The following is a 57,671-nucleotide window of genomic DNA, read 5'->3' as shown; positions in this document are numbered from 1 at the left end:
CAGGCTCGCCATTTTCGGGCACTGGCATGCAATTTGCTCTCTTGTGAGGCAGGTAAGCTTGGCCGACTATCCGCGCCCAGCAACACCCTTTTTCCAGGGCAGCGGCCCACCGCGCTCTAGACCCTCCGGAGGACAACATGTCGAAGTCGGTTCAACTCATCAAAGATCATGACGTCAAGTGGATTGATCTGCGTTTCACGGACACCAAAGGCACTCAGCATCACGTGACCATGCCGGCGCGTGATGGTCTGGACGAAGACTTCTTTGAAGTCGGCAAAATGTTCGACGGTTCGTCGATTGCCGGCTGGAAAGGCATCGAAGCCTCCGACATGATCCTGATGCCGGTTGACGATACCGCTGTGCTCGACCCGTTCACCGAAGAGCCAACCCTGATCATCACCTGCGACATCGTCGACCCGTCGAGCATGCTCGGCTACGATCGCGACCCACGTGCGATCGCCAAGCGCGCTGAAGAGTACCTCAAGAGCACTGGCTTGGGTGACACCGTGTTCGCCGGTCCAGAGCCTGAGTTCTTCATCTTCGACGAAGTGAAGTTCCAGTCCGACATCTCCGGTTCGATGTTCAAGATCTTCTCCGAGCAAGGCTCGTGGATGACCGGTGCTGACATCGAAGGCGGCAACAAAGGCCACCGTCCAGGCGTCAAAGGCGGCTACTTCCCGGTACCTCCGTTCGACCACGACCACGAAATCCGTACTGCCATGTGCAATGCACTGGAAGAAATGGGTCAGATCGTTGAAGTTCACCACCACGAAGTGGCGACTGCCGGTCAGAACGAAATCGGCGTCAAGTTCAACACCCTGGTGAAGAAAGCTGACGAAGTCCAGGCCCTGAAATACGTCGTGCACAACGTTGCCGACGCTTACGGCCGCACCGCTACCTTCATGCCGAAGCCACTGTACGGTGACAACGGTTCGGGCATGCACGTGCACATGTCGATCTGGAAAGACGGCAAGAACACCTTCGCTGGCGAAGGCTATGCCGGCCTGTCCGATACCGCCCTGTACTTCATCGGCGGCATCATCAAGCACGGTAAGGCACTGAACGGCTTCACCAACCCGTCGACCAACTCCTACAAGCGTCTGGTCCCAGGTTTCGAAGCACCGGTAATGCTCGCCTACTCGGCCCGTAACCGTTCCGCCTCGATCCGTATTCCTTACGTCAGCAGCCCGAAAGCTCGCCGTATCGAAGCGCGCTTCCCGGACCCATCGGCCAACCCATACCTGGCCTTCGCAGCCCTACTGATGGCTGGCCTGGACGGCATCCAGAACAAGATTCACCCAGGCGATGCCGCCGACAAGAACCTCTACGACCTGCCACCAGAAGAAGCCAAGGACATTCCGCAAGTCTGCGGCAGCCTGAAAGAAGCTCTGGAAGAGCTGGATAAAGGCCGTGCGTTCCTGACCAAGGGCGGCGTGTTCTCCGACGACTTCATCGATGCCTTCATCGAGCTGAAGAGCGAAGAAGAAATCAAGGTTCGCACCTTCGTACACCCGCTGGAATACGAGCTGTACTACAGCTGCTGATGTAAGCGACGCCTGTCGTCGCTAGGCATCAACTGAATACGGCCTCCCTCGGGAGGCCGTTTTCATTTCCGCCAGGCATGATTTTCAGAAGCGTCCGACTTGTGCACCTTCGGCATCACCGCACACTTGCAGCCTCCACTGGAAAAGGACCCTGAGCAGGCAGCAGCATTTTTCACCGATCAGATAGAAGGCAACAAGCTGGTGCAGTACGCGCGACTGTCGCAATGGCAGCTCGCCGGAGCGGCACCCGCACTGCCCCGTCACGACTTGCAGCGCATCATCCGCCCGCGACTGGATGGTCTGCAGGCAGATCTGCTACGCCAGTTGGCGTCCTTAAATCAAACCCGCAGCCGCCAGTGCGCGCGCGAGCTGGCACTGAGTCTGGCGCAACGTCAGGGCGATCCACTGCACCGCGTTGGCATGATCCGCGCCACCGGGCAACTGTGCGACTAGCTACGGGTCAAGATGCTCTATATTGGTGCATAGGTAGGCCGAACGCTCCGCCATGCACCCCAATATGGTTCAAGTGAAACGTTTCATCGGCATTTTTTGGCCTGCAATAGCGCATGAACAGGGCTTTTTCCGGCAATTGCGCTTCTTTTCGGAGCCTTGGTTTGTTTCTTGCATTTTCAAACCATCACGCGGATCACCAGCGCGCCCGCCCTTGGCTCAGCCAACGGCGACCCATGTGCCAAAAGAGGTCGACGACGCCCCATGACCATCAGCGATGCGCAGCACCGTCTACTCCTGGACAACCTGACCACAGCGACCCTGCTGCTCAATGCCGAACTGCGCCTGGAGTACATGAATCCGGCCGCGGAGATGCTGCTGGCGGTCAGCGGTCAGCGCAGTCATGGGCAGTTCATCAGCGAGCTGTTCACCGAGTCGACCGAGGCGCTCAACTCGCTGCGCCAGGCCGTTGAACAGGCTCACCCGTTCACCAAGCGCGAGGCGCAACTGACCTCGCTGACCGGGCAAAGCATCACCGTCGATTACGCGGTTACGCCGATCCTGCATCAAGGCCAGACCTTGCTGCTACTCGAGGTGCACCCGCGTGACCGGCTATTGCGTATCACCAAGGAAGAGGCCCAGCTGTCCAAGCAGGAAACCACCAAGATGCTGGTGCGTGGCCTCGCCCATGAAATAAAGAATCCGCTGGGCGGCATTCGTGGCGCGGCGCAGTTGCTGGCCCGTGAACTACCCAATGATGGCCTGCGTGATTACACCAACGTAATCATCGAAGAAGCCGACCGCCTGCGTAACCTGGTCGACCGCATGCTCGGCTCAAACAAGCTGCCGTCGCTGGCGATGACCAACATTCACGAAGTGCTGGAGCGCGTCTGCAGCCTGGTCGAGGCCGAAAGCCAAGGCTGCATCACTTTGGTGCGTGATTACGACCCGAGCCTACCGGACGTGTTGATCGACCGCGAGCAGATGATCCAGGCCGTACTTAACATCGTGCGCAACGCAATGCAGGCGATCAGCAGCCAGAACGAATTGCGCCTGGGCCGCATCAGCCTGCGCAGCCGCGCCGTGCGCCAGTTCACCATTGGCCACATCCGTCATCGCCTGGTAGCCCGCGTCGAAATCACCGACAACGGCCCCGGCATCCCGGCGGAACTGCAGGACACCCTTTTCTATCCCATGGTCAGCGGGCGCCCGGACGGTACCGGCCTCGGCCTGGCCATCACCCAGAACATCATCAGCCAGCACCAGGGCCTGATCGAGTGTGAGAGCCATGCCGGCCACACCACCTTCTCGATCTTCCTGCCTCTGGAACAAGGAGCCACTGCCCCATGAGCCGAAGTGAAACCGTGTGGATCGTCGACGATGATCGCTCCATCCGCTGGGTCCTGGAAAAAGCCCTGCAACAGGAGGGCATGACCACCCAGAGCTTTGACAGCGCTGACGGAGTCATGGGTCGCCTGGCCCGGCAGCAGCCAGACGTGATCATTTCCGACATTCGCATGCCGGGCGCCAGCGGCCTGGACCTGCTGGCGCAGATTCGTGAACAACATCCGCGCTTGCCGGTGATCATCATGACCGCGCATTCGGACCTGGACAGTGCGGTAGCCTCCTATCAAGGCGGCGCTTTCGAGTACCTGCCCAAGCCGTTCGACGTTGACGAGGCGGTCTCGCTGGTCAAGCGGGCCAACCAACATGCTCAGGAGCAGCAAGGCCTGCATGTCGCGCCGATGCTGACGCGCACGCCGGAGATCATTGGCGAAGCGCCGGCGATGCAGGAAGTATTCCGCGCCATCGGCCGCCTCAGCCACTCCAACATCACCGTGTTGATCAACGGTGAGTCGGGTACCGGTAAAGAGTTGGTTGCCCACGCCCTGCACCGTCACAGCCCAAGGGCTGCTTCGCCGTTCATTGCGTTGAACATGGCGGCGATCCCCAAGGATCTGATGGAGTCAGAGCTGTTCGGCCATGAGAAAGGCGCCTTTACCGGCGCTGCCAACCTGCGCCGTGGCCGCTTCGAGCAGGCCGACGGCGGCACGTTGTTCCTCGACGAAATCGGCGACATGCCAGCCGACACCCAGACCCGCCTGCTGCGGGTACTGGCTGACGGTGAGTTCTACCGCGTGGGCGGGCATATCCCGGTCAAGGTCGATGTACGCATCATTGCCGCAACGCACCAGAACCTGGAAACCCTGGTCCAAGCGGGCAAATTCCGTGAGGACTTGTTCCACCGCCTGAACGTGATCCGCATCCATATTCCGCGACTGTCCGACCGCCGTGAGGATATCCCCACGCTCGCCAGGCACTTCCTCGGCCGAGCGGCGCAAGAGCTGTCGGTCGAGCCAAAGCTGCTCAAGCCGGAAACCGAAGAGTTCATGCGCAACCTGCCGTGGCCGGGCAACGTGCGACAGCTGGAGAACACCTGCCGCTGGATCACGGTAATGGCCTCTAGCCGCGAAGTGCTGGTGGGTGACCTGCCGCCGGAGCTGCTCAACCTGCCGCAGGATGCTGCGCCGGTAACCAACTGGGAGCAGGCACTGCGCCAGTGGGCGGATCAGGCGTTGGCGCGGGGGCAGTCCAACCTGCTCGACAGCGCGGTGCCGAGTTTCGAGCGGATCATGATCGAGACCGCACTCAAGCATACCGCCGGGCGTCGGCGTGATGCTGCGGTGTTGCTGGGTTGGGGGCGTAACACCCTGACCCGCAAGATCAAAGAACTGGGGATGAAGATCGACGGCGGCGATGAGGATGACGGCGACGATCATTGATCTACGCTTGACGCCATACACGCCGGGCCGCATAGCGGCCTTTTTCGACCGGCCCATCGCGCCCCCTGTAGGAGCGGCCTTGTGTCGCGAAAGTGCTGCGTAGCGGCCCCAGGATCTGCGCAACGCCACAGAATCGCCGGGCCAGCTTCGCTGGCCTTTCGCGACGCAAGGCCGCTCCTACAGGGACCGCGCTCGGTTGCGGATCGGCGCAGTCTGTACCATGCACCGAGATCGTGCTCAACGCACCGCCGCAAGGCAAAAACAACCTCAAAACCCGGCCGAATCACCCGCAAAACCCAACAAACACTGCTTTTACAAACCTGGCACGCCCCCTGCAATAGCTATTGCACAACCAGTTTCGGGGGCCCTGGTACAGGCAGGCCGGGTGACCCCTATTTTATTCGCAAGTCGAGCAAGTTCTGGGGACCTCGGTACAGGCAGGCCGGGAATCCCCTCTTTTATTAGTGCAGCCTCACCTGCACACGCCAACGTCCCGCGTCCTCTGCAGCGCTCCATTCGCCCTGCAGGGGGCGCGCGGCCACCACCGTCAGCAGCAAGCCCTTGTCGCTGTTCTGCAAACGCCAGCCTACCGGCTTCTCCTCCAGCATCAGTTGCCCGCGCTGCGCCTTGCCCTTCGCTTCGAACACAATCGCCACCGTACCTTCGACGTTCTCGCCATGCAGCTTTGGCTCTTCGTTGAACCACAGGTCAAGCCCGCCCTGCACTACCCCGATCTGTTCCAGCACACGCTCTTCCGGCGTGGTCAGGCGGCCGATCATCAAGCCGACCATCACCCCGACGATGGCCAGCGACAGCATTACCCGCGGGAACGCTTTCGAACGCTGATCCGGTTCAGGGGTAGAATGCTCGTCATCTTCACGCTTGGAGCCGTGCATGTTTCACGTCATCCTTTTTCAACCAGAAATTCCGCCGAATACCGGCAATATCATCCGCCTGTGTGCCAACAGCGGCTGCGCCTTGCACCTGATCGAGCCGATCAGCTTCGAGCTGGACGACAAGCGCCTGCGCCGGGCCGGGCTGGACTACCACGAGTATGCCACGCTCAAGCGCCACGAGAGCCTGGCGGCGTGCCTGGAAAGCCTCGGCCTGCCGCGTCTGTTCGCCTTCACCACCAAGGGCTCGCACCCGTTTCACGAGGTTGCCTACCAACCAGGCGATGCCTTCCTGTTCGGCCCGGAAAGCCGCGGCCTGCCGGCCGAGGTACTCGACGCCCTGCCCGCCGAGCAAAAGCTGCGCCTGCCAATGCGCCCGGGTTGCCGCAGCCTGAACCTGTCCAACACCGTGGCAGTGACGGTGTATGAAGCCTGGCGCCAGCAGGGCTTTGTCTGAGCCACAAAAAAAGCGCCCAACAGGGCGCTTTTCTCGGTCTGGCAGCCGTGCTTATTGCAGCGACGGTGCTTCGCCAGCGGCCTGCATGCGCTCCATTTCCTGCGCGTACAGGGCGTCGAAGTTCACTGGCGACAGCATCAGCGCCGGGAACGAGCCGCGGGTTACCAGGCTGTCCAGGGTTTCGCGAGCGTACGGGAACAGGATGTTCGGGCAGAACGCGCCGAGGGTGTGGCTCATGGAAGCCGGGTCGAGGTTCTTGATCAGGAAGATACCAGCCTGCTGCACTTCCGCGATGAAAGCCACTTCGTCACCGTTCTTGACGGTCACCGACAGGGTCAGCACGACTTCATGGAAGTCGCCTTCGAGGGCTTTCTGACGGGTGTTGAGGTCCAGCGAAACAGCCGGCTCCCACTGCTGACGGAAGATCTGCGGGCTCTTCGGTGCTTCGAAAGACAGATCGCGCACGTAGATACGCTGCATGGAGAATTGTGCTGCGTTGTCGTCAGTGGCAGCGCCGTTGTTCTGTTGCTCAGTCATGGCTGATCCTAATCCTAATGGGTTGAATGCGGTGTGATTCAGGCCGCGAGGAGGCTGTCGAGCTTGCCCGCGCGCTCGAGGGCGTACAAGTCATCGCAACCACCGACGTGGGTGCTGCCGATCCAGATCTGCGGTACCGAGGTACGGCCGGCCTTCTGGCTCATTTCGGCGCGAACCTGGGGCTTGCCGTCGACCTTGATTTCCTCGAACGGCACGCCTTTGCTTTGCAGCAGTTGCTTGGCGCGGATGCAGAACGGGCAGTAGTCGCTGGAATAGACGATGACGGGCTTCATATCACTTCACCAGGGGCAGGTTATCGGCTTTCCAGCTGGAAATGCCACCGCTGAGCTTGGCCGCGGTGTAACCAGCTTTGAGCAGTTCACGGCAATGGGTACCGGATTGCTGACCCATGCTGTCGACCACGATCAGGGTCTTGTCTTTATGCTTTTCCAGCTCGGCCATACGGCTGGCGAGCTTGTCTTGCGGGATGTTCAGGGCGCCAACGATGTGGCCGGCCGCGAATTCCTTGCTGGTGCGGATGTCGAGCACCACGCCTTTGTCGGCGTTGACCAGCGCAGTCAGCTGGCCGTTGCTCAGGCTCTGGCCGCCACGACGGATTTCGTTGAGCAACAGCAGGATCAGCAGAACAAAGAAAATCGCCACCAGAATCAAGTGGTTTGTGGCAAATGTAATCAGGTTAGCAACCATCAGGTGTGTTCCACGCGATTGAAAATGTCGGCCAGTATACACAGCAGCCAAGGCCCACCAAAGCCCGCCCGCCGGGCAGGCGTGCAGCATTCATCTGCAAACGTTGCAGCGCCAGTCGGCAAACACGATGAATTTTCGCCTGGGGTGGCGCATTTGCCCTAAAATCTGGTCTCTATCATCTTCTGGCAACCGTGAGTGCGATTGATGACGAACACGCCCAAACCTCTGGTCCTGATCATCCTTGATGGTTTCGGCCATAGCGAACACCCTGAACACAACGCCATCTTTGCCGCGAATACGCCGGTCTACGATCGCCTTCGCGCTACCCAGCCGAACGGCTTGATCTCGGGGTCGGGCATGGACGTCGGCCTGCCTGACGGGCAGATGGGCAACTCCGAAGTCGGCCACATGAACCTCGGCGCTGGCCGCGTGGTGTACCAGGACTTCACCCGGGTGACCAAGGCCATCCGCGATGGCGAGTTCTTCACCAATCCGGTGCTCTGCGATGCAGTCGACAAGGCTGTCGGTGCCGGTAAGGCCGTGCACATCCTCGGCCTGCTCTCCGACGGTGGGGTACACAGTCACCAGGATCACCTGATCGCCATGGCCGAACTGGCCGCGCAGCGCGGCGCCGAAAAGATCTACCTGCACGCGTTTCTCGATGGCCGCGACACGCCGCCACGCAGCGCACAGTCGTCGCTGGAGCTGGTCGATGCTGCCTTTGCCAAGCTGGGTAAAGGCCGTATCGCCAGCCTCATCGGCCGCTACTTCGCAATGGACCGCGATAACCGCTGGGACCGCGTCGCTGCGGCCTACAACCTGATCGTCGATTCCAGTGCCGACCACACTGCGGCTAGCGCCGTGGAAGGGCTTGAAGCGGCCTACGCGCGCGGCGAGAGCGATGAATTCGTCAAGGCCACGCGGATTGGCGAAGCGGTCACTGTCGAAGATGGCGATGCGGTGATCTTCATGAACTTCCGCGCCGACCGCGCCCGCGAACTGTCGCGGGTGTTCGTCGAGCCTGACTTCAACGAGTTTGCCCGCACCCGCCAGCCAAAAGTGGCAGCCTTCATCGGCCTGACCCAGTACTCGGCGAAGATCCCCGCGCCGGCAGCCTTCGCCCCGGCCAGCCTGGACAACGTGCTTGGCGAATACCTGGCAAAAAACGGCAAGACCCAACTGCGGATTGCCGAAACCGAGAAGTACGCCCACGTCACCTTCTTCTTCTCCGGTGGCCGCGAAGAGCCGTTCGAAGGCGAAGAACGTATCCTCATCCCGTCGCCCAAGGTTGCTACCTATGACCTGCAGCCCGAGATGAACGCACCCGAGGTCACCGACCGCATCGTCGAAGCGATCGAGCAGCAGCGCTACGACGTGATCGTGGTCAACTACGCCAATGGCGACATGGTCGGCCATACGGGTGTGTTTGCCGCTGCGGTCAAAGCCGTCGAGGCACTCGACACCTGCGTCGGGCGCATTGTCGATGCCCTGGACAAAGTCGGTGGCGAAGCACTGATCACCGCCGACCACGGTAACGTCGAGCAGATGGAAGACGAGAGCACCGGCCAGGCGCATACCGCTCACACCACCGAGCCCGTGCCATTCATCTACGTCGGCAAGCGCCAGCTCAAGGTGCGCAAAGGCGGCGTGCTGGCCGATGTAGCACCGACCATGCTGACCTTGCTCGGCCTGGAAATCCCGGCAGAAATGACCGGGACTTCGATTCTGGTCGAATAAACCGCCCGCTACACCGCTGTTTCCAGACAAACGCCCCGCTGCAGATGCCGCGGGGCGTTTTGTTTGCAGGCCCAGGCGGGCATACTAGGCCAGTCTCCATCCCTGGTACGCCCACTCCATGTTCCGCGCCCTGATCCTTCTCGCCCTGTCATGCCTGCTCAGCCCGGCCTTTGCCGATGAGCGCGCACAGACCCAGCAACAACTGGATGCCACCCGCCAGGACATCGCCGAGCTCAAGAAGATGCTGGGCAAGCTCCAGGAAGAAAAATCCGGTGTGCAAAAAGACCTGAAGAGCACCGAAACCGACATCGGTAACCTGGAAAAGCAGGTGGAGGCCCTGCAGCAAGAACTAAAAAAGACCGAGGGCGAACTGGAGCGCCTTGATACCGAGAAAAAAAAACTCCAGTCCGCCCGCACTGAACAACAAGGCCTGATTGCCAGTCAGGCCCGCTCGGCCTATCAGAACAACGGCCGTGAGGAATACCTGAAACTGCTGCTCAACCAGCAGAACCCAGAGAAATTCGCCCGCACCCTCACCTATTACGATTACCTGAGCAAGGCGCGTATGGAGCAGTTGCGCGTGTTCAACGAGACCCTGCGTCAATTGGCCAATGTCGAGAAGGACATTGCCAGCCAGCAGGCACAGTTGCTCGCCCAGAGCGGCAACCTCGACAGCCGCCGGCAGGAGCTCGAAGCCGAGCGCGACAAGCGCAAGGCGGTATTGGCCAAGCTCAACAGCGACTTGAAGCAGCGCGACCAGAAGCTGCAAGCCCGCGAGCAGGACCAGGCCGAGCTGGGCAAGGTGCTCAAGACCATCGAAGAAACCCTCGCGCGTCAGGCCCGCGAAGCTGAAGAGGCGCGGCAAAAAGCCCTGATCGCTCAGCGCGAAGCCGAACAACGCCGCCAGCAGGAGGCCTTGGCCGCACGCCAGGCCCCAGCCGAGGCGCCGGCCGAGCCACCGAAAAAGGCCCTGACCACCCTCGGTCCGATGGTTTCCGGCGATGGCGCCAGCTATGGCGGTGCATTTTCTGCAGCGCGGGGCAAACTTCCATGGCCAGTCAATGGTCGATTGCTCGCACGCTTCGGTGATGCCCGTGGTGGTGATGCCCGCGCCAAATGGGATGGCGTGATGATCAGCGCCAGCAGTGGCACCCAGGTTCGCGCAGTGCACGGCGGCCGAGTGGTATTTGCCGATTGGTTGCGTGGGGCTGGACTTCTGGTCATTCTCGACCATGGTAATGGCTATCTGAGCTTGTATGGCCACAATCAACGCCTGCTCAAGAGCGCCGGTGATGTGGTCAAGGCTGGGGAAGCCATTTCCACCGTGGGTGACAGCGGTGGCCAGGAAAGCGCAGGTCTGTACTTTGCCATTCGTCAGCAGGGCCGCCCGAGCGACCCGGCGCAATGGTGTCGTGGCTAGGCATTTCAACTCATTTACGGTGGCTGCACCGAGGCTCCTGCGGGAGCGCCAACAGGATCAGGAGTTCGTTCGACATGCTGCACTCGCCTCGCCTCACCCAACTGGCCCTGACCGTCGCCCTGGCGATCGGCGCGCCGCTGGCCCATGCCGCCGAGCCGGCCAAGCCAGCCGCAACGCCAGCTCCCGAGGCCACGGCGAAGTCGCCGCTGCCGCTGGAAGAGCTGCGCACCTTTGCCGAAGTCATGGACCGCATCAAAGCGGCATATGTCGAACCGGTGGACGACAAGACCCTGCTGGAGAACGCCATCAAGGGCATGCTCAGCAACCTTGACCCGCACTCGGCCTACCTCGGCCCGGAAGACTTCCAGGAACTGCAGGAAAGCACCAGCGGCGAATTCGGCGGCCTGGGCATCGAAGTGGGCATGGAAGACGGTTTCGTCAAAGTTGTCTCGCCAATCGACGACACCCCGGCGTCGCGTGCCGGTATCGAAGCCGGCGACCTGATCGTCAAGATCAACGGCGCGCCGACCCGTGGCCAGAGCATGACCGAAGCGGTCGACAAGATGCGCGGCAAGATCGGCGACAAGATCACCCTGACCCTGGTCCGCGATGGCGGCACGCCGTTTGACGTGACCCTCGCCCGTGCGGTCATTCAGGTCAAGAGCGTCAAGAGCCAGCTGCTGGAAAGCGGCTACGGTTATATCCGCATCACCCAGTTCCAGGTCAAGACCGGCGAAGAAGTCGGCAAGGCCCTGGCCAAGCTGCGCAAGGACAACGGCAAGAAGCTGCGCGGGGTCGTGCTCGACCTGCGCAACAACCCCGGCGGCGTGTTGCAGTCGGCGGTCGAAGTGGCCGACCACTTCCTGACCAAAGGTTTGATCGTCTACACCAAAGGCCGCATCGCCAACTCCGAGCTGCGCTTCTCGGCCGACCCGGCCGACGCCAGTGAAGGTGTACCGCTGGTGGTGCTGATCAACGGCGGCAGTGCCTCGGCTTCGGAGATCGTCGCCGGCGCCCTGCAAGACCAGAAGCGCGGCGTGCTGATGGGCACCGACAGCTTCGGTAAAGGATCGGTGCAGACTGTGCTGCCGCTGGCCAACGACCGCGCCCTGAAGCTCACCACCGCGCTGTACTTCACCCCCAACGGCCGCTCGATCCAGGCCCAGGGCATCGTCCCCGATATCGAAGTGCGCCAGGCCAAGCTCACTGCCGAGGCCGACACCGAGAACTTCAAGGAAGCCGACCTGCAAGGTCACCTCGGCAACGGCAACGGCGGCGCCGACCGCCCGACCGGCAGCAGCAAGCGCAAAGAGCGCCCGCAGGATGATGACTTCCAGCTGAGCCAGGCACTGAGCCTGCTCAAAGGCCTGAACATCACCAAGGGCGAATGATCCGCTGATGCGTTATCTGCTGTTGACCTTGTTCTGCCTGCTGACCGGCGCCGCCCATGCGGCGCCGGCCAAGGCTTACATAAGCATCATCATCGACGACCTTGGCCAGAGCATCGAGCGCGACCAGCGCACCCTTGCCCTGCCCGGCCCGGTGACCATGGCAGTGATGCCTGATACCCCGCACGCCAGCGACTTCGCCCGCCAGGCCCATAAAGCCGGCAAGACGGTGATCCTGCACATGCCGATGGACCCGGCCACCGGCCCATATGCCTGGCACCCCGGGCTACCGACCGAAGAGCTCGCCCGGCGCCTCGACGCAGCGTTGCTCAAGGTGCCGTTTGCCGCAGGCGTGAACAATCATATGGGCAGCCGCATGACCGCTGAGCCAACTGCCATGGCCTGGTTGATGGCTGAGTTGCAGCGCCGTGACCTGTTCTTCGTCGACAGCCGCACCAGTGCCGCTACCGTGGCTGCCGCCAAGGCGCAGGAAGACTGCCTGGCACACGTGTCACGGGATGTATTTCTGGACGACGTGCGCACCAGCGAAGCCATCACCGCTCAGTTGCGTGAAGGCGTCGAGCTGGCCCGCAGGCAGGGCTCTGCTGTGCTGATTGGCCACCCCTACGCACAAACGCTGGAGGTTCTGGAAAGAGAAATGCCCCGGCTCAAGAGCCAGGGCATCGAACTGATAGAGCTGCGCCAGATGATCGCCGTGCGCAGCAATCTGGCCATGCCTGCACATGGCAAGCAAGGCCGCTACAGCAATCGCTGAAGCCTACTCGAACGGGATGATGCCGAGCACATCGGCCTTGGTCAGCTTGCCGCGGTAGATATCCAATACCTCACTGTTCTGCGCTGCACGTAATTGAGCGTCGCGGCCCAACGCGCGCTGCGCCCAGGTTTTGAGGTGCCCGGCGACAAAATCAAGGTCAGCTGCGCCCTCGCTGGCGTAGTGGAAATGCGCCTCCCACAAGCCAATGCCTCGACCATGTCCGGACACGGCCAGCCGCTTGATTTCATAGATATCCAGGTAGTCGTTGCGCGGCAGCGGTCTGCGTTTGACGGTGCGTACAATAGTCAGTTGTTTCTGCTCGTGCAGGTACTTGAGCGCTCGTGCCGTTGGGTGAGTGGTGTTGAAGTAGATCGATCTGAGCAAGTCATCCTGGGTCGCCTGCAATGACTCGATGCCCGTTTCAAGGTCTTCATACAACGCTGCATCGCCTTCGCTGCGAGGCAGTGCTGCGAGCACCTCGCTGAGTTTTTCGCGGTGCAGCTCCAATACCGTGCTCAAGCCCAACGGCTCGTCAGATGAAACATAGCGCCGAGCGATCTTGACCACCGAATCCATCTCGTCCAACAGCGTGCGTCCGCGTCGGCGGACACTGGCAAGCCCTTGCGTCGATGGGGAAGCTACGTCGAGCGGGTTGGACTCGGCGTCTTCGACCCATGTACTGTTCTGGCGTCTGAAAGTTTTCAAAACCTTGGAGTAGGAATCTCTTTGCTGGATAACCGACTCGCCATCGACCTGTACCTCCTCTCCAACCACGCTTCGGCCACGGTGCGTGCGGACCACTCGACGTATGCCGCCACGCTTTGCATAGAGAGGCGTACGCACCCTCGGTACATCCGCCAGCTCAAGTTCACGCAGGTCGCTGGCAATCTCGATCCTGACCGAGTCCTTGAGCTTGCCCAGCGTCTGCTGGTATAGCCGCAGCTTGTCCGCTCGGATGACTCTCTTGCCCACGCTCAGCAAGTAATCGGCCATACCTGCTGCTTCCTCGTAGGCATCCATTACACCGTTCAGGACTTCCAGCCGCTCGCTCAGCGCGAGGTCCCCACCCGCCAGCTCGGCGTGCGCAGCGCCAGCACTGGCCAACGCCGGGCCGTTGAGATAGTTCTGGTACTCGTTCAAGGTCGCTTCGTCGGCCCCACCAAGGCGATCCAGACTAAGCTCGGCAAGGTCCTGCAGCATACGGAATTCAAGGTCTACCGCGTTCGCTCGCCTTGCCTCGATGATCCGATTGAGCATCTGAGCCTTGGTGTCTCTGCCGCCTTCCTCGGATTTGAAATGAATCGTGCTGTCCTTTAGCGTTTCCTCGAGCAGGGCGTCGAACGGCCCGGACAGTTCGATCAACTCCTGCTCCCACACCTGCACGCCCTCAAGCGCCTTGGTGAAGTCCCGATAATGCTGGATTTCGGCCTCGGTTTCCGGGAGGACCAACATCTGCTCCCTTTGCTCCTCAATGTCTTCGTCGTTGATCATGTCTGCCAGACGGTTGTAGTAATGCCCGCAGTTCTCGACCAGGCTGCGCCGAATATCGCTGCGCTGTCCGTCCAGCACCTGATCCAGCAATGGGTCAACGGACCTGACGGCAGTAATCTCGGTCAGAATGCGATCATGCTTGCGGTCTACCTCGATCAGTCGTTTATAGCCACCGGCAACACGCTCGCTGTAGCGCTTCTGAAGGCTCCTGAGCAGCGCCAACTTGCTTACTTGAACGCTGTCCAGTGATGCCTCCTGTTCCAGATCAAGGATCAGCGCCTTGTTCTCGAACTCTTGCCTGATATATTTTTCAAGGTCTCGCCGCCGTGGTTCGCTGTCCACGATCAGCGCACTTTCCTGATTCTTGAGCAGAGTAAGCTGCTGCTTCTTGGTTTCCTGCAGCCGCTGAACGCGATTACGCGGCATACCGCCATCCAAGCGCAGCCGAGCATCGATACGCCACGCTCCGAACTCGCGCAGCAGCCACGGCCCGACGGCGCCGTCCCGGCCTTCAATGCGTGCGCCTTCGGCGCTGAGCGCCACCGCGTAGATGTCCCCGCGCAGCGACACATAATGCTGCCCGCCCTTGATGTACAAGCCTTGTTCAGGGCCAGCACTCAGCGGCTGGATGCCGTTGAGCGATACAGCACTGCGCATCGCCAGCAAGGCCTGCCGCCGTTGAGCAGGCAGGACATTGAAGCCCTGCCCTCCACTGAAGGAAAAGTCCAGGTTCAGGCTGGCCTGGTTGAGCACCTCGCCAGGCAGGTAAACCTTGCCTTGGACTGGGCGAGTCATCGCCGTGAATGTACTGTTGCCTGCGATTGTCGGCCCGCGCAACAGATCCAGCGGCGGTTGCTCTACGGGGACGGGCTCCTGCAACTGCGGCAACCGCGCATGCAGCAGCGCCATGCCGGCATTGAGGATCAGGTCGACAACCGCCGCTGAGCGCCCGAAGGCACTAGCTTGAGCCAACGCGGTGAGGTCATTGTCGACGCTCTTGGCCAGTTGCACCATCCAGGCCACCACTGCTACCGGCCCGCGCAGTTGCAAGGTAATCAGGTCGAACAGCAACCAGGCACCTTCACACAGAATGGCCCAACGGCTCTCGGCATTCGACACAGTCTGCCGGTCAGCCAGCTCCACCAGCAGGTCGCGGTTTGCTACATACATTTTTGCGTCGACATCAACGCGCCAAAACTGCGGCCAGAACGCAGGCGGTTGCACGCGCTCGGGCAGGAGCGAGGAATCGAAGATAGGCGCACCCAAATGCGGCTCGGTAAATCCGCCGTGCGCATACACGCTTCGAGCCTGTGGCAGGATCCACTCAAGGATGTCCTGCTGCAAGGCCATATCGGAACGAATCGCCTGCATCATCGCATCCAGACTGGCAAACTCGCATACCGAGCGCGATGCATACAACGGCCGATATAGCACAACCACCGCAGGCTCGACGCAAAACAGCACATACATTCCACGCACCAGGTCGTAATGCTCACTGCTGGGCTCGCGCCGAAATGCGAGTGGCATCAACATGCTGCCTGGCAACTGCTTGTCATCCAGCCCCCGGCAGTAATTGACCACGGCTTGCAGCGCGGCCTCACTCAGGCTACCTGCCAGCTTTGCCTGCAAGGCACTGAACAGGAAGGAACAACGCCATTCACGAGCGAAACGACTGACGCGCAGCTCACGCTGGGCCGGCTCATCCAGGCGGTTAGCGACATACACCGGATAATGAGCACCGATGTCGACACGCTGGATAAGTGCCTTGACGTACTCGACGTTCATCCAGTCCATGATCAGTTGATCGTCCCGATGCTCGATCGCCGTCACCGTAGCTCCGGCCAGTGAGCTCAAATTGCCTACGGCAAGCTGGGTAAGCGAAACCTTGCGCGTTTCCACCACCCCACCGCCAACACCCGCGCCCGCACCGCCGGGCACTCCCCTGGCCACGCTCAGGGTCAGCAACAGGTCATCCGCAAAGTAATTGGCGTCGATCGGATGATCACTCAACATCTGCTCACGCAAACGCTGGCTGGCGTAGCCATGCAGGTCAAGAATGCCATCAAGTGCAGCGATACCGTCGGAGTCAGCCTGCGCCAAGGCCAGCTCGAACAGGCCACACTGGTAGGCAAAGCTGTCCTCGGGAGACGCTCTATTCAGTCCTGGAGGCAGGCTCAGTTTGGTATTGCCAACGTTGGAATAGGCCGGGATGAAGAAGCTGGCAGGGTCGCTCAGCGAGGCATATGCCTGCTCAAGCGCGCCGACATCTGCCAGCAAGGCGGGGCGCAGCCGCGACAGCGTCGCCAGGAGAATATCCAGCAACATTGCCGCCTGCTGCACAAAGCAGTCGCCCTCCAACGCAAAGCGGTGCCAGGTCATGGCCTCGAAGCGGTAACGCACGCCGAGCTCGTCGGCAAGCGCAGCAGCAAACTCGTCGAACGAGTCGAATGCACGGATGATCCCCGAGGGTGCGCACCACAGAAGGGACTCGCGCTCGTCCCATTGCGCCTGAATCAGCAGGTTTGGCAATGTCTCGCTGAAGGTAGCCCCGCCAATGTCCAGTTCGACCTGCACCAGATACACACCGGACGGCACATTGCCGCGTGCCAGCAGCTCGCGCACGCACTGCGCCTGCTGTTCGTCCAGCGCCTGCCAGGGCAAGTTGCAGAGTAGCGCCGATTTGAGCAGTTGCTGCAGCCAGCTCAGGTGGTCGACGCCTATGCTGCCAGTCGCCCGCCAATAGTCGACCTGGGCCTGACAGAAGTCATCTGGCAACTGCCTAACCAGTTCGTCGAAGGCTGTCTGCAGCCGCTCAGGCTTTATGACATCGCCCTCGCCGGTGGTCATGGAGTCTTCGATCGCATAAAAGCGCCTACCCGGTTCCAGGCAGAAGTACTGGGCAACGTTGTCTACCGGCGACAGGTCCAGCAACTTGCCGTCAATCATCGCTTGCAGCACCAGGTCGACCAGCGGCCGGAGAGGAAGCCCAGGTGTCATCAGCATCAGCCCTTCAGCTGAATGCATGTCAGGTCTGGCAGTCTTGAGAATGGGATGGTGTTCGATCAAGAGTTGCATGATCCGCTCAGCCGCGATCTGGCGCAGGCCAGGGCGGTTGGCGAATTGAGCAGCTACGCTGGCGTGGAAATCAAAAGCTGTTGCGGATGGGTTGCTGGGCATGGCGGCACTTTCCTGATGAGAAAGGGCTCAACCTAACGCGTAGCGGAGGGTTCTCCGGTGTTAGTTATTGCTGGGGTCGACACTGCGCCATCAGGCAATTGGCGCAATAACGAAACAGACCCTGTCCAATGGACAAGGCCTGTTTCAAGCAAAGCTGCGCACGTGCCCTAGCTGTACACGCGGCCCAGCACCTGGCGATGGCTCTCGAACTGATCAAGCACGTCGCGAACGATCTGCTCCGGCAAGAAGCCCATCAGGTCGTACTCCTGACTACCATCGTGCAGATAGACCTCGGCGCGATAATAGCGTTGGCGCACATCGGCCTCGCCCTGCACCTGTGCCTCGTTGGGCGCCGCCAGGTAGCCGTCCAGGCTGACCTCGTAGACGAACGGGTTGCCCTCTTCCATCATCACCCGCAGGCCCATCATATTGCGCGACTGGCCTAAGCGGGTCTCGACCTCGAAACCCTGCGCCTGCAGCTGCGCTGCGGCGTCCTTGAGGGCCGGACTGACGTGTTTGTCCATGAAGCGCTGAACCACCGCCTGGGTCGGCTGCAACTCCATCGCACTGAGCCGCTCGCTGAAACCGCGACGGCCGCGCGCGGCCAGCTCGGCCCGCTCCTGCTCCAGTTGCGCGTCCTGCTTCATGGCCTTGTACAAGCCGAACATGAACAGCACCAGCACCACCGAGAACGGCAGCCCTGCGAGCACGACCATGGTCTGCATGGCGGCGAAGTTGCCGGCCAGCAGCAGGCCAATGGTTACCAGGGTGATCACCACCGACCAGAACACCACCATCCAGTGCGGCGCGTCCTCGTCGACCTGGCCGCCCTTGCACGACAGGTTGGCCATCATCACCGCGCCGGAGTCGGCCGGGGTCAGGAACAGCACGAAGCCGACGAACACCGCCACCCCAATGACGATCTTGGCTGCCGGGAAGTATTCCAGCAGTTGGTAGATCGACATCGATGGCTGCTCAAGCGCCGTCTTGCCCAGCTCCACCGCACCATGGTTAATCACCAGGTCCAGTGCGGTGTTGCCGAAGATCGACAGCCAGGCCAGGGTAAAGCCCAGCGGGATCAGCAGCACGCCGGCAACCAGCTCGCGCACGGTGCGGCCCTTGGAGATACGGGCGATGAACATGCCCACGAACGGCCCCCAGGAAATCCACCAGGCCCAGTAGAACACGGTCCACAGTCCCAACCAGCGCTCGGACTTGCCCGCTTCGTTCTCGTATACATACAAGTCGAAGGTCTTCAGCACGATGCCGTTGAGGTAGTCGCCGGTGTTCTGCACAAAGCCGTTGAGCAGGTGCAGGGTATCGCCGGCCAGCAAAACGAAGATCAGCAGACCGCTGAACAGCACGATATTCAAGTTGGACAGGCGGCGGATGCCGTTTTCCACACCCGATACCGCAGCCACCGTCGCCACCGTCGCCATGACCAGAATGACGATCAGCAGGTTAGTGTTGCTGTGCGCCATGCCGAACAGGTACTCGAGCCCCGAGGCAACCTGCATCGAGCCGATACCGAGGTTGGTCACCAGCCCCAGCAGGGTCACGAACATGCCGAAGATGTCCACCGCATGGCCGGCGCTGCCCTTGACCCAGCGCTCGCCCATCAACGGGTACAGCGCCGAACGCAAGGCCAGCGGCTGGTTGTGCCGATAGGCGAAGTAGCCGACCGCCAGGCCGACCAAGGCATAGATCGCCCAGCCATGCAGGCCCCAGTGCAGGAAGGTCAGCTGCAGGCCCTGGCGCGCCGCTTCAGCGCTGGCCGCGGTGCCTTCGGGCGGGTTGAAGTAATGATCCAGCGGCTCGGACGCACCGAAGTACAGCAGCGAGATACCGATACCCGACGAGAACAGCATGCCGGCCCAGGCACCGTAGCTGAAGTCCGGTTGGTCATCCTTGCCGCCCAGCTTGAGCTTGCCGAAGCTGGAGAAGGCCAGAACGATGACGAACACCAGGTAGCCGCCAATCACCAGCATGTAATACCAGCCGAAGCTGCGCGTCAGCCAGGTCTGGGCGACGTTGAGCACTTCACCGGCGGTGTCGGGTACAGCGATAAGCAAGGCAGTCAGAACAAGGATCAGCAGCGCAGAGGTGATGAACACCACGTTGTTGACCCGGACCCTCTCGGCGGGGGGTTTGGTTAGGGAGGCAGAACTCATTGCACGAATGCTCCGGGCAGTGCTGGGGTGGAGGCTAATCAGTCAATCCCGTGCAATTGGTCAATTAATGCCACTGCGACAGGTGTTATAAAAGCACTCAGGAAAACCGTGATCCCGTAGCGAAACGATGCACAACTACAGAGCCAAGCCCCGCTCCGAGGGCCCTGCGCGCAGTCTCGCGACCGCTCGGCAGATTCTGTATCGCGCAGCGCCCATGCCCGTCAACGCCTTGTATTCCGGGGGTTGCACGTTTTTCTGGGGTGCCAATCGATGCCTTCTCGACAGCCTTAAACAACTGTCAATGGCACAAATTGTCGCAGAGCTTATTCTTTATTGATTGAACGTTCAATCAAAACAAAATAGACTGGCCTTCGCCGAGGCAGCCGCTTGTCGTCTGCCCGCAGGCCTGAGGAGATTTGCCAGATGCCCAAGGTCGGTATGCAACCCATTCGCCGTCAGCAGTTGATCGAAGCCACCCTGCAGGCGGTCGATCAGGTCGGTCTGGGAGATGCCAGCATTGCGCTGATCGCCCGTTTGGCTGGAGTGTCGAACGGCATCATCAGTCACTACTTTCAGGACAAGAACGGCCTGATCGCAGCGACCATGCGCCACCTCATGAACGCGTTGAGCGAAGGCACCGTCGCACGTCGACTAGCCCTCACCGACGACAGCCCGCGGGCGCACCTCAGAGTCATCGTCGAGGGCAACTTCGACGCCAGCCAGGTCAGCGGCCCGGCAATGAAAACCTGGTTGGCCTTCTGGGCCGCCAGCATGCACCAGCCGTCCTTGCACAGGTTGCAGCGGATCAACGATCACCGCCTTTATTCCAACCTGTGCTGTCAGTTTCGCCGCGTCCTGCCGCTCTACCATGCGCGCAAGGCCGCCCGCGGCCTGGCAGCCTTGATCGACGGTCTGTGGTTGCGTGGCGCGCTCTCGGGCGACGCATTCGATACCGAGCAGGCAATCCGGATTGCCTACGAATACATGGATTTACAACTGGCAAAGCAGCACGCCCTGGATACAACGCCCCAGGCTGCTGAACAATCGCACGCAGCGACTGCCTCACTAGCAGGAGCGCAACGCGGCTAGCCAATCACACACTGCACTTGCGAGGATTCTATGGCCCGTTTCGGAACGCAAAAACTCTACATCGATGGTGGTTATGTCGACGCTGGCAGCAATGCCACCTTCGAAGCCATCAACCCGGCGACCGGCGAAGTCCTCGCCCACGTCCAGCGCGCCACTGCCGCTGACGTCGAACGTGCCGTCGAGAGCGCCGAACGTGGCCAAAAGGTCTGGGCCGCGATGACTGCCATGCAGCGTTCGCGCATCCTGCGTCGTGCCGTCGACATTCTGCGCGAGCGCAACGATGAACTGGCCATGCTGGAAACCCTCGACACCGGCAAGTCGTACTCGGAAACCCGTTACGTCGACATCGTCACCGGCGCCGACGTGCTCGAGTACTACGCAGGCCTGGTCCCGGCCATCGAAGGCGAGCAGATCCCCCTGCGCGAAAGCTCGTTCGTCTACACCCGTCGCGAACCGCTGGGCGTGACCGCCGGTATCGGTGCGTGGAACTACCCGATCCAGATCGCCCTGTGGAAATCGGCGCCAGCCCTGGCGGCCGGCAACGCGATGATCTTCAAGCCGTCGGAAGTCACCTCGCTGACCACCCTGAAACTGGCCGAGATCTACACCGAAGCCGGCCTGCCGAATGGCGTGTTCAACGTCCTCACCGGCAGCGGCCGTGAAGTCGGCACCTTGCTGACCGAGCACCCGCGCATCGAAAAAGTATCGTTCACCGGCGGCACCACTACCGGCAAGAAAGTCATGGCCAGCGCCTCGAGCTCGTCGCTCAAGGAAGTCACCATGGAACTGGGCGGCAAGTCGCCGCTGATCATCTGCGCCGATGCCGACCTCGACAAGGCCGCCGACATCGCCATGATGGCCAACTTCTACAGCTCCGGTCAGGTCTGCACCAACGGCACCCGGGTATTCATCCCGGCGTCGATGAAAGCCGCCTTCGAAGCCAAGATCGCCGAGCGCGTTGCGCGCATCCGCATTGGCAACCCGGAAGACGAGAACACCAACTTCGGCCCGCTGGTCAGCTTCCAGCACATGGAAAGCGTGCTCGGCTACATCGCCAAAGGTAAGGAAGAAGGCGCCCGCGTCCTCTGCGGCGGCGAGCGTCTGAGCGAAGGCGACCTGGCCAAGGGTGCCTTCGTTGCGCCGACCGTGTTCACCGACTGCAGCGACGACATGACCATCGTCAAGGAAGAGATCTTCGGCCCGGTCATGAGCATCCTCAGCTACGAGACCGAAGAAGAAGTCATCCGCCGCGCCAACGATACCGAATACGGCCTGGCTGCCGGCGTCTGCACCAACGACATCAGCCGCGCCCACCGCATCATTCACCAGCTTGAAGCCGGCATCTGCTGGATCAACGCCTGGGGCGAGTCGCCGGCAGAAATGCCGGTCGGTGGTTACAAGCAATCCGGTGTCGGCCGCGAAAACGGCGTCAGCTCGCTGGCCCAGTACACCCGCATCAAGTCGGTTCAGGTCGAGCTCGGCGGCTACACCTCGGTGTTCTAAGCACCTCGTGTGCACCTGTGTAGTCAAGTCCGCGCCTTGCGGCGCGGGCGTCTTGCTCCCTGACACCGCCACAACGAGGGTACTTGCATGTCCCAACAATTCGATTACATCATCGTCGGTGCCGGCTCGGCCGGTAACACCATCGCCACCCGCCTGACCGAAGACGCCAACGTCAGCGTGCTGCTGCTCGAAGCTGGTGGCCCAGACTACCGCTTCGACTTCCGCACCCAGATGCCGGCCGCGCTGGCCTTCCCGCTGCAGGGCCGTCGCTACAACTGGGCCTACGAAACCGATCCAGAGCCGCACATGGACGGCCGTCGCATGGAATGTGGCCGTGGCAAGGGGCTGGGTGGCTCGTCGCTGATCAACGGCATGTGCTACATCCGCGGCAACGCCATGGACTTCGATGGCTGGGCCAAGCTGCCAGGCCTGGAAGACTGGACCTACCTCGACTGCCTGCCGTACTTCAAAAAGGCCGAAACCCGCGATATCGGCCCTAACGATTATCACGGCGGTGACGGCCCGGTCAGCGTTGCCACGCCCAAAGCCGGCAACAACCCGCTGTTCCACGCCATGGTCGAAGCCGGCGTGCAGGCCGGTTACCCGCGCACCGAAGACCTCAACGGCTACCAGCAGGAAGGCTTCGGCCCGATGGACCGTTCGGTGACCAAGAACGGCCGTCGCTCGAGCACCGCCCGCGGCTATCTGGATCAGGCCAAGAAGCGCCCGAACCTGACCATCGTCACCCACGCGTTGAGCGACCGTATCCTGTTCGAAGGCAAGCGTGCCGTCGGCGTGACCTACCTGGTCGGCGACAGCGAAGAGCGCGTGGAAGCCCGCGCCCGCAAGGAAGTCATCGTCAGCTCCGGCGCGATTGCTTCGCCGCAACTGCTGCAACGCTCCGGCGTCGGCCCGCGTGCACTGCTCGAAAGCCTCGACGTGCCCGTGGTACACGACCTGCCAGGCGTGGGTGAAAACCTGCAGGATCATCTTGAACTGTACCTGCAGTACGCCTGCACCCAGCCAGTCTCGCTGTACCCATCGCTGCTGTGGTGGAATCAGCCGGCCATCGGTGCCGAATGGCTGTTCAATGGGACTGGTATCGGCGCCAGCAACCAGTTCGAGGCGGGCGGTTTCATCCGCTCGCGGCCTGAGTTCGAGTGGCCAAACATCCAGTACCACTTCCTGCCGGTAGCGATCAATTACAACGGTTCGAATGGCGTCAAGGAACACGGTTTCCAGGCGCACATGGGCTCGATGCGCTCGCCTAGCCGCGGCCGTATTCAGCTCAAGTCCAAGGACCCGCGCCAGCATCCGAGCATTCTCTTCAACTACATGGCGACTGAACAGGACTGGCAGGAATTCCGCGATGGCATCCGTCTGACCCGCGAGATCATGGCCCAGCCTGCGCTGGACCAGTACCGCGGCCGCGAAATCAGCCCGGGCGCCCACGTGCAAACCGATGAAGAGCTCGACAAGTTCATCCGCGAGCATGCCGAAACCGCATTCCACCCGTCGTGCTCGTGCAAGATGGGCACCGACGAGATGGCCGTGGTCGACGATCAGGGCCGTGTGCATGGCATGCAAGGCCTGCGGGTGGTCGATGCGTCGATCATGCCGATCATCATCACTGGCAACCTCAACGCCACCACGATCATGATTGCCGAGAAAATCTCCGACAAGATCCGTGGCCGCCAGGCGCTGCCACGCAGCACCGCCAAGTACTACGTGGCCAACGGCGCGCCAGTCAAAGGCAAGCCGATGCGTGAAGTGAAGCAGCCGTAACGGCTGCCTGATCGCGCCTGGTTCAAGATTGCTGGGGCTGCTTTGCAGCCCTATCGCGACACAAGGCCGCTCCACAGGAACCGCTCATTACCGACATGCGCGGTCCCCTGTAGCAGCGGCCTTGTGTCGCGAAAGGGGTGCGTAGCGCCCCCAGCATTCTCAACCGCCAAGCTACGTAGGAATTGGAAAGAACCGCCGCATCAGCGAGTCATCCGCTGCCCCCAGGCGCTGCGCCAGCACCTCCCGATCAAACACCTCGCCACTGCGCAGATCGTACACCTGCCCCCCTGCCGGCACCTGCGCCACCGCCTTCAAACGCACCTCGACAAAGCGATACCGCGCATTGCGCACAGGCGTGATCTGCGCGACTTGCAGATAGCGCCCCGGCATCATCAATGACTCGGCTTCATCCGGCCTGCTGGAAAACGCCGCGACCGGCGTCGCCCGCACATGTTCGCCCGGTTCCAGCACATACACCACAGCCTCGTCATCGAATGCCGGCCTGCCACTGCCCTCTACCTGCGGGCTGTTGAACGTCTCCCAGAGCACGTAAGGATTCTCGGTGAACGAGGTGAAGTCGGTACTGACCAGCGCATCGCCAACCTTGACCCTGCCCGCAGCAAAAGCAGCATTGCCGGTGCTGCGAATGCCCGAAGCGGCGCGATACAAGGTTACCGGACTGTGCACCCCGATCTGCTCCAATGCCTCAGCCAGCGTATGGCTACGGGCAACGCAGACCGCGAGCTGATCGCCCAGCGGCAGACCGCGCCAAAGGTTGTTGTAGCGCTCAGGCGAGTGGCTGTACTCGGCAATGGCGGGCGCGCCATAACCAAGCTCATCGCGATAGACCGCATACGGTTCGCTGAACGCATCCAGATAGCGACCCGCCTCATCGAGCTGGCTGGCATCGGCCCATGGCAGCGCACCCAGCGCCGCCTCCTGGCGCGCCAAGGCCTGGTCGGAACGCGCCAGCAAGGTATCCACAGCAGGTCGCATGAAGTCCTCCCAGCCGTCTTCAGCAACCGCCAGCGGCGCTTCGACAGTCCTCGGCGGTGGCAATCGCGTCGGGGCGAACAGCTCGGCCGAGCGCATCAAGGCGGCGTCCAGCAGAATAAACAGGACGTCCAGCAATACAGCCCACCAGGCTGCCGAGCGCCACCCGGCCTTGCCATTGATGGCCCGGTCGACGTGCAATGCCAGGCAACCGACGCCGACCCCGAGCGACGTCAACGCCACGGGCCAGCCGCCTATGCTCATGGGTGCGAGCACCAGCGAGGCGGTCTGCAACCCTGACAACCAGGCCGCCTTGCGCAACTGGGCATTGCTGGTGAGGCGCTCATGCGCATCAGCGGCCAGCGCATCCAGCGCTTGTTCGCGCAGCTGCACGAACAGATCACCGTGCAGTGCCTGGCTGCTGATCGTCGGCGAATACGTCTGCTGTGCCAGCAGGCGCAGGTATTTTTCCACACGCGGGCGCAGCGGCTGACCTAGCAGGTCGTTACCGACGAAATTGCTCACAAGTCGCTCCCGGCCCGGTACGGTTGCCGCCAGGTCAGCCAGCCACGCCTTGAGCGCCACGGCATCCTTCAGCAGGACCAGGCTGGCGTGTTCATCCGCCAGATACAGGCAGCACCTGCCGCTTTTCAGGGTCCGCAGCAACAGCGTCCGAGCGGCGGCCCCGCCCAGGCTCAGGCGGCCCCAGCCGCTCTGACTGTTGTCAGCCTGAGACAGGCGCAGGGCCTTGGTGCTGAGCGGCAACTGCGGGTTGGCCAGTGAAGCGCTGAGCAGTTCGCGCTGCTCGTCCTTGGTCAGTGGCGCCTGGGCGACAGCCGCAAGAAAACGCGAACGCGCCAACACGCAGAAGTCCTCGCCGCGTTCGGCGCGAAACCCCGCAAGCCGGTGGCCGTAGGTCGCAGCGAAGTCCATCGACCAGAACTGCTCAAGCACAGTCCGGGCGTCCAGGCGCAGCTCGTTGCGCTCATCGAACAGGGCATGGCTGGCGTCAACCCGATAGAAGCCGCCGTACACCGACAGTTCGTCTACATTGGCCTGCTGCGCCGGGCTGAAGCGCTGGGTCATCAGTTCGGTCAGACTCATCGAGCGCCGCGGTGGGCCGGAATGACGCCAGCCGGTGTAGGTTCGCGAGCTGCTGCTGGCACTGGCGAATTCATGCCAGAACACCTGGTCTGGATCGAGCCAATACCCCAGCTGGCGCCGCAGCACATGGCCGGCGGCTTGACGGGCCAGCCCATGCAGGTCAGGGAACTGGCCCAGATAACGGCGGGCAATGTCCGCCAGAGGCATATCGTCGGGGTGGGTCATGCGCGGTGGCCTGTGCAAATGGGAGCCCGCACTTCAACCTGGATGCCGCATCAATATGCGGTAACGCTTTACAGCCCGCGCAGACCTCGGGTTAGAATCAGTTGGCACGCAACCTGCGTAACAGCGCTGCCTGTCCCCCCGTTTCTCCGGAGTACCGCCCTTGGATGCAAGCACCATCAACAGCCTGTTCCTGATCGGCGCATTGCTGGTGGGTGCAAGTATTCTGGTCAGCTCGCTGTCATCGCGCCTGGGCATTCCGATTCTGGTCATCATTCTGGCGGTCGGCATGGTGGCCGGCGTCGACGGCGGCGGGATCATTTTCAACAACTACCCGACTGCCTACCTGGTGGGCAACCTGGCGCTGGCGGTAATCCTCCTCGACGGCGGCCTGCGCACACGGGTGGCGAGCTTTCGCGTAGCGCTGTGGCCGGCGCTGTCGCTGGCCACGGTCGGGGTATTGATCACCACGGCGCTGACCGGCATGGTCGCGGCCTGGCTGTTCGATCTGAGCCTGATCCAGGGCCTGCTGATCGGCGCCATCGTCGGCTCGACCGACGCTGCGGCGGTGTTCTCGCTGCTCGGTGGCAAAGGCCTCAATGAGCGGGTCACCGCCACGCTCGAGATCGAATCGGGCAGCAACGACCCGATGGCGGTATTCCTCACCGTAACCCTGATCGACATGATCGCCAGCGGCCAGACCGGCCTGCACTGGAGCCTGCTCACTCACCTGCTGCGCGAGTTCGGTATCGGCGGCCTGCTGGGTTTGGGCGGCGGCTGGCTGATGCTGCAGATGGTCAACCGCATCAACCTCGCCAGCGGCCTCTACCCGATTCTGGTAGTGGCTGGCGGGCTGGTGGTGTTTTCGCTGACCAACGCCCTGCACGGCAGTGGCTTCCTCGCGGTTTATCTGTGCGGCCTGGTGCTCGGCAACCGGCCGATCCGCAGCCGCCACGGTATTTTGCACATGCTCGACGGCATGGCCTGGCTGGCGCAGATCGGCATGTTCCTGGTGCTCGGGCTGCTGGTCACGCCACATGACCTGCTGCCGATTGCAGTGCCGGCCCTGGGCCTGGCGCTGTGGATGATCCTGGTGGCGCGGCCGCTGTCAGTATTAGCCGCGCTGCTGCCGTTCAAGGCCTTCCACGACCGCGAGAAGGGCTTTATTGCCTGGGTCGGTTTGCGCGGCGCGGTCCCGATCATTCTGGCCGTGTTCCCGCTGATGGCCGGGCTGCCGCAAGCGCAGCTGTTCTTCAATCTGGCTTTCTTCATCGTGTTGATCTCGCTGTTGGTGCAGGGCACCAGCCTGCCGTGGATGGCCAAGCTGCTCAAGGTCACGGTACCGCCAGACCCGGCACCAATCTCCCGTTCAGCGCTGGAGGTACACATCACCAGCGAGTGGGAGATGTTCGTCTACCGCCTCGGCGCAGAAAAGTGGTGCATCGGCGCCGCCCTGCGCGAGCTGAAGATGCCCGAAGGCACGCGGATTGCCGCGCTGTTTCGCGGCGAGCAGCTGCTGCACCCATCCGGCAGTACCGTGCTCGAAGTGGACGACATGCTCTGCGTGATCGGCCACGAACATAACCTGCCGGCGCTGGGCAAGCTGTTCAGCCAGGCACCACAACGTGGCCTGGACCTGCGCTTCTTTGGCGATTTCGTTCTCGAAGGCGATGCCGAACTGGGCCAGGTGGCAGCACTTTATGGCCTGCAACTGGACGGTTTGAACGCCGATATGGCGCTGGCGCAGTTCATCCGACAAAAGGTCGGAGGCGCTCCAGTAGTAGGCGATCAGATCGAATGGCACGGCACAATCTGGACGGTCGCAGTCATGGACGGGAACAAGATCGACAAAGTCGGCGTCAAATTCCCCGAAGGAACTCGCCCCGGCCCGGGCTTGTTCCTGTAGCCCTCGACTTGCCTCGTATCACACGAACCCCTGACAAGACTCTGCTTATGCCCCTGCGCGTGTACCTTCGCGCAGCCCTGCTCGGGCTGTGCCTGTCCCTCTCTTTCGGCGCCACCGCTGCCGAGGCCCCGACCACTGCCAGCGTGCAGAACAGCCTCGACAAGATCGCCGAGCGCAAGCTGCCCGAGGCTGACCAGAAGAGCCTGCAGCAGGTACTCGAGCAGACCCTGAGTCTGCTCGCCAGCCAGCAGGACAGCGCGGCCAAGCTCAAGGCGCTGAAGCAGCAGCTGGCCGACGCGCCACGCTTGACCAGCGAGGCCCAGCGCGAGCTGGCCAAGCTCAAGGCGAGCAAGCCGGCCCCAGTCACCCAGCGCTATGCCAACCTGAGCGTGCCGCAACTCGAGCAACTGCTCAGCGAGCGCAGCACGCTGCAAGGCGAGCTGCAAAAGGCGCTGGCCGATGCCAACAGTCTGATGATCAGCTCGCAGACCCGCCCGGAACGGGCGCAAGCGCAGATCAGCAGCAACCAGACGCGCATCCAGCAGATCAACAGCAGCCTCAAGTCCGGCAAGGATGCTGGCAAGACCCTCTCCGCCGACCAACGCAATCAGCTCGCCGCCGAGCTCGCCTCGCTCAACGCGCAAACCCTGCTGCGCCGCCAGGAACTGGCCGGCAACGGCCTGCTGCAGGACCTGGGCAGCGCCCAGCATGACCTGCTGGTCGAGCGCACCGCGCGCCTGGAGCAGGAAATCCAGCAACTGCAGACGCTGATCAACGACAAGCGTCTGGCGCAGTCGCAGCAGACGGTGACCCAGCAATCGCTGGAAGCGCAGAAGTCCGGCGGCAGTGTCCTGCTGGCCAACGAAAGCGCCGCCAACCTGAAGCTCTCCGACTACCTGCTGAAAAGTACCGACCGCCTCAACGAGCTGACCCAGCAGAACCTCAAGACCAAGCAGCAGCTCGACAGCCTGACCCAGGCCGATCAGGTGCTCGATGAGCAGATCGAAGTGCTCAAGGGCAGCCTGTTGCTGTCGAAGATTCTCTACCGGCAAAAGCAGACCCTGCCGCACTTGAAGCTCGACCGTGACCTGGCCGACCAGATCGCCGATATCCGCCTGTACCAGTTCGAGGTCAGCCAGCAGCGCGAGCAGATGAGCAACCCGGTCAGCTACGTCGACGGGGTGCTCGCCAACCAGCCACCGCAGGACGTCACGCCCGAACTGCGCAAGGCCCTGTTGGACGTGGCCATCACCCGCAGCGATCTGCTCGAACGGCTCAACCGCGAGCTGTCGGCACTGCTCAACGAATCGATCACCCTGCAGTTGAACCAGAAGCAGTTGCTCAGCACCGCTCAAGGCTTGCGCACCACCCTGGAAGAGCAGATGTTCTGGATTCCCAGCAACAAGCCGCTGGACTGGGAATGGCTGAGCAGTGTGCCTGGGCGCCTGGTCGACCAAGTAGCCAACCTACCGTGGGGTTCAGGCGTCACGGAACTGCTGCAGGGTCTCAGCCTACGACCGTTGCTGTTCGTGCCGCTGTTGCTGCTGATCGGCGCCCTGCAATGGCGCCGGCGCTATCTGTATCAGCGCCTGAGCAAGGTGCACATGGACATCGGTCACTTCAAGCGCGATAGCCAGTGGCACACGCCGCAGGCGCTGCTGATCAACGTGCTGCTGGCGATGCCGCTGAGCCTGGCCCTGGCGCTGTGCGCGTACATCCTCCAGGTCGATGCACGCGGGCAGAATGCCAACCTGAGCGCCGCCCTGTGGCAGTTGGCCCAGGCCTGGCTGGTGTTCTATACCGCCTACCGCATTCTCGCCCCGGGCGGCGTCGCCGAGGTGCATTTCCGCTGGCACAAGCCGCAGGTGCAGTTCCTCCGTGGCTGGGTCCGCCGCCTGGGCACCGTGGTGCTGGCGCTGGTTGGTGTGGTCGCCGTGGCCGAGCATCAGCCGTCAGCGCTGGCCAACGACGTGCTCGGCATCGGCGTGGTGCTGACCTGCTACGCGCTGATGGCCTGGTTGCTCAGTCGTCTGCTGTTGAGCAGCCCGGCACACCGCGACACCTCGCTGTTTCGCAAGATCGTCGGGGTAGCGTTCACCGCGTTGCCGATCGCGCTGTTTGTCGCGGTGTGTTTCGGCTACTACTACACCGCGCTGAAACTCACCGACCGGCTGATCTACACCCTGTACCTGCTGCTGTTCTGGCTGGTGATCGAAGCCGCCTTCGTCCGCGGCCTGTCAGTTGCGGCGCGGCGCCTGGCCTATCAACGGGCCTTGAGTAAACGCCAGGCCAGCAAGGAAGGCCTGGACGGTGAAGTGATCGTCGAAGAGCCGACCCTGGATATCGAACAGGTCAACCAGCAATCGCTGCGTTTGATCCGTCTGGCCCTGCTCGGCGGCTTCATCGGCGGCCTGTATTGGGTCTGGGCGGACCTGCTCTCGGTGTTCGCCTACCTCAACAACTTCACCCTGTACGAGTACACCAGCGGTACCGGCGCCGCCGCCAGCATGGTGCCGATCAGCCTCGGCGACCTGCTCGGCGCACTGGTGATAATCGGCATCACCTTCGCTCTGGCCGGCAACTTGCCCGGCCTGCTCGAGGTGTTGGTGCTGTCACGCCTGAACCTGGCCCAGGGCAGCGCCTACGCAACAACTACGCTGCTGTCCTATGTGATCGCCGGGGTCGGTTTTGTCAGCACCCTGTCGACCCTCGGGGTCAGCTGGGACAAGCTGCAGTGGCTGGTCGCGGCGCTCTCGGTAGGCCTGGGCTTCGGCATGCAGGAGATCTTTGCCAACTTCATTTCGGGGATCATGATCCTGTTCGAGCGCCCAGTGCGGATCGGCGACACCATCACCATCGGCAACCTGTCCGGCACGGTGAGCAAGATCCGCATCCGCGCCACCACGATCACCGACTTCGACCGCAAGGACATCATCGTCCCCAACAAGACCTTTATCACCGGCCAGTTGATCAACTGGTCGCTGACCGATACGGTCACCCGCGTCACGCTGAAGCTGGGGATCGACTACGGCTCGGACCTGGACCTGGTGCGCGAGCTGCTGCTCAAGGGCGCCCACGACAACCCGCGGGTCCTCAAAGACCCGGAGCCTCTGGTGTACTTCCTCAACTTCGGCGAGAGCTCGCTGGATCACGAGTTGCGCATGCACGTGCGCGACCTCGGCGACCGCAACCCGACCCTGGACGAGATCAACCGCTACATCAGCCGCGAGTTCAAGGCCCACGACATCAAGATCTCGGTGCGCCAGGTCGAAGTGTTCCTGATGGACACCCTGGGCCACAAGCAGAAGCTGATCGCCGTTGAAGGTGGCGACGGGACAAAACCCGAAGGCACTCAACCGGTCTGACTGGACTCAAACCGGCATGCACCGCACACTCACGGCGAGGGCCTGGCCCTCGCCCGCCATGCCAGGAGCCGGCCCGTGAAAGCCCTAGACCAACTGACCTTCGACAATCGCTTCGCCCGCCTCGGCGATGCCTTCTCCACTCAGGTACTGCCTGACCCGATCGCCGAGCCGCGGGTGGTAGTGGCCAGCGAGTCGGCGATGGCCCTGCTCGATCTCGACCCGGCGCAGGCAGCGCTGCCGCTGTTTGCCGAGCTGTTCAGCGGCCACCAGTCCTGGCAAGACGCCGACCCACGGGCGATGGTCTACTCCGGGCACCAGTTCGGCGGCTACACGCCGCGTCTGGGCGATGGCCGCGGATTGCTGCTGGGCGAAGTAGTCAACGATGCCGGCGAGCACTGGGACCTGCACCTCAAGGGTGCCGGGCAAACGCCTTATTCGCGTATGGGTGATGGCCGCGCCGTGCTGCGCTCGTCGATCCGCGAGTTCCTCGGTTCCGAAGCCCTGCACGCCTTGGGCATCCCCAGCAGCCGCGCGCTGTGCGTGATCGGCTCGAGCACGACGGTGTGGCGTGAGACCCAGGAGAGCGCGGCAATGATCCTGCGCCTGGCACAGAGCCATATCCGTTTTGGCCACTTCGAGTATTTCTATTACACCCGCCAGCCAGAACAGCAGCAGCTGCTGATCGACCATGTGCTGGAGCAGCATTACCCAGAATGCCGCAGCGCCGAGCAACCGTACCTGGCGATGTTCCAGACCATCGTCGAGCGCAACGCCGAGTTGATCGCGCGCTGGCAGGCCTATGGCTTCTGCCATGGGGTGATGAACACCGACAACATGTCGATCCTGGGCATCACCTTCGACTTCGGCCCGTTTGCCTTCCTCGACGACTTCGACGCCAACTTCATCTGCAACCACTCTGACGATCAGGGGCGTTACAGCTACAGCAATCAGGTGCCCATCGCCCACTGGAACCTCAGCGCACTGGCCCAGGCCTTGACTCCGTTTGTCGAGGTCGAGGCACTGAAGCAGGCCCTGGGCCTGTTCCTGCCGCTGTACCAGACCCACTACCTCGACCTGATGCGCCGCCGCCTGGGCCTGACTACCGCCGAGGACGACGACCTGCAACTGGTCGAAACCTTGCTGCAACGGATGCAGAGCGGCGGCGTCGACTACACGCTGTTCTTCCGCCGGCTTGGCGATCAGCCCGCGGCAGCGGCCCTACAGGTAGTACGCGACGATTTTGTCGATCTGGCCGGCTTCGATGCCTGGAGCGCGACCTATCTGGCCCGCTGTGAGCGCGAGCCAGCCAACGCCGAAGGTCGTCGCGAGCGCATGCATGCGGTCAACCCGCTGTATGTGTTGCGTAATTACCTGGCGCAGAAGGCCATCGAAGCGGCCAATGGCGGTGACTACACCGAAGTGCGCCGTTTGCATCAGGTGTTGAGCAGGCCGTTCGAAGAACAACCAGGGATGCAGGCCTATGCCGAGCGGCCGCCGGAGTGGGGTAAGCATCTGGAGATCAGCTGCTCTTCTTGAGTAACTTTTAAGGACGTCGGGGGGTGCTGCGCACCCCTTTCGCGACCGAATCGCATTCACAAGGAGGCAAAATGCCCGAGCCACTAGTAATCCCCTGCCCACACTGCAACGGCCTCAACCGCCTGCCGGCCGAGCGCCTGAACGACACGCCCAAATGCGGCCGCTGCAAACAGGCCGTGTTGCTGAGCCGGCCGTTCGATCTGAGCGAGGCAAACTACGCCAGCCAGATCAAAGGCGATCTGCCCTTGTTGTTGGACGTCTGGGCCGACTGGTGCGGGCCGTGCAAGTCGTTCGCGCCGATCTTCACCCAGGCAGCGGCGCAACTGAGCGGTCGCTGCCGTTTGGCCAAGCTCGATAGCGAAGCCAACCGCAACCTGGCCAGCCAACTGGGCATCCGCTCGATCCCAAGCTTGATCCTGTTCAAGAACGGTCGCGAAATCAGCCGTCAGGCTGGCGCATTTCCACTCCAGTCATTACTGGAGTGGCTGCGCAGCCAGGGCGTTTAGGCGTTTTCTTCGAGCAACGCGTGCAGCTCGACGAACTGCTGGGTCAGCTTGTGCCGCGGATCCAGGTGGATCAGCGGCAGGCTGGCATGGTGCGATTCGCGCATCTTCACCGAGCTGGTCAGGTACACCGGCAACACCGGCAGGCCCTCTTCGATCAGCTCATCGAGCATCTGCTGCGGCAGGCTGGCGCGTGACTGGAATTGATTGACCACGATGCCTTCGACCAGCAGGTCTTCGTTGTGGTCGTCCTTCAATTCTTCAATCTCGGCCAGCAGGCCGTACAGCGCCTGGCGCGAGAAACTGTCGCAGTCGAAGGGGATCAGCACTCGGTCAGCCGCGATCAGCGCTGATACCGCATAGAAATTCAGCGCCGGCGGGGTATCGATGTAGATCCGATCGTAATCCTCGTCGAGCTCTTCGAGCAATTTGCGCAGCTTGTTGATCTTGTGCTTGGCCTCGAGCTTGGGCTGCAGGTCGGCCAACTCAGCCGTGGCGGTAACCACGTGCAGATTGTCGAACGGGGTTTCGTAGATATCGACCTTGTTCTTCTTCGAGAACGGCCCGGTCGACAGGCTCTGCTTGAAGAAGTCGGCGATGCCCATGGGGATGTCGTCGCCGGTCAGCCCGGTCAGGTACTGGGTTGAATTGGCCTGGGAGTCCAGGTCGATCAGCAGGGTCCGGTAGCCTTCGTTGGCGCTGACCGCTGCCAGGTTGCAGGCAATGCTCGATTTGCCCACGCCACCTTTCTGATTGAATACCACGCGCCGCATGAGAGACCTCCGTGTATCAACGAATGTCCGAGTATGTGTCGAGGCCTGTGCATTGGCCAGCGCCACTTCGCTTAAGCCGCTTCAACGGCAGCCGACATGCCGGCTGCACCGCTTGTCGGAATTTGCCTGCACCACATGTCGGCGTTGTGCAAAACGTAAATGAACTTGTCTGATGGCGATTATGTAACCAGCAATTGCTACACATCGCTGGCGCCGTGATAATGCGCGCCACTCGGCGAATATGCCAACCCTGTCAGGTCGTTGTTACGAGTCATTCCTCGGCAAGGCAGTCCTTCAGGGCGGAATAAAAAGCACCGTGATCACCTTCGATATCAGCCAATGGCGTGCCTGGGCTCCAGGCCTGGTGACGCCTGCCGACTGGCAGGGATGGGCCCAGGGCAGCCGACACAGCTGCAGTGAAGCGGCGTCGCCAGACGTCTCGTTCCTGCCGGCCATGCAGCGCCGTCGCCTGAGCAATCTGGCGCGCATGGCCTTTGCTGTCGGCTGGCCGCTGGCTGAAGGGTACGAGGCACTGCCGCTGGTATTTGCCTCGCGTCATGGCGAAACCCCGCGCACCTTTGCCATTCTCAGTGACCTGGCTGATCAGCAACCGTTGTCGCCGACCCAGTTCAGCCTGTCGGTGCACAACGCGGTAATCGGGCTGTGGTCGATCCTGCGCGGCGAAACCAGCGAGATGACCGCCATTGCCGCTGCCGGCGATGGCCTCGAGCAGGGCTTGCTCGAAGCGGCGGCGCTGTTGGCGGAAGGCGCGCCAGCAGTGCTACTGATCATCTGTGAAGAACTGCCGCCGGCGGTATACGACGCCTGGGTCGACGATGTGCCTTTCGCCTACGCCCTTGGCCTGTTGGTCACCCCGGGTCAGCAGTGGCAACTGAGCCCTGGCCCGGCAGCCACGCAGTCGTTGCCGCCCGCCCTGCCACATGCACTGAACTGGCTGCAGGCCACGCTGAGCGGCGTAAATTGCTTCACTCATACCTGGAAGCGGCGGTCATGGACCTGGCAACGGCAGCCGTGAGCAAGCCCCGCGATCACTACTACTGGCGCCTGCTGGCGACAGCTGCGTGCTTTTGCCTGTTTGGTCTCGGCGGCCTGTGCCTGCGCGTGCTGGTGTTTCCGTTGCTCAGCTGCCTGCCAGGCGGAGTGGTGCGTCATCGCCAACGCGCGCGCTACACCATCAGCTGGCTGTTCTGGCAGTTCGTACGGGTGATGCGGTTCAGTGGCGTGCTCACCTACCAGATCGACGGTGCCGAGCGCCTCGGCCGCCCCGGGCAGATGATCATCGCTAACCACCCCTCACTGATCGATGTGGTGTTTCTCATCGGCCTGGTGCGTCAGGGCAATTGCGTGATCAAGCAGAGCCTGTTCGACAACCCCTTCACCCGCGGTCCGGTCAGTGAAGCGCAGTACCTGGGCAATGATGGCAGCATGGACATGCTCGACAACGCCGTGCAATGCCTGCGCGACGGCCAGCAACTGGTGATATTCCCGGAGGGCACACGCACCCCGCCTGGCCAAGCGCCGGCCTTTCATCGCGGCGCCGCCGCGATTGCCCTGCGCGGTGCGAAGATCATCACCCCCGTAACCATCAAGGTCAGCCCGACCACCCTGACCAAGAACGAACCCTGGTACCGCATCCCTCAGCGCCGCGTGCACTTGAGCCTGAGTGTCGGCACCGATATCGACCCACAAACGTTCGCCGCCCTCGGACCTGCGCCTAAGGCATCGCGCGCACTCAACGATTATCTGCATCAGTACTACATCAAGGAGCTCGCCATCGATGAGCGATCCACAGCAAGACCTCAACCGTGACCTCAAGCAATTGATCATCGACGCCCTCGGCCTGGAAGACATAGGCGTGGACGACATCGACGACCAGCAACCGCTGTTTGGCGACGGCCTGGGCCTGGACTCGGTGGACGCCCTCGAGCTCGGTCTGGCGATACAGAAGCGCTATGGCATCAAGATCGACGCCGACGCCAAGGACACCCGCAACCATTTCAGCAGCGTCGCCGCCCTGGCGGCGTTCGTCACTGCCCGCAACGCCGCCTGAGAATTCACATGCAAACCCGCGAAGACATCTTCAATATTTTGCGCGATGCGCTGGTCGAGCTGTTCGAGCTGGAGCCAGAGCGCGTAACCCTGGACGCCAACCTGTATCAGGACCTGGAAATCGACAGCATCGATGCGATCGACCTGATCGACCACATCAAGCGCCAGACCGGCAAGAAAATCGCCGCCGAAGAGTTCAAGGCCGTGCGCACCGTCAATGATGTGGTCGAAGCGGTGTTCCGCCTGGTCAACCCGGCCGCATGAAACGCCTGATCGGCCTCGGTCTGGTCGTGGCTGGGGTGCTGTACCCGTTTGCCGTGCATTTCGGCCTGGCGCACTTTGCCCCGAGGCAGTTCGCCCTGCTGCTGGGTGGCCTGTGGCTGGCCCGCGTCTTGAGCGCGCCGCGCCGCCCGGCCAGCCTGTGCATGGCCGCGCTGGCGTTGGCCTTCTGCGCCCTGCTCGGGCTGAGCGACAGTGCCCAACTGCTGCGCTGGTACCCGGTGCTGATCAGCACCTTCATGCTCGGCCTGTTCGGCTCCAGCTTGCTCCACGGCATGCCCATAGCCGAGCGCCTGGCACGCCTGCAAGAGCCTGACTTGCCAGCCCGCGCGGTGCAGTACACCCGCCGGGTGACGCAGGTGTGGTGCCTGTTCTTTCTGCTTAACGGGCTGATCGCAGCGGGCCTGACCCTGTGGGCGCCACTGAGCTGGTGGACCCTGTACAACGGCCTGATCGCCTATATCGCGATGGGCCTGCTGTTCGCTGGCGAATGGCTGACAAGACAACGTGTGCGAGGACGCCCATGAACTGGATCAATCTTCACCACCTGCTGCGCCCGCTGGATGCGCCGCGCCAGGTGACCCAGGCGCCAGCACTGGACCACGCCGAGCTGTGCATCCAGGCCTTGCGCCTCGCCGGTGGCCTGCAGCAGCGCGGCGTGCAGCGCCTGGCGGTGCACCTGGAAGACGCCGCCGAGCTGGCGATCGCCCTGCTCGGCGCCTGGCGCGCTGGCGTCACCGTGTTGCTGCCAGCCGACCTGCAAGCCGCCACGCGGGCCCGCTGGAGCGAGCAGGTCGACCTGTGGCTCAGCGACCAGGCCGGCGATCATTCATTGCTCAGCCTGCTCGCTGAGCCACTGCCGGCAGCCGACCTCGACCCGCACACCTGCTCGATCAGCCTGTGCACCTCCGGCTCCAGCGGCGAGCCCAAGCGCATCGACAAGCAGCTGAGCCAACTGGCCAACGAAGTCAGCGCGCTGCAGGCACTGTGGGGCGCCAGCCTGGGCGATGCCTGGATCATTGGCAGCGTCGCCACCCAGCACATCTATGGCCTGCTGTTCCGCGTGCTCTGGCCACTGTGCGCGGGGCGCGGCTTCGAGCGCCGCCAACTGCCGTTCCCCGAAGACCTGCAACGGGCCAGCCGCGAGCATGCAGACTTCGCCTGGGTGGCCAGCCCAGCCCTGCTCAAACGCATGGGTGACAACCTCGACTGGCCAGCGCTGAGCCACGTGCGCCGGGTATTCACCTCCGGCGGCGCCCTGCCCGCCGAAGCAGGCCAGCGCCTGCAACAGTTGCTCGGCCAATGGCCGACCGAGATCTTCGGCAGCTCTGAAACGGGCGGTATCGCCTGGCGTCAGGGCGACACCCTGTGGCAGCCCTTTGCCGAGGTGCAACTGAGCCAGGACGCGCACGGCGCCCTGCGCATTGCCTCACCCTACCTGCCCGTCGGGCATGTCGAACAAACGGCCGATGCGGTCGAGTTCAGCACCGACGGCCGCCTGCGCCTGCTCGGCCGGCTCGACCGGATCGTCAAGCTGGAAGAAAAACGCGTGTCGCTGCCCCTGCTCGAACAAGCGCTGTGCAGCCATGCCTGGGTCAGCGAAGCGCGGCTGGGCATGCTCGAACAGGGCCGCGCCTACCTCGGCGCCTTGCTGGTGTTGTCGGCCAGCGGCCGGCACGCCCTGCGCAATCAGGGCCGACGCGCGTTGATCGAAGGCCTGCGACGGCACTTGGCCGATCACTGCGAAGCGGTCGCCCTGCCGCGGCGCTGGCGACTGCTGCGCCAGCTGCCGTTGACCAGCCAGGGCAAGCTGCCCGAGGCCCAGGTGCAGGCGCTGCTGCAAGCCCCACGCAGCATGCAGCCAGAGCTGCTCGAACAGCGCCAGGAGCAGGACCAGCACCTGCTCACACTGCACGTGCCGCTGGACCTGGCCTGCTTCAGCGGGCACTTCCCGAAAACGCCGGTGCTGCCCGGTGTGGTGCAGGTCGACTGGGCGATTGCCCTGGCCAGCGAACTCCTGCCGGGCGAGCGCCGCTTTGCCGGCATGGAAGTGCTCAAATTCCAGCAACTGGTGCGCCCCGGTGACGAAGTGCTGCTGAGCCTGCGCTGGGACAGCGAGCGTGGCAAACTTTACTTCGCCTACACCTGCGCCGGGCAGGCCTGCTCCAGCGGCCGCATTCTGATGGAGACGGTCGATGCATAAGCCTTGCGCAGTGATCCCGGTATACAACCACGAGCACGCGCTGCCGGCAGTAGTCAGCGACCTGCAGCGCGCCAGGCTGCCCTGCGTGCTGGTTGACGACGCCAGCAGCCCCGCCTGCGCCTCAGTGCTGGCACAGCTGGCCACTCAAACGGACATCTATCTGGTCAGCCTGAGCGTCAACCAGGGCAAGGGCGGCGCGGTGATGGCCGGCCTGCGCGAAGCGGCGCGGCTGGGTTTCACTCATGCGCTGCAAGTAGACGCCGACGGCCAGCATGACCTGGGCGACATCGGCCGTTTTCTTGAGCTTTCGCAGAATGATCCACAGGCGCTGGTATGTGGTTATCCGCAATACGACGCCAGCGTGCCCAAGGGCCGTCTGTATGCGCGCTACCTGACCCATGTATGGGTGTGGATCAACAGCCTGTCGCTGCAGATTCCCGATTCCATGTGCGGTTTTCGCGTCTACCCGCTGCCTGCCACGCTGGCCCTGATCAACAGCGTCAAGCTTGGCCGGCGAATGGATTTCGACCCGGAGATCCTGGTGCGCCTGGCCTGGCGCAACCAGCCGATGCGCTGGCTGCCAACCCGCGTGCACTACCCACAGGACGGCCTGTCGCACTTTCGCCTGGTGCACGACAACGCGCTGATCTCGAAAATGCACGCCAAGCTGTTCTTCGGCATGCTGCTGCGCGCACCGCTGATCGTCTGGCGCAGGTGGCGCGCATGACTACTCCTTCGCGGCACTGGGCACAGCATCAGGAGCGCGGCAGTTTCTGGCTGATGAAGCTGACCGCAACGCTGGTACGGCTGCTTGGCCGGCGCGTACTGAGCCCGCTGATCCACGTCATCGTCGGCTACTTCTTCCTGTTCGGCCGCCGCGCCCGGCGCAGTGCCTGGCAATACCAGCAACGGCTCAGCGCATGGAACGGCGGACAGACACCGGCGCCGCGCCAGTGGCAGGTGTTCCGCCAGTTCATGGCGTTCGCCGACGCCCTGCTGGACAAGCTCGATGTATGGAACGGCCGCCTGCGCCTGGAAGACATCGAAATCGACGACCCAGCGCACCTGCGCACGCAATTGCGCGGCGAGCGCGGGCAGATGCTGGTGGGCGCCCACCTGGGCAACCTTGAAGTGTGCCGGGCGCTGGCCGAACTGGGCGAGCAGGTGACCATGAACGTGCTTGTGCACACCCGCCACGCCGAGCGCTTCAACCGCCTGCTGGGCGAGGCCGGCGCGACCAATCTGCGCCTGATTCAGGTCAGCGAATTGGACCCGGTAGTGATGCTGCAGTTGTCCGAACGGCTCGAGCGCGGCGAATGGCTGGCGATTGCCGGTGATCGGGTACCGCTGCATGGCGCGCGCACCGTCGAGGTGGATTTCCTCGGCCACCGCGCCGCATTCCCGCAGGGGCCGTGGCTGCTGGCAGGGATCCTTGGCTGCCCGCTCAACCTGCTGTTCTGCCTCAAGCTGCAAGGCCGCTACCGAGTCACTCTCGAACCCTTCGCCGAGCGCGTGCAATGGCGCCGCGGCCAGCGCGACCAAGTGATTGCCGAATGGACCACGCGCTATGCGCAACGCCTGGCGCACTACTGCAGCCAAGCGCCGCTGCAGTGGTTCAACTTCTACCCTTTCTGGAAGACCGACGACGATGCATCCGCATGAGCCTGTAACTTTCGGTGAGTCGCACCTGGCCATCGAAGCTGTTGTAGCCCTGGCCGAACGCCGGGCCAGCGCCCACTTGCAGGACGACGCCGCCTACCGCGAACGCATCGCTCGTGGCGCGCGCTTTCTCGACACCCTGCTGAGCAAGGAAGGGGTGATCTACGGCGTCACTACCGGTTACGGCGATTCCTGCGTGGTGGCCGTGCCGCTGGAGCATGTCGAGGCGCTGCCGCAGCACCTGTACACCTTCCATGGCTGCGGCCTGGGCCGCCTGCTCGAAGCACCGGCGGTGCGCGCCGTGCTGGCGGCCCGCCTGCGCTCGCTGAGCCACGGCGTGTCGGGGGTGCGCCTGGAGTTGCTGGAGCGCCTGCGCGCATTTCTCGAACACGACATCCTGCCGCTGATCCCGGAAGAAGGTTCGGTCGGCGCCAGCGGCGACCTGACGCCGCTGTCGTACGTCGCCGCGACCCTGTCCGGCGAGCGCGAGGTCAGCTACCAGGGCCAGCGCCGCAGCAGTGCCGACGTGCACCGCGAGCTGGGCTGGCAGCCCTTGGTGCTGCGCCCCAAAGAGGCCCTGGCATTGATGAACGGCACTGCGGTGATGACCGGCCTGGCCTGCCTGGCCTTCTCCCGCGCCGACTACCTGCTGCAACTGGCCACGCGCATCACCGCCCTCAACGTGATCGCCCTGCAGGGCAACCCGGAGCACTTCGACGAGCGCCTGTTCGCCGCCAAGCCGCACCCCGGCCAGACGCAAGTCGCCGCCTGGTTGCGCCAGGACCTGGCCATCGACGCCCCGCTGCCACCGCTGCACCGCCTGCAGGACCGTTACTCGCTACGCTGCGCCCCACATGTGCTGGGCGTGCTGGCCGACAGCCTGGGCTGGCTGCGCGGTTTTATCGAAACCGAACTGAACAGCGCCAACGACAACCCGATCATCGACGGCGACGCCGAGCGCGTACTGCATGGCGGGCACTTCTATGGCGGCCATATCGCCTTTGCCATGGACAGCCTGAAAACCTTGGTGGCGAACGTTGCCGACCTGCTCGACCGCCAGCTCGCCTTGCTGGTCGACACCCGTTACAACCACGGCCTGCCAAGCAACCTGTCGGGCGCCCCGGCCGAGCGGGCGATGATCAACCATGGCTTCAAGGCCGTGCAGATCGGCGCCAGCGCCTGGACCGCCGAAGCGCTCAAGCTGACCATGCCGGCCAGCGTGTTCTCGCGTTCCACCGAATGCCACAACCAGGACAAGGTGAGCATGGGCACCATCGCTGCGCGCGATGCCCTGCGCGTGCTGGAGCTGACCGAGCAGGTTGCCGCTGCGACCCTGCTGGCGGCGAATCAGGGCGTGTGGCTGCGTGCCCGCCAGGCAGAGAGCCATGCACTGCCGCCAGCACTGGCGCAGATGCACGAAGCCCTGCTCGACGAGTTCGTCCCGGTGATCGAAGACCGCGCGCTGGAAGCCGACCTGCGCCACTGCCTGCTGCGCATCGGCCAACGCCACTGGAGGCTGCATGCGTAGTGCGGGAGTGATCCACGTCGACACTGAAGTGCTGGTGCCGTTTTTCGACGTCGACAGCATGCATGTGGTCTGGCACGGCCATTACGTCAAATACCTGGAAGTGGCCCGCTGCGCGCTGCTCGACCAGCTCGGCCACAACTACGTGCAGATGCAGGCGAGCGGTTTTGCCTGGCCGGTGATCGACCTGCAGCTGCGTTATATCCGCGGCGCCACCTTTGGCCAGCGCGTGACCGTGCGCGCGAGCCTGGTCGAGTGGGAAAACCGCTTGAAGATTCATTACCTGATCAGCGACGCCGAAACCGGCGAGCGGATGACCCGCGCGAGCACGGTGCAGGTCGCGGTGCACATCGACAGCGGCGAAATGCAGCTGGCCTCGCCGCAGGTCATGCTCGACGCCGTGCAGAGGGTTTTGCCATGAAGCGCCTGTGCACACTGTTCACCCTTGCCCTGAGCCTGCTCAGCCCGCTGGTGCAAGCATTCAGCCTTGATGACCTGCAGCGCCAGCTCAACGCGCCGGCGGTGGTCAAAGGCCCGTTCATTCAGGAAAAGCACCTGCGCGCCCTGCCCCAGCCGTTGCTGAGCAAGGGCCAGTTCGTGCTGGCCCGCGAGCATGGTTTGTTGTGGCTGTTGCAGACGCCGCTGCGCCAGGACTACCGGATCGACGCCAACGGCATTGCCCGGCGTGATCCGAGCGGCTGGCAGCGCCTGCCCAGCGCCAGTGCCAGCGCCGAGCAGAACCGGCTGTTCTTTGCCGTGCTGCAAGGCGACAGTGCCGGTCTCATGCGCGACTTCGAACTGAGCCTGAGCGGTGATGCCACGCACTGGCAGCTGCAACTGACCCCGCGTTCGCTGCTGCTCAAACAGATCTTCACCCGCATCGACATCAGCGGCGGGCAGTTCGTCGAACAGATTCAGCTCAGTGAAACCCAGGGCGACAGCACGCTGCTGCGCATGACCGACAGCCATGGCGCTGCCGCCCTCAGCGACACGGAGCGCAGCGATTTTGTCGATTGAACGCTGGTTGCCGCGCGGCTTTCTCGCCCTGCTGCTGGTGATGCTGGCCATCGCCGGCTGGCAATGGCAGCGCGGCGCGCCGTTGTCGGCCGACCTGATGGCGCTGGTGCCGGGCGCCACCGAAGACGCCCTGGTCAAGCGCGCCGAACTGCGCGTGCAAGAGCCACTGAACCGCGAGGTACTGATGCTGGTTGGCCACGCCGAACGCCCCCAAGCGCTAGCCCTGGCCGAGCAACTGGCCGGCCAATGGCAGGCCAGCGGACTGTTCGAGCACGTGCAGTGGAGCCTGCAGACAGACCTCGGCGCGGTCCGCGAGCAATTGCTCGCCGGCCGCGTGGCGATGCTCTCGGCAGCTGACCGCACGCAGCTGCGCGAACGGCCTGCGGCATTCATCGAGCAGCGCATGCAGAGCCTGTTCGACCCGTTTGCCGGGTTCAGCATGGTGCCTGCCCAGGACGACTGGCTGGGCTTGACCGGGCGTATTCAGAACAGCCAGCCGAAACCTGTCAATATCGAACTGGACACGGCCAGTGGCGCCTTGATCGCGCAGGCCGATGGCCGCCAGTGGGTGCTGCTGCGGGCGCGCACCCTGGGCACTGCCTTCGACATGAAGCTACCGCTGCTGGTGGCCGAGCTGCTGGCTGACGCCCGCCGCCAGGCCGAGCCGCAAGGCGCCCAGTTGCTGGCCGCCAGTGGCCTGCTGTACGCGGCCGCCGGCCAGCAACAGGCCAGCCGCGAAATCACCTGGGTCGGCGGTGGCGCGACGCTGAGCATTCTGTTGTTGCTGCCGCTGGCATTTCGTCGCTGGCGGGCCCTGCTGGCGTTCGTGCCGGTGCTGACCGGCATGCTGTTCGGCTCGGTGGTGTGCGTGGCGCTGTTCGGCCACATGCACGTGATGACTCTGGTACTCGGTTCGAGCCTGATCGGCGTAGCGGTGGATTACCCGCTGCATTACTTGTCGAAGAGCTGGAGCCTCAAGCCATGGCGCAGTTGGCCGGCGGTACGCCTGACCCTGCCGGGGCTGAGCCTGAGCCTGGCGACCAGCTGCATCGGTTATCTGGCGCTGGCGTTCACGCCGTTTCCGGCCCTGACCCAGATTGCCGCGTTCTCGGCCGCCGGCTTGATCGGCGCCTACCTGTGCGCGGTGTGCCTGCTGCCGGCATTGCTGGGCCAGGTCGAGCTGAAGCCGGCGCAGTGGCCGCTACGCATCGCGCAAGCCCTCACCGACTGGCGCGAGCGGCTGTTGCGCAGAGTGCCCAGCGCAGTGCTGCTGGTGCTGGTGCTGCTGTTTTGCGCCGCTGGGCTGTGGCAGCTGGACACGCGTAACGACATCCGCCAATGGGTGGCGAGCCCGCCGCAACTGCAAGAGCAAGCCCAGGCAGTCGCACGCATCACCGGCTACCAGCCAACCAGTCAGTTCTACCTGGTGCGCGGGGCCGACCCAGAGCAACTGTTCCAGCGCCTGCAGGCGCTGTCGGCCAAGCTCGACGAGCTGCGTGACCTAGGCAAGCTCAAGGGTTATCTGAGCCTCTCGCAGATCGTCGCCAGCCCTGAGCAGCAGGCGCAAACCCGGCAGGCGTTGGCCCACCTGAGCGACTACTGGCAGCCGCTGGTTGAACTCGGTGTGCCGCAAGCCGGCCTGCAAACGCAGCTACAACAGCTGCAAACGTTGCCGCCCCTGAGCGTCGAAGAGGCCCTCGCCGGTCCGCTTGCTGAAGCCTGGCGACCGCTCTGGCTTGGCCAGGACGCCACCGGCGTCGCCGCCATCGTCAGTTTGCAAGGCCTGAGCGATGCCAGCCTGCTGCGCTTGCAGACCGACGGCCTGGATGGCGTGCAACTGGTCGACCGGCTCGGCGAACTCAATCAACTGTTCGCCGCCACCCAGATCAGCGCCGCCGAGCTCAAGCTGCTGTCCTGCGCACTGATCCTGGTGCTGCTGGCAGCCCCGTTCGGCCTGCGCGGTTCGCTGCGCATTGTCGCCCTGCCGCTGCTGGCAGCGTTATGCAGCCTGGCCAGCCTCGGTTGGCTGGGGCAGCCGCTGACACTGTTCAGCCTGTTTGGCCTGCTGCTGGTCACGGCCATCAGCGTCGACTACGCCATCCTCATGCACGAGCGTATCGGCGGGGCTGCGGTGAGCTTGCTCGGCACCTTGCTGGCGGCTCTGACCACCTGGCTGTCGTTCGGCCTGCTGGCGCTGTCGCAGACGCCTGCGGTGAGTAACTTCGGCATGGCCGTCAGCCTCGGGTTGATCTTCAGTTTCCTGCTGGCGCCGTGGGCAGCGGCACGCGAGACGCCGGCGGTGCAGCCATGAGCATCGTCCTGTTCTGGCTCATGGCCCTGGCCCTGTTTGCCGTGGCCAGCGCATTCGGCAAACGCCTGGGGCTAATCCCTATCGTCAGCCAGCTGCTGTTGGCCGCGCTGATGCTGCCGCTGCTGATGCTGTTGTGGGTACAACCGCACTGGCAGCTTGACGGGGCCCAGCTGATTGCCCCGAGCTGGCTGAAGACCCTCTACGGCTGCAGCTTTGCCTTGTTGCTGGGGCACATTCTCGCTGACGTCGCGCACCTGCGCCTCGACCCGCAAGCATTGAAGATCGCCCTGCCCAGCTTCGCCGTGCCGTTTGCCTGCGGCCTGGCCTGCGCGCTGTGGCTGCTTGAACTGAGCGGGGTCAGCGCCCTGGCCATGGGCCTGGTGTTCGCCATCACCGCAATCCCAGTGCTGTACCTGTACCTGCGCGCCATCGACTACCCGCCAGCCGCTAGCCAGCGCCTGCTGCAGGCCGCGATCGTCATCGACCTGGCCTGCTGGCTGCTGCTCGGCATGGGCCAGGGCAGCCTGCAACCAAGCAGCCTGGCCCTGCCGGCGCTGGCGGCACTGACGCCGTTGGTGCTGCGAGGGCTGGGCCTGCGCGCGCCACGTCTGTACGGCCTGGTGTTTCTGCTACTGCTGTTTGCCGCCGAGCACTACCGGCTCAACGCGCTGATCTTCGGCGTTGGCTACCTGGCCTGCTTGCGCGTGCTTGGCCTGCAGCTACGCCTGCCGCTGCCAGAGGCCAGCAACCGCCGCCTGCAACAAGGCCTGGCCGTGCCCCTGATCCTCACCTACGGCGTGGTCCAGATCGACCTGCAGCATGCCTTCGCAGGCTTCGACGCCAGCCAGCTGCTGGCGCTGCTGGTGCTGCCGATCCTGAGCAAGCTGCTCGGCAACTGGCTCGGTTTGAGCTGGGCGGCCGCCTCGTTCGCCGGCGCCAGCAAGTGGCGCGAGAGCCTGCTGCTGAACATCCGCGGCCTCAGCGAAATCGTTTTTCTCAATCTGTTGCTGACCCAGCAACTGATCAGCCCGGCGTTGTACTTCGCGCTGATGCTGATGAGCCTGATCGCCACCCTCATGCCTGCCTTCGCCGGCCTGCATCGCATCCCGCAGACTTCCCTCACGCCGCCAAGGAGGCCACATGCCGAACTGTGAACTGCAACACCACCAGGTCGTGGTCATTGGCGCTGGCCCCTCGGGCGCCATCGCTGCCGCGTTGCTCAAGCGCCGCGGTCACGACGTGCTGATCATCGAGCGTCAGCGCTTCCCGCGCTTCTCCATTGGCGAAAGCCTGTTGTCGCACTGTATCGACTTCGTCGAAGAAGCCGGCATGCTCGAAGCGCTCGAAGCGGCGGGTTTCCAGTACAAGGACGGCGCCGCCTTTGCCTGGGGTGATGAGTACAGTGCGTTTGATTTCGGCGAAACCTTCAGCCAGGGCCGGCGGAGTACCTTCCAGGTCCAACGGGCGCGGTTCGACAAGCTGCTGGCCGACCAGGCCGAGGCCCAGGGCGTGGAAATCCGCTACGAGCACGAGATCATCAGCGCCGACATGAGCGCTGCGCAGCCACGCCTGCGCGCACGCCGGCCAGACGCCAGCGAATACGAAGTGCAGGCAGACTTCGTCCTCGATGCCAGCGGCTATGGCCGCGTATTGCCGCGCCTGCTCGACCTGGAAGCACCGTCGAATTTCCCGGTGCGCCAGGCGGTATTCACCCACATCGAAGACCGCATCGATCTGCCCCACTTCGACCGCAACAAGATCCTTATCACCACCCACCCGGAGCACCGCGACATCTGGTTCTGGACCATCCCGTTCAGCGACGGTCGCGCTTCACTGGGTGTCGTCGCGGCCGCCGAGCGCTTTGCTGCAGCGCCGACCGATCTGGACGCCTGCCTGCAGCACTTCGTGGCGCAGACGCCAAGCCTGGCCAAGGTCTTGGCCAACGCCGTGTGGGACACCCCGGCGCGGACCATCGGCGGCTACTCGGCCAACGTCAAAACCCTGCATGGCAACGGCTTTGCCCTGCTCGGCAACGCCGCAGAGTTTCTCGACCCGGTATTTTCGTCCGGAGTCACCATCGCCATGCGCTCGGCCAGCATGGCTGCCGCCCTGCTCGACCGCCAGCTGCGCGGCGAAGCGGTTGACTGGCAGCTGGAGTTTGCCGCGCCGCTCAAACGTGGGGTGGATACCTTCCGCGCCTATGTCGAGGGTTGGTATGACGGCAGCTTCCAGGACGTGATCTATCACCCCGGCAGCTCGCCGCAGATTCGCGCCATGATCAGCTCGATTCTGGCTGGCTACGCCTGGGATGAGCGCAACCCGTTCGTGGCTGAACCACGGCGTCGGCTGGCCACGCTGGCGGCGCTTTGCGCGAGGGGCCAGGCATGAGCCAGCCTCCGTTCCTCAGCGCCAGCTATGTCGAAGAAACTCGCTTTGGTTTCTGGTTCCTGCGCAGCCACACCTGGCAGCATCATGTACTACGGGTGGCGATCGACGACCTGCGCCAGTTGTTCGACAGCCCGCTGCCAGCGGCGCCGGTGCTGCTCGATGCCGGCTGCGGCCAGGGCAAATCGTTCAAGCATCTGCAGCGAGTATTTGCGCCCGGCCGATTGATCGGTATCGATGCCGACCCGCACAGCCTGCAACTAAGCGGCGCCGAAGCTGCGCGCCAGGGCCTTACGGTCGAGCTGCTGGGCAGCGACTGCGCCCAGCTGCAACTGGCAGACGCCAGCGTCGATATCGTCTTCTGCCATCAGACCTTCCACCATCTGGTGGAACAGGAGCAGGCCCTCGCCGAGTTCTGGCGGGTGCTCAAGCCCGGTGGTTATCTGCTGTTCGCCGAATCCACCGAAGCCTATATCGACACCTGGGTGATCCGCTGGCTGTTCCGCCACCCAATGCATGTACAGAAGAGTGCCGAGGGTTATCTGCAGATGCTGCGCGAACAGGGCTTTGCCTTCACGGCGCGCAATGTCTCCTACCCGTACCTGTGGTGGAGCCGCGCCAAGGACTTCGGCCTGCTCGAACGGCTGCGCCTGCGCAAGCCGCCCGCGCCAGGCCAGCGCGAAGAAACCCTGGTCAATGTGGTCGCCCGCAAGCCGCTGGTGCAGCCATGAGGGCGCTGCTGCTGGCGACGCTGTGCCTGGTGCTGGCCGCCTGCAGCAGCCGCGCGCCGCTGCCCGCGCAGATGCCGCAGTTGCAGTTGCCCCAGCAGTTGCACGTGCAGCGCGAGCAGGCCGGCGAGCGCCAGGACTGGATGCTCGTGGTGCAGGCCGAGAACGGCCAACTGCGCTGGTCGCTACTCGATCTGCTGGGTATTCCCCAGGCACGCCAGTTGTTCGATGGTCAACACTGGCAGGTCGACGGCCTGTTGCCACCCAATCCGCCGGCACGCGAGCTGTTTGCCGCGCTGCTGTTTGCTCTGACCCCCTCCGAGCAACTGGCGCAGCTCTACCCGGATGCCCGCGAACAAGGCCAGCAGCGCTGGTTGGGCGAGCGCTGGCAGGTCAGCTATCGGCAGCCGGGCGCTTTTGACTTGAAACTGGCCCACGGCCTGCGTTATCTAGTCGACCCCCTACCCAGCGAGCGCCTGCCATGACCGCCTACCTGAATGCCCTGGGCCTGACCTGCGCCCTCGGCCGTGGCCAGGCTGAGGTCGCCGCACGCCTGTTTGCCGGTGACTGTTCGGGCATGCAGGCCCAACCTGGGTGGATCCCGGAGCGCTGTCCGACCGTCGGCGCGGTGCAAGGTGAGCTGCCGGCGGTACCGCTGCCAACGCAGCACAGCCGCAACAATCAATTGCTGTACAGCGCCGCTATGCAGATCGAGCCGGCAATCCGCCAGGCCATCGCCCGGTTCGGCGCGCAGCGTATCGCGGTGGTGCTCGGCACCAGCACCTCGGGGATTGCCGAGGGCAGCGCAGCCATCGCCCAGCAGCGCCAGAGCGGGCAGTTTCCGCCGGACTATCGCTACGACCAACAAGCCCTCAGCGCGCCGGCAGAGTTCCTTGCCGACTGGCTGCAACTGAGCGGCCCGGCCTATGTGATTTCCACCGCCTGCACCTCCAGCGGGCGGGCCTTGCTCAGCGCCCGGCGCCTGCTCGACCTGGGCGTCTGCGATGCGGTGCTGTGCGGTGGCGTCGACAGCCTCTGTGACCTGACCCTGAACGGCTTCAACTCCCTTGAGGCGATCAGCCAGGCACGCTGCAATCCGTTCTCGCAAAACCGTGACGGGATCAATATCGGCGAAGCGGCTGCGCTGTTTTTGATGACCGCAGAGCGCAATACCGATGGCCCTTCACTGGCCCTGCTCGGCGCTGGCGCCAGCAGCGATGCCTACCATATTTCAGCGCCTGACCCGAGCGGCGCCGGCGCGCGGCAAACTATGGCCCTGGCCTTGAACAACGCCGGCCTCGAGCCCGAACAGATCGACTACCTGAACCTGCACGGCACCGCCACCGAGCACAACGACGCCATGGAAAGCCTGGCGGTGCACGGCCTGTTCGGCGCGCAGCTGGCCTGCTCGTCGACCAAACCGATGACCGGCCACACCCTAGGCGCCGCCGGCGCGCTGGAAGCCGCCTTGTGCTGGCTGAGCCTGAGTGAGCATAACCCGCACGGCCAGTTGCCACCGCATGTCTGGGACGGCCAGGCCGACCCGCGCCTGCCTGCCCTTAACCTGGTCGACGGCACGCAGCGGATGCATGCGGCGCGGCCACGCCGGATAATGAGCAACTCGTTCGCCTTCGGCGGCAACAACGTCAGCCTGATTGTTGGAGACACCCCATGATTGCCTTGCCTCTGGCCGAACTGCTGCCGCATGCCGGCGACATGATTCTGATCGATCAGGTCGACAGCTGCGACGACGAGCAGATCCACACCCGCAGCACAGTGCGCCCTGGCGGCCTGTTCAACCGCGCCGACGGCAGCCTGCCGGCCTGGCTCGGCCTGGAGCTGATGGCTCAGAGCGTTGCCGCCTATGCCGGTTGCCGCGCCCGTCGCGATGGCCTGCCGGTGGAGCTGGGGTTTCTCCTCGGCACGCGCAACTACCAATGTGATGTCGAACACTTCCCTGCCGGCGCCGAGCTGCACATCCACGCCCTACGCTCGCTGGAAGACGACAACGGCATGGGTGTGTTCGAGTGTCACCTGCGCGGTCCGGGGCTGCATGCCAGCGCCCGCCTGAATGTCTATCGCCCGCCGCAGGTCGCTGGTTACCTGACCGAAGCGGCCCCTGAGGAACCTTGCCATGACTGATACCATCCTGGTCACCGGGTCGAGCCGCGGCATCGGCCGAGCGATCGCCCTGCGCCTGGCGCGAGCAGGTTATGACCTGGTGCTGCATTGCCGCAGTGGCCGTGCCGAAGCCGATGGCGTTGCCGGCGAAATCCACGCCATGGGTCAACAGGCCCGGGTGCTGCAGTTCGACGTAGCCGACCGCGAAGCCTGCCGGGCCATCCTCGAACAGGATGTGGAGACCCACGGCGCTTACTATGGCGTGGTCTGCAACGCCGGCCTGACCCGCGATGGCGCCTTCCCGGCTCTGACCGACGCTGACTGGGACCAGGTCCTGCGGACCAACCTGGACGGGTTCTACAACGTTCTGCATCCGCTGAGCATGCCCATGATCCGCCGTCGCAAACCGGGCCGGATCGTCTGCATCACCTCGGTTTCGGGGTTGATCGGCAACCGCGGCCAGGTCAACTACAGTGCCTCCAAGGCCGGCGTGATCGGCGCGGCCAAGGCGCTGGCGATCGAGCTGGGCAAACGTCAGATCACCGTCAACTGCGTGGCCCCAGGGCTGATCGACACCGCCATGCTCGATGAGCACGTGCCGGTCGACGAGCTGATGAAGATGATTCCTGCCGGACGCATGGGCACGCCCGAGGAAGTCGCCGGCGTGGTCAATTTCCTGATGTCGGCGGAAGCCGCCTACATCACCCGCCAGGTGCTGGCGGTCAACGGAGGGTTGTGCTGATGCGTCGCGTAGTCGTCACCGGCATGGCCGGCATCACCTCCCTGGGCAGCGACTGGGCAACCATCGCCGGCCACTTCGCCAACCAGCGCAGCGGTATCCGGCGCATGGCTGAATGGGATCGCTTCAGCGAGTTGAACACGCGTCTTGCTGGCCCGATCGACGATTTCAAGGTGCCCGGCCACTGGACCCGCAAGCAGTTGCGCAGTATGGGCCGGGTATCGCGCCTGGCCGTGGCTGCGGCCGAGCAGGCACTGGCCGATGCCGGCCTGCTCGATGATCCAATCATCCGCGACGGCCGCATGGGCGTGGCCTGCGGCTCGTCGACCGGCAGCACCGACGAGATCAAGGCATTTGGCAACATGCTGCTCAACTCGGTAGCCGATGGTCTCAACGCCAACTCCTACGTGCGCATGATGCCGCACACCACTGCTGCCAATATCAGCATCTTTTTCGGCCTGACCGGGCGCCTGATCCCCACCTCCAGCGCCTGCACCAGCGGCAGTCAGGGCATCGGTTATGCCTATGAAGCGATCAAGTTCGGGCGCTTGCCGATGATGCTCGCCGGCGGCGCCGAAGAGCTCTGTCCGACCGAGGCGATGGTGTTCGATGCGTTGTACGCCACCAGCCTGAAAAACGACACCCCGCAGCTGAGCCCACGTCCTTACGACAATGGTCGCGACGGCCTGGTGATCGGCGAAGGCGGCGGCATGCTGGTGCTCGAAGAGCTCGAGCATGCTCTGGCCCGCGGTGCGCGCATCCACGCCGAGATCGTCGGCTTTGGTAGCAATGCCGATGGCCAGCACACCACCCGCCCCGAGCAGAGCACGATGCGCCGGGCCATGGAGCTGGCCCTGGAGGACGCTGCTCTGGCGCCAGAGGCCATCGGCTACGTCAACGGCCACGGTACCGCTACCGAACAGGGCGACATTGCCGAAACACTGGCCACCAGCAGCCTGTTTGGCCCGCACATGCCGATCAGTTCGCAGAAGAGTTTTCTCGGCCACACCCTCGGCGCCTGCGGCGCGCTGGAGTCGTGGTTCAGCATCGAGATGATGAACAGCGACCTGTATGCGCACACCCTCAACCTGGATGAAATCGACCCCCGCTGCGGCGAGCTGGACTACCTGCGCGGCGAGTTTCGCAGGATGAGCAACCAGCATGTGATGAACAACAACTTCGCTTTCGGCGGCGTCAATACTTCGTTGATATTCCGCCGCTGGCCCTGAACACACCCCGATCGAGGAACGATCCGATGCGCCTGAAGACCTGGACTGCCACCACCGCCCTGCTGCTCTGCGCCCTGCCCGGCATCAGCCAGGCACGCGATACCGCGCTGTACCTGCCCTTCGACAAAGTCGTCCAGCAAATGCTCGCCGAAAAGAAACTCGACGGTTCGGTGAAGTTCTACCTGGCCGGTGTACAGCCGCGCGGCAAGGTCAGCGTGATCCAGCCCGGCGCGGTCACCAACAAGAAGACCAACGCATTCAACAAGACCGACCAGGGTGCCTGTGAGTGGGCCTTGCAATCGGCCCTGCTGACCCTGCAGGACGCTGCGCGCCAGGCCAATGCCAACGCAGTGACCAACATCGCCAGCTACTACAAGAAGAACGAGCGCAAAGATGCCAGCACCTACGAGTGCCACGCCGGCGCCGTGATCGCAGGCGTCGCACTGAAAGGCGACCTGGCTCGCGTCGACTAAACCGCCGCCATCAGGCGTTGCCGATCAGCAGGTCGGCAAACGCCTTGGCCATCACCGAGCTGCCAGCCTGGCGCTGGACCAGCCACACGGCGGTATCCGCCCCTTCATCCAGCACCGTTCGATAGACTACGCCATCGATGCGCATGCGCTGGTACGAGGCTGGCAGCACCGAGACGCCGAGACCTGCCGAAACCAGGCCGATAATCGTCATCGCCTCGCCCACCTCCTGGGCAAAATGCGGGCTGAAGCCTGCCTGGCGGGCCAGCGCCAGCAACTGTGCATGCAAACCACTGCCGTAACTGCGCGGGAAGAACACGAACGGTTCACGGGCCAGATCAGCCATGTGTAACCCTTGTTCACTGGCGGCAACCAATGGGTGCGAAGCATTCAGCACTGCCACCAGCGGCTCGCGGAACAGCTCGGTGACCTGCAGGCCGTCGGGCAATGGCATCGGCCGCATCAGGCCAACTTCAATCGATTCATCAAACACCGCCGCCGCAACATCACGGCTGCTCATCTCCTTCAAACTCAGGTGCACCGCCGGGTAGCGCTGACGGAACGCATGGATCGCCTTGGGGATCTTCGAGGTGAAGGGCGCTGAAGAAGTGAAGCCGATCTTCATCTCACCGAGCTCACCCAACTGCGCACGGCGGGCGACGTCGGCAGCTTTATCGACCTGTGCCAGCACCTGCCGCGCCTCATCGAGGAACAAGCGCCCGGCCTCGCTCAGCTCGACCCGACGATTGGTGCGCTCGAACAAACGCGCGCCCAACTCATGCTCCAGCGCCTGAATCTGCTGGCTCAGCGGCGGCTGGGAGATGCCTAGCTGCTGTGCAGCCCGGCCGAAGTGCAGCTCCTCGGCCACGGCAATGAAGTAACGCAGATGACGCAATTCCATAGCTGCTCCAAACGAGTCGTTAAACCTCTTAAACAGGTCGAACAATATATTGGATCTAATCATTAGCCAGCTATATGATTTTTTCCAATTAGTAACATCAGCCAGCGCTTTTGAGGGAGCCGTCGTGAAAACTGCTGCAATGCCCCACGTGATCGAAGCCGCCCCGCTGCCGGATATCTGGATCGAAAAAGGCAGCCCGGCTTTCATGAAAACAGTGCTGGCGCTATTCAGCGGCGGCTTTGCCACCTTTGCCCTGCTCTACTGCGTACAGCCGATGATGCCGCTGCTGTCGCAGGAATTTGCCATCAACGCTGCGCAAAGCAGCCTGGTGCTGTCGGTAGCCACTGCCATGCTTGCCATCGGCCTGCTGATTACCGGGCCGATCTCCGACCGCATCGGCCGCAAGCCGGTGATGGTATTCGCCTTGGTCTGCGCCGCCCTGTCGACCCTGGCCAGCGCGGTGATGCCAAGTTGGGAGCTGGTGCTGGCGACCCGAGCGCTGGTCGGCCTGTCGCTGAGCGGGCTGGCGGCGGTGGCGATGACCTACCTGAGCGAAGAGATCCACCCACAGCACATTGGCCTGGCGATGGGCTTGTACATCGGCGGCAACGCGATTGGCGGCATGTGCGGGCGGCTGATCAGTGGCGTGCTGATCGACTTCGTCAGCTGGCACACAGCGATGCTGTGCATCGGCGGCCTGGCGCTGGTGGCAGCAGTGGTGTTCTGGAAGGTACTGCCCGAGTCGCGCAACTTCCGCCCGCAGACGCTGAACCCTCGCAGCCTGCTCAACGGCTTTGTCATGCACTTTCGCGACGCCGGCCTGCCCTGGCTGTTCCTCGAAGCATTTTTGCTGATGGGTGCATTCGTTACCCTGTTCAACTACATCGGCTACCGCTTGCTGGCCGAGCCCTATCACATGAACCAGGCACTGGTCGGGCTGCTGTCGATTGTCTACCTGTCGGGCATCTACAGCTCCGCTCAGGTCGGCGCCCTGGCCGACCGGCTGGGCCGGCGCAAGGTGTTCTGGGCAAGCATCGTGGTGATGGCCGGCGGCATGTTGATGACCCTGGCCAGCCCGCTGGCAATGATCATCGTCGGCATGCTGGTGTTCACCTTCGGCTTCTTCGGCGCGCACTCGGTGGCTAGCAGCTGGATCGGCCGCCGGGCCTTGAAAGCCAAGGGCCAGGCGTCTTCGCTATATCTGTTCAGTTACTACGCAGGGTCGAGTGTGGCGGGTACTGCGGGCGGGGTGTTCTGGCACATGGCCGGTTGGAACGGCATCGGCCTGTTCATCGGCAGCCTGCTGGCAGTGGCCTTGCTGGTGGCGCTGCACCTGAGCCGGCTAGCACCAAAAACCGCGTGAAGCCAAAGGCCGCACGCGGTCGCTTTGAAAGCGTCGATCAGTTGATGATTTCGACCAGATCGACATCCACTTCACGGCTCATCAGGTTTTTTTCCACTTCACCGGTCAGCTTGACCTTGGTCTTGTCGTTGAAGCCTGCCGCCGGCATGTCTTCGTCGTCGATCTCGACCTTGATAGTGCCGGTGTTGTCCTTGAATTCGTACTTGTCGTCGTTATCCAGCTTTTTGGTGACGAAGCCTTGAAGCACTACGCGGGTATCGTCAGCAGCCTCATTGGCAGCAGTGACGGTAGTGACCGGCTGAGCACCAGGGCCGGTGTAGGTATTGGCCAGAGCGGCGGTGCTGAACAGTGGCGCGAGAATCAGAGCGAGGTAGCGGGCTTTCATGATGATCAAGTCCTGTACTGGTTGAGATGGGACCAGATTAACGACGATCGCTGAATTTAAACTTAACGCACAAAAAAACCCGGCACATGGCCTAATGGTGTCCACTTAAGCTCTACATCGCCTGCATTGGGGCCGCTTTGCGGCCCCCGGCATTCTTAAGTAAACAGCGTCAGGCACATGGCCGGTTTTTTATTCAGCGACTGATCACTGATGGTATTGCGCCGACAGCTCATGCACGGCGTTGATGAACGCACCCGCATGTTCCGGATCAACCTCAGGCGTGATGCCATGGCCAAGGTTGAATACATGGCCAGTACCCTTGCCGTAGCTGGCCAGGATGCGCCCGACTTCCTGACGAATCGCCGCAGGCTTGGCGTACAGCACGGTCGGGTCCATGTTGCCCTGCAACGCCACCTTGTCGCCAACCCGGCGGCGGGCATCGCTGATCTCGCAGGTCCAGTCCAGGCCCAACGCATCAGCGCCACACTCAGCAATGCTCTCCAGCCACATGCCACCATTCTTGGTAAACACAATGACCGGCACCTTGCGCCCATCATGCTCACGGATCAGCCCGCTGATGATCTTGCGCATGTAAGCCAGTGAGAACTCCTGATACGCCGCCGCCGACAGGTTGCCACCCCAGGTATCGAAGATCTGCACCGCCTGCGCACCAGCCTGGATCTGCCCGTTAAGGTAGCTGGTAACCGACTGAGCCAGCTTGTCCAACAGCAGGTGCATCGCCTGCGGATTGTCATAGAGCATGGCCTTGCTCTTGCGGAAGTCTTTCGACGAGCCACCTTCGACCATGTAGGTGGCCAACGTCCACGGGCTACCGGAGAAACCGATCAACGGCACGCGACCATTGAGCTCACGGCGAATGGTGCTGACCGCATCCATCACATAGCCAAGGTCCTTGTGCGGGTCCGGGATCGGCAGCGCCTCGATATCGGCCAGGGTGCTGACCACTTTCTTGAAACGCGGGCCTTCTCCGGTCTCGAAGTACAGGCCCTGACCCATGGCATCAGGGATGGTGAGGATGTCCGAGAACAGGATCGCCGCATCCAGAGGGTAGCGATCAAGCGGCTGCATGGTCACCTCGCAGGCGAACTGCGGGTTCTTGCACAGGCTCATGAAGTCGCCGGCCTGAGCACGGCTGGCGCGGTACTCCGGCAGGTAACGGCCGGCCTGGCGCATCATCCAGACGGGCGTGACGTCTACGGGTTGCTTGAGCAGTGCACGCAGGAAACGGTCGTTCTTCAGGGCAGTCATGTCGGCATCCGGAAAAAAAGTGCGGGCATTTTCTCAGACGCCAGCACAAAAGGCACGGCCAAGGCCATGCGTTTTGTCTATTGGGTGTCTTGGGTCAAACGATTTTGTATACAAGATGGCGGGAATGGGGCTGCTTTGCAGCCCTTCACGGGTGAATCGCGGCCATAACCTGTGGGGAGCGGGTTCACCCGCGAAGGGCCGCCAAGCGGCCCTAAATCACTCAAACCTGCAGATAATCCAGAATCCCCTCAGCCGCAGTACGACCTTCAAAGATCGCCGTCACCACCAGATCCGAACCCCGCACCATATCCCCGCCAGCAAACACTTTCGGGTTGCTGGTCTGGTGCTTGAAGCGCGCCTGCTCCGGAGCAATCACCCGGCCCTGGCTGTCGGTCTGGATGTCGAACTGCTCGAACCACGGCGCTGGGCTTGGGCGGAAACCAAAGGCGATCACCACCGCATCTGCCGGCAGGATCTCTTCAGAACCCGGAATCGGTTCAGGGCTGCGGCGGCCACGGGCGTCTGGCTCGCCGAGACGGGTCTCGACCACCTTGACGCCTTCGACCTTGTCTTCACCGACAATCGCGATGGGCTGGCGGTTGTAGAGGAATTTCACGCCCTCTTCCTTGGCGTTCTTCACCTCTTTGCGCGAGCCCGGCATGTTCGCTTCGTCACGACGATAGGCGCAGCTGACCGACTTGGCGCCC

50 protein-coding genes (1 of these 50 only partly in view) are annotated in these 57,671 nt (G+C 63.1%); 38 read left to right on the top strand and 12 right to left on the bottom strand.

The features are described from left to right. Positions 1-137: 137 nt before the first annotated feature. From glnA to ntrC, 4 genes are all read left to right on the top strand, one after another. The gene (gene glnA, locus FW789_RS12920) at positions 138-1,544 is read left to right on the top strand and encodes a type I glutamate--ammonia ligase (protein ID WP_101315620.1); all 1,407 of its coding nucleotides are present in this window, start codon (positions 138-140) and stop codon (positions 1,542-1,544) included. A 99-nt stretch (positions 1,545-1,643) separates the two neighbouring features. Next, entirely contained in the window at positions 1,644-1,997 is a 354-nt protein-coding gene (locus FW789_RS12915) for a hypothetical protein (RefSeq protein ID WP_186701222.1), read from the top strand. Positions 1,998-2,258: 261 nt separating this feature from the next. Further along, positions 2,259-3,344, top strand: a complete 1,086-nt coding sequence (gene glnL / locus FW789_RS12910; RefSeq protein ID WP_101315616.1) for a nitrogen regulation protein NR(II) — start codon at positions 2,259-2,261, stop codon at positions 3,342-3,344. Then, on the top strand, positions 3,341-4,777 hold the full coding sequence (gene ntrC, locus FW789_RS12905) for a nitrogen regulation protein NR(I) (RefSeq protein WP_446431535.1): 1,437 nt from the start codon (positions 3,341-3,343) through the stop codon (positions 4,775-4,777). Before glnL ends, ntrC begins: the two co-directional genes overlap by 4 nt. Before the next feature lie 461 nt (positions 4,778-5,238). Here the strand turns inward: ntrC and FW789_RS12900 are convergent, their stop codons facing one another. Next, a complete protein-coding gene (locus FW789_RS12900) occupies positions 5,239-5,673 on the bottom strand; it encodes a hypothetical protein (protein ID WP_103435739.1) in 435 nt (144 codons plus the stop codon). On the opposite strand from FW789_RS12900, the gene trmL reads away from it, so the two are divergent. Beyond that, positions 5,672-6,127 carry a tRNA (uridine(34)/cytosine(34)/5-carboxymethylaminomethyluridine(34)-2'-O)-methyltransferase TrmL gene (gene trmL, locus FW789_RS12895; protein ID WP_446431534.1) on the top strand — a complete coding sequence of 152 codons (456 nt, stop codon included), beginning with the start codon at positions 5,672-5,674 and terminating at the stop codon, positions 6,125-6,127. The genes FW789_RS12900 and trmL overlap by 2 nt on opposite strands. Positions 6,128-6,178: 51 nt before the next feature. On the opposite strand, the gene secB is transcribed toward trmL, so the two are convergent. The 3 genes from secB to FW789_RS12880 are packed head-to-tail and all read right to left on the bottom strand — an operon-like array spanning position 6,179 to position 7,372. Then, complete coding sequence (secB, locus tag FW789_RS12890; protein ID WP_103435737.1) at positions 6,179-6,664, bottom strand: protein-export chaperone SecB; 486 nt, start codon at positions 6,662-6,664, stop codon at positions 6,179-6,181. Between the two features lie 38 nt (positions 6,665-6,702). Further along, positions 6,703-6,957 (bottom strand): glutaredoxin 3, encoded by a 255-nt coding sequence (grxC, locus tag FW789_RS12885; protein WP_101315605.1) that lies wholly within the window; start codon positions 6,955-6,957, stop codon positions 6,703-6,705. 1 nt (position 6,958) lies between these two features. Then, the gene (locus FW789_RS12880; RefSeq protein WP_103435736.1) at positions 6,959-7,372 is read right to left on the bottom strand and encodes a rhodanese-like domain-containing protein; all 414 of its coding nucleotides are present in this window, start codon (positions 7,370-7,372) and stop codon (positions 6,959-6,961) included. Between the two features lie 204 nt (positions 7,373-7,576). On the opposite strand from FW789_RS12880, the gene gpmI reads away from it, so the two are divergent. The 4 genes from gpmI (at position 7,577) to FW789_RS12860 (ending at position 12,692) form a co-directional block, all read left to right on the top strand. Then, positions 7,577-9,109, top strand: a complete 1,533-nt coding sequence (gene gpmI, locus FW789_RS12875; protein ID WP_207072932.1) for a 2,3-bisphosphoglycerate-independent phosphoglycerate mutase — start codon at positions 7,577-7,579, stop codon at positions 9,107-9,109. 118 nt (positions 9,110-9,227) lie between these two features. Beyond that, positions 9,228-10,529 carry a murein hydrolase activator EnvC family protein gene (locus FW789_RS12870; RefSeq protein ID WP_103435734.1) on the top strand — a complete coding sequence of 434 codons (1,302 nt, stop codon included), beginning with the start codon at positions 9,228-9,230 and terminating at the stop codon, positions 10,527-10,529. Between the two features lie 74 nt (positions 10,530-10,603). Continuing rightward, on the top strand, positions 10,604-11,920 hold the full coding sequence (locus FW789_RS12865) for a S41 family peptidase (RefSeq protein WP_101315598.1): 1,317 nt from the start codon (positions 10,604-10,606) through the stop codon (positions 11,918-11,920). Positions 11,921-11,927: 7 nt separating this feature from the next. After that, entirely contained in the window at positions 11,928-12,692 is a 765-nt protein-coding gene (locus FW789_RS12860) for a divergent polysaccharide deacetylase family protein (protein ID WP_446431533.1), read from the top strand. A 3-nt stretch (positions 12,693-12,695) separates the two neighbouring features. Here the strand turns inward: FW789_RS12860 and FW789_RS12855 are convergent, their stop codons facing one another. Both FW789_RS12855 and betT read right to left on the bottom strand, forming a co-directional pair. Further along, positions 12,696-17,360 carry a dermonecrotic toxin domain-containing protein gene (locus FW789_RS12855; protein ID WP_446431532.1) on the bottom strand — a complete coding sequence of 1,555 codons (4,665 nt, stop codon included), beginning with the start codon at positions 17,358-17,360 and terminating at the stop codon, positions 12,696-12,698. A 167-nt stretch (positions 17,361-17,527) separates the two neighbouring features. Then, complete coding sequence (gene betT / locus FW789_RS12850) at positions 17,528-19,531, bottom strand: choline BCCT transporter BetT (RefSeq protein WP_189691812.1); 2,004 nt, start codon at positions 19,529-19,531, stop codon at positions 17,528-17,530. A gap of 423 nt (positions 19,532-19,954) precedes the next feature. On the opposite strand from betT, the gene betI reads away from it, so the two are divergent. The 3 genes from betI to betA all read left to right on the top strand — a co-directional run bounded on the left by betI (position 19,955) and on the right by betA (position 23,908). Further along, positions 19,955-20,620 carry a transcriptional regulator BetI gene (betI, locus tag FW789_RS12845; RefSeq protein WP_186701227.1) on the top strand — a complete coding sequence of 222 codons (666 nt, stop codon included), beginning with the start codon at positions 19,955-19,957 and terminating at the stop codon, positions 20,618-20,620. Positions 20,621-20,650: 30 nt separating this feature from the next. Further along, positions 20,651-22,123, top strand: a complete 1,473-nt coding sequence (betB, locus tag FW789_RS12840; RefSeq protein WP_207072929.1) for a betaine-aldehyde dehydrogenase — start codon at positions 20,651-20,653, stop codon at positions 22,121-22,123. Positions 22,124-22,210: 87 nt separating this feature from the next. Beyond that, positions 22,211-23,908 (top strand): choline dehydrogenase, encoded by a 1,698-nt coding sequence (betA, locus tag FW789_RS12835; protein ID WP_103435729.1) that lies wholly within the window; start codon positions 22,211-22,213, stop codon positions 23,906-23,908. Between the two features lie 171 nt (positions 23,909-24,079). Here the strand turns inward: betA and FW789_RS12830 are convergent, their stop codons facing one another. After that, a complete protein-coding gene (locus tag FW789_RS12830; protein WP_446431531.1) occupies positions 24,080-26,230 on the bottom strand; it encodes a dermonecrotic toxin domain-containing protein in 2,151 nt (716 codons plus the stop codon). Positions 26,231-26,390: 160 nt separating this feature from the next. Here FW789_RS12830 and FW789_RS12825 point away from each other — a divergent pair, with 160 nt between their 5' ends. The 4 genes from FW789_RS12825 to trxC all read left to right on the top strand — a co-directional run bounded on the left by FW789_RS12825 (position 26,391) and on the right by trxC (position 33,540). After that, a complete protein-coding gene (locus FW789_RS12825) occupies positions 26,391-28,133 on the top strand; it encodes a potassium/proton antiporter (protein ID WP_103435727.1) in 1,743 nt (580 codons plus the stop codon). A gap of 47 nt (positions 28,134-28,180) precedes the next feature. Continuing rightward, positions 28,181-31,498 (top strand): mechanosensitive channel MscK, encoded by a 3,318-nt coding sequence (gene mscK / locus FW789_RS12820; RefSeq protein WP_446431530.1) that lies wholly within the window; start codon positions 28,181-28,183, stop codon positions 31,496-31,498. 75 nt (positions 31,499-31,573) lie between these two features. Beyond that, the gene (selO, locus tag FW789_RS12815) at positions 31,574-33,034 is read left to right on the top strand and encodes a protein adenylyltransferase SelO (RefSeq protein WP_103435725.1); all 1,461 of its coding nucleotides are present in this window, start codon (positions 31,574-31,576) and stop codon (positions 33,032-33,034) included. 71 nt (positions 33,035-33,105) lie between these two features. Then, positions 33,106-33,540 (top strand): thioredoxin TrxC, encoded by a 435-nt coding sequence (gene trxC / locus FW789_RS12810; protein WP_446431529.1) that lies wholly within the window; start codon positions 33,106-33,108, stop codon positions 33,538-33,540. On the opposite strand, the gene FW789_RS12805 is transcribed toward trxC, so the two are convergent. Beyond that, positions 33,537-34,310: a ParA family protein gene (locus tag FW789_RS12805; protein WP_101315573.1), complete on the bottom strand. Its 774-nt coding sequence runs from the start codon at positions 34,308-34,310 to the stop codon at positions 33,537-33,539. The genes trxC and FW789_RS12805 overlap by 4 nt on opposite strands. A gap of 316 nt (positions 34,311-34,626) precedes the next feature. On the opposite strand from FW789_RS12805, the gene FW789_RS12800 reads away from it, so the two are divergent. The 21 genes from FW789_RS12800 to FW789_RS12700 are packed head-to-tail and all read left to right on the top strand — an operon-like array spanning position 34,627 to position 53,049. Then, positions 34,627-35,346 carry a beta-ketoacyl synthase chain length factor gene (locus tag FW789_RS12800; protein WP_446431528.1) on the top strand — a complete coding sequence of 240 codons (720 nt, stop codon included), beginning with the start codon at positions 34,627-34,629 and terminating at the stop codon, positions 35,344-35,346. Next, complete coding sequence (locus tag FW789_RS12795) at positions 35,322-36,140, top strand: lysophospholipid acyltransferase family protein (protein WP_446431527.1); 819 nt, start codon at positions 35,322-35,324, stop codon at positions 36,138-36,140. Before FW789_RS12800 ends, FW789_RS12795 begins: the two co-directional genes overlap by 25 nt. Further along, positions 36,109-36,381: a phosphopantetheine-binding protein gene (locus FW789_RS12790; protein ID WP_103435720.1), complete on the top strand. Its 273-nt coding sequence runs from the start codon at positions 36,109-36,111 to the stop codon at positions 36,379-36,381. Before FW789_RS12795 ends, FW789_RS12790 begins: the two co-directional genes overlap by 32 nt. An 8-nt stretch (positions 36,382-36,389) precedes the next feature. Next, complete coding sequence (locus FW789_RS12785; RefSeq protein ID WP_101315566.1) at positions 36,390-36,644, top strand: acyl carrier protein; 255 nt, start codon at positions 36,390-36,392, stop codon at positions 36,642-36,644. Next, on the top strand, positions 36,641-37,186 hold the full coding sequence (locus FW789_RS12780; protein WP_186701234.1) for a COG4648 family protein: 546 nt from the start codon (positions 36,641-36,643) through the stop codon (positions 37,184-37,186). Before FW789_RS12785 ends, FW789_RS12780 begins: the two co-directional genes overlap by 4 nt. Further along, complete coding sequence (locus FW789_RS12775) at positions 37,183-38,862, top strand: AMP-binding protein (protein WP_446431526.1); 1,680 nt, start codon at positions 37,183-37,185, stop codon at positions 38,860-38,862. Before FW789_RS12780 ends, FW789_RS12775 begins: the two co-directional genes overlap by 4 nt. After that, the gene (locus FW789_RS12770; RefSeq protein WP_446431525.1) at positions 38,855-39,589 is read left to right on the top strand and encodes a glycosyltransferase family 2 protein; all 735 of its coding nucleotides are present in this window, start codon (positions 38,855-38,857) and stop codon (positions 39,587-39,589) included. Before FW789_RS12775 ends, FW789_RS12770 begins: the two co-directional genes overlap by 8 nt. After that, entirely contained in the window at positions 39,586-40,524 is a 939-nt protein-coding gene (locus FW789_RS12765; protein WP_340612287.1) for an LpxL/LpxP family acyltransferase, read from the top strand. The genes FW789_RS12770 and FW789_RS12765 overlap by 4 nt, the downstream gene beginning before the upstream one ends. Next, positions 40,511-42,049, top strand: a complete 1,539-nt coding sequence (locus tag FW789_RS12760) for an HAL/PAL/TAL family ammonia-lyase (protein WP_103435714.1) — start codon at positions 40,511-40,513, stop codon at positions 42,047-42,049. Before FW789_RS12765 ends, FW789_RS12760 begins: the two co-directional genes overlap by 14 nt. Next, positions 42,042-42,467, top strand: a complete 426-nt coding sequence (locus FW789_RS12755) for an acyl-CoA thioesterase (protein ID WP_446431524.1) — start codon at positions 42,042-42,044, stop codon at positions 42,465-42,467. The genes FW789_RS12760 and FW789_RS12755 overlap by 8 nt, the downstream gene beginning before the upstream one ends. Continuing rightward, the gene (locus FW789_RS12750) at positions 42,464-43,063 is read left to right on the top strand and encodes an outer membrane lipoprotein carrier protein LolA (protein ID WP_411562311.1); all 600 of its coding nucleotides are present in this window, start codon (positions 42,464-42,466) and stop codon (positions 43,061-43,063) included. Before FW789_RS12755 ends, FW789_RS12750 begins: the two co-directional genes overlap by 4 nt. Then, positions 43,014-45,374 carry an MMPL family transporter gene (locus FW789_RS12745; protein WP_446431523.1) on the top strand — a complete coding sequence of 787 codons (2,361 nt, stop codon included), beginning with the start codon at positions 43,014-43,016 and terminating at the stop codon, positions 45,372-45,374. The genes FW789_RS12750 and FW789_RS12745 overlap by 50 nt, the downstream gene beginning before the upstream one ends. Further along, positions 45,371-46,528, top strand: a complete 1,158-nt coding sequence (locus FW789_RS12740) for a sodium:proton antiporter (RefSeq protein WP_446431522.1) — start codon at positions 45,371-45,373, stop codon at positions 46,526-46,528. The genes FW789_RS12745 and FW789_RS12740 overlap by 4 nt, the downstream gene beginning before the upstream one ends. Beyond that, positions 46,515-47,762 (top strand): NAD(P)/FAD-dependent oxidoreductase, encoded by a 1,248-nt coding sequence (locus tag FW789_RS12735; protein ID WP_411562314.1) that lies wholly within the window; start codon positions 46,515-46,517, stop codon positions 47,760-47,762. Before FW789_RS12740 ends, FW789_RS12735 begins: the two co-directional genes overlap by 14 nt. Continuing rightward, positions 47,759-48,490 (top strand): class I SAM-dependent methyltransferase, encoded by a 732-nt coding sequence (locus FW789_RS12730; protein WP_186701244.1) that lies wholly within the window; start codon positions 47,759-47,761, stop codon positions 48,488-48,490. Before FW789_RS12735 ends, FW789_RS12730 begins: the two co-directional genes overlap by 4 nt. After that, on the top strand, positions 48,487-48,972 hold the full coding sequence (locus FW789_RS12725; protein WP_446431521.1) for a hypothetical protein: 486 nt from the start codon (positions 48,487-48,489) through the stop codon (positions 48,970-48,972). Before FW789_RS12730 ends, FW789_RS12725 begins: the two co-directional genes overlap by 4 nt. Further along, positions 48,969-50,162 (top strand): beta-ketoacyl-[acyl-carrier-protein] synthase family protein, encoded by a 1,194-nt coding sequence (locus FW789_RS12720; RefSeq protein WP_207072916.1) that lies wholly within the window; start codon positions 48,969-48,971, stop codon positions 50,160-50,162. Before FW789_RS12725 ends, FW789_RS12720 begins: the two co-directional genes overlap by 4 nt. Next, positions 50,159-50,629 carry a hotdog family protein gene (locus tag FW789_RS12715; RefSeq protein ID WP_103435705.1) on the top strand — a complete coding sequence of 157 codons (471 nt, stop codon included), beginning with the start codon at positions 50,159-50,161 and terminating at the stop codon, positions 50,627-50,629. The genes FW789_RS12720 and FW789_RS12715 overlap by 4 nt, the downstream gene beginning before the upstream one ends. After that, positions 50,622-51,350: a 3-oxoacyl-ACP reductase FabG gene (gene fabG / locus FW789_RS12710; protein ID WP_101315537.1), complete on the top strand. Its 729-nt coding sequence runs from the start codon at positions 50,622-50,624 to the stop codon at positions 51,348-51,350. Before FW789_RS12715 ends, fabG begins: the two co-directional genes overlap by 8 nt. Then, a complete protein-coding gene (locus FW789_RS12705) occupies positions 51,350-52,576 on the top strand; it encodes a beta-ketoacyl-ACP synthase (protein ID WP_101315535.1) in 1,227 nt (408 codons plus the stop codon). The genes fabG and FW789_RS12705 overlap by 1 nt, the downstream gene beginning before the upstream one ends. A 26-nt stretch (positions 52,577-52,602) precedes the next feature. Then, the gene (locus FW789_RS12700) at positions 52,603-53,049 is read left to right on the top strand and encodes an excinuclease (RefSeq protein WP_103435703.1); all 447 of its coding nucleotides are present in this window, start codon (positions 52,603-52,605) and stop codon (positions 53,047-53,049) included. 10 nt (positions 53,050-53,059) lie between these two features. Here FW789_RS12700 and FW789_RS12695 read toward each other — a convergent pair whose 3' ends face one another. Continuing rightward, positions 53,060-53,947, bottom strand: a complete 888-nt coding sequence (locus tag FW789_RS12695; RefSeq protein WP_103435702.1) for a LysR family transcriptional regulator — start codon at positions 53,945-53,947, stop codon at positions 53,060-53,062. Positions 53,948-54,086: 139 nt separating this feature from the next. Here FW789_RS12695 and FW789_RS12690 point away from each other — a divergent pair, with 139 nt between their 5' ends. Next, on the top strand, positions 54,087-55,310 hold the full coding sequence (locus FW789_RS12690) for an MFS transporter (RefSeq protein WP_189691822.1): 1,224 nt from the start codon (positions 54,087-54,089) through the stop codon (positions 55,308-55,310). Positions 55,311-55,347: 37 nt separating this feature from the next. On the opposite strand, the gene FW789_RS12685 is transcribed toward FW789_RS12690, so the two are convergent. From FW789_RS12685 to FW789_RS12675, 3 genes are all read right to left on the bottom strand, one after another. Then, complete coding sequence (locus FW789_RS12685) at positions 55,348-55,695, bottom strand: YgiW/YdeI family stress tolerance OB fold protein (protein ID WP_103435700.1); 348 nt, start codon at positions 55,693-55,695, stop codon at positions 55,348-55,350. Between the two features lie 204 nt (positions 55,696-55,899). Next, entirely contained in the window at positions 55,900-56,964 is a 1,065-nt protein-coding gene (hemE, locus tag FW789_RS12680; protein ID WP_103435699.1) for a uroporphyrinogen decarboxylase, read from the bottom strand. A gap of 220 nt (positions 56,965-57,184) precedes the next feature. Further along, a protein-coding gene (locus FW789_RS12675) for an FAD-dependent oxidoreductase (protein ID WP_103435698.1) crosses the window boundary here: on the bottom strand, positions 57,185-57,671 show its 3' end. It continues 932 nt past the right edge of the window; the window shows 487 of its 1,419 coding nt (coding positions 933-1,419); the start codon falls outside the window, past its right edge — the gene reads right to left on this strand; the stop codon is at positions 57,185-57,187.

The organism is Pseudomonas sp. 1121_17 (assembly GCF_052850745.1).
The sequence above is the reverse complement of the archived record's forward strand: the minus strand, read 5'-3'. Positions and strand labels throughout refer to the sequence as shown.

Coding starts and splice junctions, on each gene's coding strand:
- trmL (WP_446431534.1), top strand. CDS start 5,672: ATGTTTCACGTCATCCTTTTTCAACCAGAAATTCCGCCGAATACCGGC.
- FW789_RS12735 (WP_411562314.1), top strand. CDS start 46,515: ATGCCGAACTGTGAACTGCAACACCACCAGGTCGTGGTCATTGGCGCT.
- glnA (WP_101315620.1), top strand. CDS start 138: ATGTCGAAGTCGGTTCAACTCATCAAAGATCATGACGTCAAGTGGATT.
- ntrC (WP_446431535.1), top strand. CDS start 3,341: ATGAGCCGAAGTGAAACCGTGTGGATCGTCGACGATGATCGCTCCATC.
- FW789_RS12760 (WP_103435714.1), top strand. CDS start 40,511: ATGCATCCGCATGAGCCTGTAACTTTCGGTGAGTCGCACCTGGCCATC.
- FW789_RS12750 (WP_411562311.1), top strand. CDS start 42,464: ATGAAGCGCCTGTGCACACTGTTCACCCTTGCCCTGAGCCTGCTCAGC.
- FW789_RS12685 (WP_103435700.1), bottom strand. CDS start 55,695: ATGAAAGCCCGCTACCTCGCTCTGATTCTCGCGCCACTGTTCAGCACC.
- FW789_RS12805 (WP_101315573.1), bottom strand. CDS start 34,310: ATGCGGCGCGTGGTATTCAATCAGAAAGGTGGCGTGGGCAAATCGAGC.
- FW789_RS12790 (WP_103435720.1), top strand. CDS start 36,109: ATGAGCGATCCACAGCAAGACCTCAACCGTGACCTCAAGCAATTGATC.
- FW789_RS12880 (WP_103435736.1), bottom strand. CDS start 7,372: ATGGTTGCTAACCTGATTACATTTGCCACAAACCACTTGATTCTGGTG.
- FW789_RS12855 (WP_446431532.1), bottom strand. CDS start 17,360: ATGCCCAGCAACCCATCCGCAACAGCTTTTGATTTCCACGCCAGCGTA.
- FW789_RS12865 (WP_101315598.1), top strand. CDS start 10,604: ATGCTGCACTCGCCTCGCCTCACCCAACTGGCCCTGACCGTCGCCCTG.
- FW789_RS12725 (WP_446431521.1), top strand. CDS start 48,487: ATGAGGGCGCTGCTGCTGGCGACGCTGTGCCTGGTGCTGGCCGCCTGC.
- FW789_RS12780 (WP_186701234.1), top strand. CDS start 36,641: ATGAAACGCCTGATCGGCCTCGGTCTGGTCGTGGCTGGGGTGCTGTAC.
- FW789_RS12795 (WP_446431527.1), top strand. CDS start 35,322: ATGGACCTGGCAACGGCAGCCGTGAGCAAGCCCCGCGATCACTACTAC.
- FW789_RS12700 (WP_103435703.1), top strand. CDS start 52,603: ATGCGCCTGAAGACCTGGACTGCCACCACCGCCCTGCTGCTCTGCGCC.
- betI (WP_186701227.1), top strand. CDS start 19,955: ATGCCCAAGGTCGGTATGCAACCCATTCGCCGTCAGCAGTTGATCGAA.
- FW789_RS12870 (WP_103435734.1), top strand. CDS start 9,228: ATGTTCCGCGCCCTGATCCTTCTCGCCCTGTCATGCCTGCTCAGCCCG.
- FW789_RS12690 (WP_189691822.1), top strand. CDS start 54,087: ATGCCCCACGTGATCGAAGCCGCCCCGCTGCCGGATATCTGGATCGAA.
- FW789_RS12860 (WP_446431533.1), top strand. CDS start 11,928: ATGCGTTATCTGCTGTTGACCTTGTTCTGCCTGCTGACCGGCGCCGCC.
- FW789_RS12720 (WP_207072916.1), top strand. CDS start 48,969: ATGACCGCCTACCTGAATGCCCTGGGCCTGACCTGCGCCCTCGGCCGT.
- FW789_RS12775 (WP_446431526.1), top strand. CDS start 37,183: ATGAACTGGATCAATCTTCACCACCTGCTGCGCCCGCTGGATGCGCCG.
- FW789_RS12740 (WP_446431522.1), top strand. CDS start 45,371: ATGAGCATCGTCCTGTTCTGGCTCATGGCCCTGGCCCTGTTTGCCGTG.
- FW789_RS12745 (WP_446431523.1), top strand. CDS start 43,014: ATGGCGCTGCCGCCCTCAGCGACACGGAGCGCAGCGATTTTGTCGATT.
- hemE (WP_103435699.1), bottom strand. CDS start 56,964: ATGACTGCCCTGAAGAACGACCGTTTCCTGCGTGCACTGCTCAAGCAA.
- trxC (WP_446431529.1), top strand. CDS start 33,106: ATGCCCGAGCCACTAGTAATCCCCTGCCCACACTGCAACGGCCTCAAC.
- FW789_RS12765 (WP_340612287.1), top strand. CDS start 39,586: ATGACTACTCCTTCGCGGCACTGGGCACAGCATCAGGAGCGCGGCAGT.
- grxC (WP_101315605.1), bottom strand. CDS start 6,957: ATGAAGCCCGTCATCGTCTATTCCAGCGACTACTGCCCGTTCTGCATC.
- FW789_RS12785 (WP_101315566.1), top strand. CDS start 36,390: ATGCAAACCCGCGAAGACATCTTCAATATTTTGCGCGATGCGCTGGTC.
- FW789_RS12755 (WP_446431524.1), top strand. CDS start 42,042: ATGCGTAGTGCGGGAGTGATCCACGTCGACACTGAAGTGCTGGTGCCG.
- FW789_RS12770 (WP_446431525.1), top strand. CDS start 38,855: ATGCATAAGCCTTGCGCAGTGATCCCGGTATACAACCACGAGCACGCG.
- FW789_RS12730 (WP_186701244.1), top strand. CDS start 47,759: ATGAGCCAGCCTCCGTTCCTCAGCGCCAGCTATGTCGAAGAAACTCGC.
- FW789_RS12695 (WP_103435702.1), bottom strand. CDS start 53,947: ATGGAATTGCGTCATCTGCGTTACTTCATTGCCGTGGCCGAGGAGCTG.
- FW789_RS12830 (WP_446431531.1), bottom strand. CDS start 26,230: ATGACCCACCCCGACGATATGCCTCTGGCGGACATTGCCCGCCGTTAT.
- betT (WP_189691812.1), bottom strand. CDS start 19,531: ATGAGTTCTGCCTCCCTAACCAAACCCCCCGCCGAGAGGGTCCGGGTC.
- FW789_RS12715 (WP_103435705.1), top strand. CDS start 50,159: ATGATTGCCTTGCCTCTGGCCGAACTGCTGCCGCATGCCGGCGACATG.
- betB (WP_207072929.1), top strand. CDS start 20,651: ATGGCCCGTTTCGGAACGCAAAAACTCTACATCGATGGTGGTTATGTC.
- FW789_RS12705 (WP_101315535.1), top strand. CDS start 51,350: ATGCGTCGCGTAGTCGTCACCGGCATGGCCGGCATCACCTCCCTGGGC.
- betA (WP_103435729.1), top strand. CDS start 22,211: ATGTCCCAACAATTCGATTACATCATCGTCGGTGCCGGCTCGGCCGGT.
- secB (WP_103435737.1), bottom strand. CDS start 6,664: ATGACTGAGCAACAGAACAACGGCGCTGCCACTGACGACAACGCAGCA.
- glnL (WP_101315616.1), top strand. CDS start 2,259: ATGACCATCAGCGATGCGCAGCACCGTCTACTCCTGGACAACCTGACC.
- mscK (WP_446431530.1), top strand. CDS start 28,181: ATGCCCCTGCGCGTGTACCTTCGCGCAGCCCTGCTCGGGCTGTGCCTG.
- FW789_RS12900 (WP_103435739.1), bottom strand. CDS start 5,673: ATGCACGGCTCCAAGCGTGAAGATGACGAGCATTCTACCCCTGAACCG.
- gpmI (WP_207072932.1), top strand. CDS start 7,577: ATGACGAACACGCCCAAACCTCTGGTCCTGATCATCCTTGATGGTTTC.
- fabG (WP_101315537.1), top strand. CDS start 50,622: ATGACTGATACCATCCTGGTCACCGGGTCGAGCCGCGGCATCGGCCGA.